The 55,914-nt window shown below is 66.5% G+C and carries 55 protein-coding genes, 4 tRNA genes and 2 pseudogenes (2 of these 61 running past the window's edge); 29 read left to right on the top strand and 32 right to left on the bottom strand.

The window, feature by feature from the left end; genetic code table 11:
• On the bottom strand, positions 1–214 hold the 5' portion of the coding sequence (locus tag AU072_RS22380; RefSeq protein ID WP_064415800.1) for a hypothetical protein. Its footprint begins 119 nt before the window's first position; the window shows 214 of its 333 coding nt (coding positions 1–214); it begins with the start codon at positions 212–214; its stop codon lies beyond the left edge, outside the window.
• A gap of 45 nt (positions 215–259) precedes the next feature.
• On the opposite strand from AU072_RS22380, the gene AU072_RS22385 reads away from it, so the two are divergent.
• Complete coding sequence (locus AU072_RS22385; RefSeq protein WP_064415801.1) at positions 260–661, top strand: YybH family protein; 402 nt, start codon at positions 260–262, stop codon at positions 659–661.
• Positions 662–671: 10 nt separating this feature from the next.
• Here the strand turns inward: AU072_RS22385 and AU072_RS22390 are convergent, their stop codons facing one another.
• Both AU072_RS22390 and AU072_RS22395 read right to left on the bottom strand, forming a co-directional pair.
• A complete protein-coding gene (locus AU072_RS22390) occupies positions 672–1,430 on the bottom strand; it encodes a YebC/PmpR family DNA-binding transcriptional regulator (RefSeq protein WP_064415802.1) in 759 nt (252 codons plus the stop codon).
• A gap of 85 nt (positions 1,431–1,515) precedes the next feature.
• The gene (locus AU072_RS22395) at positions 1,516–1,950 is read right to left on the bottom strand and encodes a hypothetical protein (RefSeq protein WP_064415803.1); all 435 of its coding nucleotides are present in this window, start codon (positions 1,948–1,950) and stop codon (positions 1,516–1,518) included.
• A gap of 80 nt (positions 1,951–2,030) precedes the next feature.
• On the opposite strand from AU072_RS22395, the gene AU072_RS22400 reads away from it, so the two are divergent.
• Complete coding sequence (locus tag AU072_RS22400) at positions 2,031–3,242, top strand: acyl-CoA dehydrogenase family protein (RefSeq protein ID WP_064415804.1); 1,212 nt, start codon at positions 2,031–2,033, stop codon at positions 3,240–3,242.
• 69 nt (positions 3,243–3,311) lie between these two features.
• Here AU072_RS22400 and pdxT read toward each other — a convergent pair whose 3' ends face one another.
• From pdxT to pdxS, 3 genes are read right to left on the bottom strand one after another with little or no spacing between them, the layout of a single operon-like run.
• Positions 3,312–3,896, bottom strand: a complete 585-nt coding sequence (pdxT, locus tag AU072_RS22405) for a pyridoxal 5'-phosphate synthase glutaminase subunit PdxT (RefSeq protein WP_064415805.1) — start codon at positions 3,894–3,896, stop codon at positions 3,312–3,314.
• Complete coding sequence (gene tesB / locus AU072_RS22410) at positions 3,893–4,729, bottom strand: acyl-CoA thioesterase II (protein ID WP_064415806.1); 837 nt, start codon at positions 4,727–4,729, stop codon at positions 3,893–3,895. Before tesB ends, pdxT begins: the two co-directional genes overlap by 4 nt.
• A gap of 8 nt (positions 4,730–4,737) precedes the next feature.
• Positions 4,738–5,664, bottom strand: a complete 927-nt coding sequence (gene pdxS / locus AU072_RS22415) for a pyridoxal 5'-phosphate synthase lyase subunit PdxS (protein ID WP_082680639.1) — start codon at positions 5,662–5,664, stop codon at positions 4,738–4,740.
• 330 nt (positions 5,665–5,994) lie between these two features.
• On the opposite strand from pdxS, the gene AU072_RS22420 reads away from it, so the two are divergent.
• Entirely contained in the window at positions 5,995–6,711 is a 717-nt protein-coding gene (locus AU072_RS22420) for a C39 family peptidase (protein WP_064415808.1), read from the top strand.
• Between the two features lie 7 nt (positions 6,712–6,718).
• On the opposite strand, the pseudogene AU072_RS22425 reads toward AU072_RS22420, so the two are convergent.
• From AU072_RS22425 to AU072_RS22465, 9 genes and pseudogenes are all read right to left on the bottom strand, one after another.
• Positions 6,719–7,746 (bottom strand): annotated as a pseudogene (locus AU072_RS22425) (NUDIX hydrolase).
• Positions 7,743–8,912: a glycosyltransferase family 4 protein gene (locus tag AU072_RS22430; RefSeq protein ID WP_064415809.1), complete on the bottom strand. Its 1,170-nt coding sequence runs from the start codon at positions 8,910–8,912 to the stop codon at positions 7,743–7,745. The pseudogene AU072_RS22425 and the gene AU072_RS22430 overlap by 4 nt, the downstream one beginning before the upstream one ends.
• Positions 8,909–9,847, bottom strand: a complete 939-nt coding sequence (locus tag AU072_RS22435) for a phosphatidylinositol mannoside acyltransferase (protein WP_064415810.1) — start codon at positions 9,845–9,847, stop codon at positions 8,909–8,911. The genes AU072_RS22430 and AU072_RS22435 overlap by 4 nt, the downstream gene beginning before the upstream one ends.
• Positions 9,844–10,521 carry a phosphatidylinositol phosphate synthase gene (gene pgsA, locus AU072_RS22440; RefSeq protein WP_064415811.1) on the bottom strand — a complete coding sequence of 226 codons (678 nt, stop codon included), beginning with the start codon at positions 10,519–10,521 and terminating at the stop codon, positions 9,844–9,846. The genes AU072_RS22435 and pgsA overlap by 4 nt, the downstream gene beginning before the upstream one ends.
• Positions 10,518–11,108: an ATP adenylyltransferase gene (locus AU072_RS22445; RefSeq protein WP_064415812.1), complete on the bottom strand. Its 591-nt coding sequence runs from the start codon at positions 11,106–11,108 to the stop codon at positions 10,518–10,520. Before AU072_RS22445 ends, pgsA begins: the two co-directional genes overlap by 4 nt.
• Entirely contained in the window at positions 11,105–13,159 is a 2,055-nt protein-coding gene (gene thrS / locus AU072_RS22450; RefSeq protein ID WP_064415813.1) for a threonine--tRNA ligase, read from the bottom strand. Before thrS ends, AU072_RS22445 begins: the two co-directional genes overlap by 4 nt.
• A 77-nt stretch (positions 13,160–13,236) precedes the next feature.
• The gene (locus tag AU072_RS28705; protein ID WP_064415814.1) at positions 13,237–13,656 is read right to left on the bottom strand and encodes a TIGR02611 family protein; all 420 of its coding nucleotides are present in this window, start codon (positions 13,654–13,656) and stop codon (positions 13,237–13,239) included.
• Positions 13,653–14,270, bottom strand: coding sequence for a PaaI family thioesterase (locus tag AU072_RS28710; RefSeq protein WP_064415815.1), 618 nt, complete (start codon positions 14,268–14,270; stop codon positions 13,653–13,655). The genes AU072_RS28705 and AU072_RS28710 overlap by 4 nt, the downstream gene beginning before the upstream one ends.
• Before the next feature lie 21 nt (positions 14,271–14,291).
• Positions 14,292–15,158 (bottom strand): aldo/keto reductase, encoded by an 867-nt coding sequence (locus AU072_RS22465; RefSeq protein WP_064415816.1) that lies wholly within the window; start codon positions 15,156–15,158, stop codon positions 14,292–14,294.
• A 38-nt stretch (positions 15,159–15,196) separates the two neighbouring features.
• On the opposite strand from AU072_RS22465, the gene AU072_RS22470 reads away from it, so the two are divergent.
• Together AU072_RS22470 and AU072_RS22475 are read left to right on the top strand one after the other, a co-directional pair.
• Positions 15,197–15,694 carry a DUF1990 domain-containing protein gene (locus AU072_RS22470; RefSeq protein WP_064415817.1) on the top strand — a complete coding sequence of 166 codons (498 nt, stop codon included), beginning with the start codon at positions 15,197–15,199 and terminating at the stop codon, positions 15,692–15,694.
• Between the two features lie 128 nt (positions 15,695–15,822).
• Positions 15,823–16,524 carry a GAF and ANTAR domain-containing protein gene (locus tag AU072_RS22475; protein ID WP_064415818.1) on the top strand — a complete coding sequence of 234 codons (702 nt, stop codon included), beginning with the start codon at positions 15,823–15,825 and terminating at the stop codon, positions 16,522–16,524.
• A 12-nt stretch (positions 16,525–16,536) separates the two neighbouring features.
• Here AU072_RS22475 and AU072_RS22480 read toward each other — a convergent pair whose 3' ends face one another.
• Positions 16,537–17,403: a L,D-transpeptidase gene (locus AU072_RS22480; protein WP_064415819.1), complete on the bottom strand. Its 867-nt coding sequence runs from the start codon at positions 17,401–17,403 to the stop codon at positions 16,537–16,539.
• A gap of 228 nt (positions 17,404–17,631) precedes the next feature.
• Complete coding sequence (locus AU072_RS27770; protein ID WP_082680637.1) at positions 17,632–18,123, bottom strand: hypothetical protein; 492 nt, start codon at positions 18,121–18,123, stop codon at positions 17,632–17,634.
• Between the two features lie 350 nt (positions 18,124–18,473).
• Between AU072_RS27770 and AU072_RS22485 the strand changes: the two genes are divergently transcribed.
• A complete protein-coding gene (locus AU072_RS22485; RefSeq protein WP_174523680.1) occupies positions 18,474–18,875 on the top strand; it encodes a phage holin family protein in 402 nt (133 codons plus the stop codon).
• On the top strand, positions 18,872–19,168 hold the full coding sequence (locus tag AU072_RS22490; RefSeq protein WP_064415821.1) for a DUF3618 domain-containing protein: 297 nt from the start codon (positions 18,872–18,874) through the stop codon (positions 19,166–19,168). The genes AU072_RS22485 and AU072_RS22490 overlap by 4 nt, the downstream gene beginning before the upstream one ends.
• Positions 19,169–19,176: 8 nt before the next feature.
• Here AU072_RS22490 and AU072_RS22495 read toward each other — a convergent pair whose 3' ends face one another.
• Positions 19,177–19,584 carry a pyridoxamine 5'-phosphate oxidase family protein gene (locus AU072_RS22495; RefSeq protein WP_064415822.1) on the bottom strand — a complete coding sequence of 136 codons (408 nt, stop codon included), beginning with the start codon at positions 19,582–19,584 and terminating at the stop codon, positions 19,177–19,179.
• Positions 19,585–19,668: 84 nt separating this feature from the next.
• A tRNA-Val gene (locus AU072_RS22500) sits at positions 19,669–19,740 on the bottom strand.
• Positions 19,741–19,880: 140 nt separating this feature from the next.
• Here AU072_RS22500 and AU072_RS22505 point away from each other — a divergent pair.
• From AU072_RS22505 to AU072_RS22525, 5 genes are all read left to right on the top strand, one after another.
• Positions 19,881–20,405: a DUF6636 domain-containing protein gene (locus tag AU072_RS22505; RefSeq protein ID WP_235630310.1), complete on the top strand. Its 525-nt coding sequence runs from the start codon at positions 19,881–19,883 to the stop codon at positions 20,403–20,405.
• A gap of 105 nt (positions 20,406–20,510) precedes the next feature.
• Positions 20,511–20,583 (top strand) — tRNA-Gly (locus AU072_RS22510).
• Between the two features lie 27 nt (positions 20,584–20,610).
• A tRNA-Cys gene (locus AU072_RS22515) sits at positions 20,611–20,681 on the top strand.
• A 13-nt stretch (positions 20,682–20,694) separates the two neighbouring features.
• A tRNA-Val gene (locus tag AU072_RS22520) sits at positions 20,695–20,769 on the top strand.
• 1,256 nt (positions 20,770–22,025) lie between these two features.
• Positions 22,026–22,451, top strand: a complete 426-nt coding sequence (locus AU072_RS22525) for a hypothetical protein (RefSeq protein ID WP_064415823.1) — start codon at positions 22,026–22,028, stop codon at positions 22,449–22,451.
• A gap of 1,548 nt (positions 22,452–23,999) precedes the next feature.
• Here AU072_RS22525 and AU072_RS22530 read toward each other — a convergent pair.
• Together AU072_RS22530 and AU072_RS22535 are read right to left on the bottom strand one after the other, a co-directional pair.
• Positions 24,000–24,662: a hypothetical protein gene (locus AU072_RS22530; protein WP_064415824.1), complete on the bottom strand. Its 663-nt coding sequence runs from the start codon at positions 24,660–24,662 to the stop codon at positions 24,000–24,002.
• A gap of 153 nt (positions 24,663–24,815) precedes the next feature.
• Positions 24,816–25,097, bottom strand: coding sequence for a hypothetical protein (locus AU072_RS22535; RefSeq protein ID WP_235629780.1), 282 nt, complete (start codon positions 25,095–25,097; stop codon positions 24,816–24,818).
• Positions 25,098–25,342: 245 nt separating this feature from the next.
• Here AU072_RS22535 and AU072_RS22540 point away from each other — a divergent pair, with 245 nt between their 5' ends.
• Positions 25,343–25,768: a hypothetical protein gene (locus tag AU072_RS22540; protein ID WP_064415826.1), complete on the top strand. Its 426-nt coding sequence runs from the start codon at positions 25,343–25,345 to the stop codon at positions 25,766–25,768.
• A 17-nt stretch (positions 25,769–25,785) separates the two neighbouring features.
• Here the strand turns inward: AU072_RS22540 and AU072_RS22545 are convergent, their stop codons facing one another.
• Positions 25,786–26,139, bottom strand: a complete 354-nt coding sequence (locus AU072_RS22545) for a helix-turn-helix transcriptional regulator (RefSeq protein ID WP_064415827.1) — start codon at positions 26,137–26,139, stop codon at positions 25,786–25,788.
• A 76-nt stretch (positions 26,140–26,215) separates the two neighbouring features.
• Here AU072_RS22545 and AU072_RS22550 point away from each other — a divergent pair, with 76 nt between their 5' ends.
• From AU072_RS22550 to AU072_RS22575, 6 genes are all read left to right on the top strand, one after another.
• On the top strand, positions 26,216–26,704 hold the full coding sequence (locus AU072_RS22550; protein WP_064415828.1) for an SRPBCC family protein: 489 nt from the start codon (positions 26,216–26,218) through the stop codon (positions 26,702–26,704).
• Positions 26,705–26,736: 32 nt separating this feature from the next.
• Positions 26,737–27,462 carry a Clp protease N-terminal domain-containing protein gene (locus AU072_RS22555; RefSeq protein WP_064415829.1) on the top strand — a complete coding sequence of 242 codons (726 nt, stop codon included), beginning with the start codon at positions 26,737–26,739 and terminating at the stop codon, positions 27,460–27,462.
• 42 nt (positions 27,463–27,504) lie between these two features.
• Entirely contained in the window at positions 27,505–27,981 is a 477-nt protein-coding gene (locus AU072_RS22560) for an RNA polymerase sigma factor (protein WP_064415830.1), read from the top strand.
• Entirely contained in the window at positions 27,978–28,571 is a 594-nt protein-coding gene (locus AU072_RS22565; RefSeq protein WP_064415831.1) for a methylated-DNA--[protein]-cysteine S-methyltransferase, read from the top strand. Before AU072_RS22560 ends, AU072_RS22565 begins: the two co-directional genes overlap by 4 nt.
• A gap of 78 nt (positions 28,572–28,649) precedes the next feature.
• Positions 28,650–29,141, top strand: a complete 492-nt coding sequence (locus AU072_RS22570) for a hypothetical protein (protein ID WP_064415832.1) — start codon at positions 28,650–28,652, stop codon at positions 29,139–29,141.
• A 6-nt stretch (positions 29,142–29,147) separates the two neighbouring features.
• Positions 29,148–29,678, top strand: coding sequence for a GNAT family N-acetyltransferase (locus tag AU072_RS22575; protein WP_064415833.1), 531 nt, complete (start codon positions 29,148–29,150; stop codon positions 29,676–29,678).
• Positions 29,679–29,747: 69 nt separating this feature from the next.
• On the opposite strand, the gene zapE is transcribed toward AU072_RS22575, so the two are convergent.
• Positions 29,748–30,767, bottom strand: coding sequence for a cell division protein ZapE (gene zapE / locus AU072_RS22580; protein ID WP_064415834.1), 1,020 nt, complete (start codon positions 30,765–30,767; stop codon positions 29,748–29,750).
• Between the two features lie 34 nt (positions 30,768–30,801).
• Here zapE and AU072_RS22585 point away from each other — a divergent pair, with 34 nt between their 5' ends.
• The 5 genes and pseudogenes from AU072_RS22585 to AU072_RS28715 all read left to right on the top strand — a co-directional run.
• Positions 30,802–31,584, top strand: a complete 783-nt coding sequence (locus tag AU072_RS22585) for a pyrimidine reductase family protein (protein ID WP_064415917.1) — start codon at positions 30,802–30,804, stop codon at positions 31,582–31,584.
• Positions 31,585–31,609: 25 nt separating this feature from the next.
• Entirely contained in the window at positions 31,610–33,175 is a 1,566-nt protein-coding gene (locus tag AU072_RS22590; RefSeq protein ID WP_064415835.1) for an alpha/beta fold hydrolase, read from the top strand.
• Between the two features lie 36 nt (positions 33,176–33,211).
• On the top strand, positions 33,212–34,519 hold the full coding sequence (aftC, locus tag AU072_RS22595; protein WP_082680636.1) for an arabinofuranan 3-O-arabinosyltransferase: 1,308 nt from the start codon (positions 33,212–33,214) through the stop codon (positions 34,517–34,519).
• 137 nt (positions 34,520–34,656) lie between these two features.
• Positions 34,657–35,724 (top strand): oxidoreductase family protein, encoded by a 1,068-nt coding sequence (locus tag AU072_RS22600; RefSeq protein WP_064415836.1) that lies wholly within the window; start codon positions 34,657–34,659, stop codon positions 35,722–35,724.
• 2 nt (positions 35,725–35,726) lie between these two features.
• Positions 35,727–36,887: pseudogene (locus AU072_RS28715) on the top strand (adenylate/guanylate cyclase domain-containing protein); the annotation flags it as partial.
• Here AU072_RS28715 and AU072_RS28880 read toward each other — a convergent pair.
• Positions 36,771–37,508, bottom strand: coding sequence for a hypothetical protein (locus AU072_RS28880; protein WP_328586823.1), 738 nt, complete (start codon positions 37,506–37,508; stop codon positions 36,771–36,773). The pseudogene AU072_RS28715 and the gene AU072_RS28880 sit on opposite strands and share 117 nt — an antisense overlap.
• A gap of 30 nt (positions 37,509–37,538) precedes the next feature.
• Positions 37,539–38,786, bottom strand: coding sequence for a hypothetical protein (locus tag AU072_RS28720; RefSeq protein WP_235629788.1), 1,248 nt, complete (start codon positions 38,784–38,786; stop codon positions 37,539–37,541).
• 318 nt (positions 38,787–39,104) lie between these two features.
• Between AU072_RS28720 and AU072_RS22605 the strand changes: the two genes are divergently transcribed.
• Together AU072_RS22605 and msrB are read left to right on the top strand one after the other, a co-directional pair.
• Complete coding sequence (locus tag AU072_RS22605; RefSeq protein WP_235629786.1) at positions 39,105–45,590, top strand: nuclear transport factor 2 family protein; 6,486 nt, start codon at positions 39,105–39,107, stop codon at positions 45,588–45,590.
• On the top strand, positions 45,587–46,000 hold the full coding sequence (gene msrB, locus AU072_RS22610) for a peptide-methionine (R)-S-oxide reductase MsrB (RefSeq protein WP_064350888.1): 414 nt from the start codon (positions 45,587–45,589) through the stop codon (positions 45,998–46,000). The genes AU072_RS22605 and msrB overlap by 4 nt, the downstream gene beginning before the upstream one ends.
• 79 nt (positions 46,001–46,079) lie before the next feature.
• Here msrB and AU072_RS22615 read toward each other — a convergent pair whose 3' ends face one another.
• The 4 genes from AU072_RS22615 to hemE are packed head-to-tail and all read right to left on the bottom strand — an operon-like array spanning position 46,080 to position 49,535.
• Entirely contained in the window at positions 46,080–46,391 is a 312-nt protein-coding gene (locus AU072_RS22615) for a hypothetical protein (protein ID WP_174523679.1), read from the bottom strand.
• A 27-nt stretch (positions 46,392–46,418) separates the two neighbouring features.
• Positions 46,419–47,114: a hydrogen peroxide-dependent heme synthase gene (hemQ, locus tag AU072_RS22620; RefSeq protein WP_064415837.1), complete on the bottom strand. Its 696-nt coding sequence runs from the start codon at positions 47,112–47,114 to the stop codon at positions 46,419–46,421.
• A 4-nt stretch (positions 47,115–47,118) separates the two neighbouring features.
• On the bottom strand, positions 47,119–48,474 hold the full coding sequence (locus tag AU072_RS22625) for a protoporphyrinogen oxidase (protein WP_064415838.1): 1,356 nt from the start codon (positions 48,472–48,474) through the stop codon (positions 47,119–47,121).
• Positions 48,471–49,535 carry a uroporphyrinogen decarboxylase gene (hemE, locus tag AU072_RS22630; protein WP_064415839.1) on the bottom strand — a complete coding sequence of 355 codons (1,065 nt, stop codon included), beginning with the start codon at positions 49,533–49,535 and terminating at the stop codon, positions 48,471–48,473. Before hemE ends, AU072_RS22625 begins: the two co-directional genes overlap by 4 nt.
• A gap of 164 nt (positions 49,536–49,699) precedes the next feature.
• Between hemE and AU072_RS22635 the strand changes: the two genes are divergently transcribed.
• Both AU072_RS22635 and AU072_RS22640 read left to right on the top strand, forming a co-directional pair.
• Positions 49,700–50,236, top strand: a complete 537-nt coding sequence (locus AU072_RS22635; RefSeq protein WP_234787679.1) for a DUF3000 domain-containing protein — start codon at positions 49,700–49,702, stop codon at positions 50,234–50,236.
• A 2-nt stretch (positions 50,237–50,238) separates the two neighbouring features.
• Positions 50,239–51,537: an HRDC domain-containing protein gene (locus tag AU072_RS22640; protein WP_064415841.1), complete on the top strand. Its 1,299-nt coding sequence runs from the start codon at positions 50,239–50,241 to the stop codon at positions 51,535–51,537.
• Here AU072_RS22640 and AU072_RS22645 read toward each other — a convergent pair.
• The gene (locus tag AU072_RS22645) at positions 51,534–52,448 is read right to left on the bottom strand and encodes an alpha/beta fold hydrolase (RefSeq protein ID WP_064415842.1); all 915 of its coding nucleotides are present in this window, start codon (positions 52,446–52,448) and stop codon (positions 51,534–51,536) included. The genes AU072_RS22640 and AU072_RS22645 overlap by 4 nt on opposite strands.
• 65 nt (positions 52,449–52,513) lie before the next feature.
• Between AU072_RS22645 and AU072_RS22650 the strand changes: the two genes are divergently transcribed.
• On the top strand, positions 52,514–53,020 hold the full coding sequence (locus AU072_RS22650; protein ID WP_064415843.1) for a phosphate-starvation-inducible PsiE family protein: 507 nt from the start codon (positions 52,514–52,516) through the stop codon (positions 53,018–53,020).
• Between the two features lie 112 nt (positions 53,021–53,132).
• Here the strand turns inward: AU072_RS22650 and dxs are convergent, their stop codons facing one another.
• Both dxs and nhaA read right to left on the bottom strand, forming a co-directional pair.
• On the bottom strand, positions 53,133–55,046 hold the full coding sequence (dxs, locus tag AU072_RS22655) for a 1-deoxy-D-xylulose-5-phosphate synthase (protein ID WP_064415844.1): 1,914 nt from the start codon (positions 55,044–55,046) through the stop codon (positions 53,133–53,135).
• A gap of 28 nt (positions 55,047–55,074) precedes the next feature.
• Positions 55,075–55,914: the 3' portion of a Na+/H+ antiporter NhaA gene (gene nhaA, locus AU072_RS22660; protein WP_064415845.1), read on the bottom strand. Its footprint extends 489 nt past the window's final position; the window shows 840 of its 1,329 coding nt (coding positions 490–1,329); the start codon falls outside the window, past its right edge — the gene reads right to left on this strand; its stop codon occupies positions 55,075–55,077.

Genomic DNA, 55,914 nt, shown 5'->3' on the forward strand with positions numbered 1-55,914 from the left:
CCCGCAAGCCGTCACGTTCGATGACGATCTTCCACGACACGCCGAGCCACTTCAGTGCCAGCCAGACCGGCCACATCACCAGGAACGGCAACATGAGCAGAAAGAAGAACGTGTCCAAGGTGTCGAATCCGGTCTGCCACGGCAGGGTGCGCCACCACCAGCGCCGCACCGTCACCGTTTCGCCCTCCGGGTCGGTCACCGTCACCCTGGCCATGCAGCGGCCTCCGCTCGTAGAAGTGGTCATCCCGATAATGAGCCAATGACGTTCAGCGGGCCGGCCGAAGACAGACAACTCATTCGAGAGCGCCTCGAAATCTACAGTGACGCGGTCATGCGCACCGATCTCGACGCGTACCTGGCGTGCTGGACCGAGGACGGCCGCAGGACCGGTTCGGGCGGGGAATGCCACGGCAAGAGCGAACTGCGCGACCACTGGCACGGCATCTTCGGAGCCATCGAGCAGATGGCGTTCTTCACTCAGATGGCGTCGCTGGCAGTGCGTGGTGACCGGGCCGACGCGCGCTCGTACTGCCTGGAATTCATGAAGCTGCGCGACCAACCGGTCCGCCAGTTGGTCGGCGAGTATGTCGACGAACTGGTGCGCGTCGACGGGACCTGGCTGTTCGCCCACCGCCACTACCGCGTGGCCCTGACGGTCTAGCCCGGGCCCTCTAGTCGTCGGCGTCGAGTTCGGCGGCGATCTCGTCGGGAATGTCGATGTTGGTGTAGACGTCCTGGACGTCGTCGAGGTCTTCGAGCGCGTCGACCAACTTCATGATCTTGCGCGCGCCGTCGGCGTCCAGCGGCACCGTCACCGAGGGCACGAATCCGGCTTCGGCGGACTCGTAGTCGATACCCGCATCCTGGAGCGCGGTGCGCACCGCAACGAGATCTGTTGGCTCGCAGACGATCTCGAAAGAATCACCCAGATCGTTGACGTCCTCGGCGCCTGCGTCGAGCACCGCCATCAACACGTCGTCCTCGGTGAGGTCGTTCTTGTCGAGGGTGATGACACCCTTGCGCGAAAAGAGGTAGGACACCGAACCCGGGTCGGCCATACTGCCGCCGTTGCGCGTCATCGCCACGCGCACCTCGCCCGCGGCCCGGTTGCGGTTGTCGGTGAGGCATTCGATCAGCACCGCGACCCCGTTGGGGCCGTAGCCCTCGTAGGTGATGTTCTGGTATTCGGCGCCGCCGGCTTCCTCGCCGCTGCCGCGCTTGCGGGCGCGTTCGATGTTGTCGTTGGGCACCGACGACTTCTTGGCCTTCTGGATCGCGTCGTACAGCGTGGGATTACCCGCCGGGTCGCCGCCGCCCACACGCGCGGCGACCTCGACGTTTTTGATCAATTTGGCGAACATCTTGCCCCGGCGGGCGTCGATGACGGCTTTCTTGTGCTTGGTGGTGGCCCACTTGGAATGGCCGCTCATGCAGGTAGTACCTCTCCGTGCGCTTTCGTGCGCCAAGTTTTCGTGCGCTGAGTCCGCCCGACGAGTCTACGTGGACGTTTGTGCCCTACCGAACCGCGTCGGGCGACGTCAGCGCGATGACGCGGTAGCCCACGGCGGCCGGCCAGCCGATGTGACCCTGCACGTGCAGTTGCAGCCATGTCGGTGCGCCGGACGGGTCGTCGGTGAACGTCACGGCCGCGTCGACGATCGCGCCGGTCTCACCGGAGGCCTGCAGAACCACCGACACGGACAGCGTCGCGTCGGCCAGCGAGGCCCGGTTGTACGGGAGACTGTCGGGGAGGAAGAACGACGCCGAGAAGTTCGGCGTGCGGATGCCTTTGGGCGCGTTCGGTGCTCTGCGCAACGCCAGGCCGGACACTTGCGGTTTGCCGTCGAACCAGGCGCTGCCGGTGTACTCGGTGCGCCGCGCGTCGGCGCCATTGGTCAGTGTGACCAGCGTGTCGATGCGCGGTTGCGGCTCGACTTCGACCATCGTCATCGCGGCGTTCCCGTCCTGCCGGCGCTGTTAGGTCTGACACATTACTTCGCCGCTATCTTACTCCGCAGTAAGATAGCGTCATGTCCTTCTCGCTTGAGCTCTCGCCGGATCTCGTCCACGTCCGAGACTGGGTACACGAATTCGCCGCCGACGTCGTCCGCCCCGCCGCCGCGGAGTGGGACGAACGCGAGGAGACGCCGTGGCCGATCATCCAGGAGGCGGCGAAGGTCGGCCTGTACTCGATGGAGTTCTTCGCCGAGCAGGCCGGCGAACCGTCCGGTCTGGGCATGCTCGTCGCGTTCGAGGAGATGTTCTGGGGCGACGCGGGTATCGCGCTGTCGATCCTGGGCACCGGCCTGGCCGCGGCGTCGCTGGCCGCCAACGGCACCCCCGAGCAGATGGGCGAATGGCTGCCGCAGATGTTCGGGAGCGTCAACGAACCGAAGGTCGCGTCGTTCTGCTCGTCGGAACCCGGCGCCGGTTCCGACGTCGGCGCCATCCTCACCCGCGCGCGTTACGACGAGGCCACCGACGAGTGGGTGCTCAACGGCACCAAGACGTGGGCCACCAACGGCGGCATCGCCGAGGTGCACATCGTCGTCGCGTCGGTGTACCCCGAACTCGGCACCCGCGGGCAGGCGACGTTCATCATCCCGCCGAACACCCCCGGCTTCCGGCAGGGTCAGAAGTTCCTCAAGCACGGCATCCGCGCCTCACACACCGCGGAGGTGGTGCTCGAGGACGTGCGTATCCCCGGCAACCTGATCGTCGGCGGCAGGGACAAGTTCGAGGAGCGCATCGCGCGGGTGCGCGAGGGCAAGAGGTCCAAGAGCCAAGCGGCGTTGGCGACGTTCGAGCGCACGCGGCCCACCGTCGGCGCGATGGCGGTCGGCGTGGCCCGCGCGGCCTATGAGTACGCACTCGACTACGCCCGTCAGCGCGAGCAGTTCGGCCGCAAGATCGGCGAATTCCAGGCCATCGCATTCAAGTTGGCCGATATGAAGGCCCGCATCGACGCCGCGCGGATGCTGGTTTGGCGGGCCGGCTGGATGGCGCGCAACGGCAAGGCGTTCGATAACGCGGAGGGTTCGATGGCCAAGCTGGTGGCCAGCGAGACCGCGGTCTACGTCACCGATGAGGCGATCCAGATTCTCGGCGGCAACGGCTACACCCGCGAGTATCCGGTCGAGCGGATGCACCGCGACGCCAAGATCTTCACGATTTTCGAGGGCACCAGCGAGATCCAGCGCCTGGTGATCGGCCGCGCGGTCACCGGCCTCGAAATCCGCTAGCCCGGCCCGGCGATCTGTGAGTGAAAACGTTCGGTCAGCGATCGAAATCACTCACAAGTCGCGCGGTGGCTAGAGCATCGAGACGAACAGTTTGTGGATGCGACGGTCGCCGGTCATCTCAGGGTGAAAGGCCGTCGCGAGTCGCTTGCCCTGTCGCACCGCGACGATGTGACCGGCGGCCTCGGCGAGCACCTCGACCTCAGGCCCTACCCGTTCGACCCACGGCGCGCGGATGAACACGGCGTGCACCGGCCCGTCGACCCCGCCGAAGGCGATGTCGTCCTCGAACGAGTCGACCTGGCGACCAAAAGCATTGCGCCGCACCGTCATATCGATCCCCTTCAACGGCGTGGCTTCCCGGCCCGTCGATCCGGCATCCAGGATCTCCGAGGCCAGCAGGATCATCCCCGCACAGGAGCCGTAGGCGGGCATACCGTCGGCCAGGCGTGACCGGAGGGGCTCGAGCAGATCGAGTTCGCGCAGCAGGTGGCTCATCGCGGTCGATTCCCCGCCGGGGATCACCAGCGCGTCGACGGCCTCCAGTTCGCGGACCCTCCGCACGGTCGAGGCTTCCGCCCCGGCCTCGCGCAGCGCCGCCAGGTGTTCGCGGGTGTCGCCTTGTAGCGCAAGGACACCGACGTGCGCGGTGCTCACGGCGTGTAGCCGCGTTTGAAGCGGGTCAGCCCCTCCTGCATGACCGCCGCCACCATCTCGCCGTACTGGTTGAAGATCTTGCCCTGACACAACGACCGGCCACCGGAGGCCGACGGCGATGACTGGTCGTAGAGCAGCCACTCGTCGGCGCGGAACGAACGCATGAACCACATCGCGTGATCGAGCGAGGCCACCTGCAGATGTTTGCGCTCCCCGGCGTGGTGCACCTGCGCCGAACCCAGCAGCGTCAGATCGCTCATGTAGGCCAGCGCACAGATGTGCAGCACATAGTCGTCGGGCAGCGGATCGCGATGACGGAACCACACCTGCTGCTGAGAAGCCTTGCCGGGCAACCGGGTCAGCTTCTCCTGCGGCACGATGCGGACATCCCACTCGGCGAACTGGTTGAAGCCCGCATCGTCGAACGCCTTGATCTCGGTCAGCCCCGGACAGTCATCGGGCGGCGGCGCCACCGGCATCGCGTCCTGGTGCTCGATTCCGCTCTGGTCGGTCTGGAAGGAGGCCGACATCGAGAAGATGGTCTCGCCGTGCTGGATCGCATTGACCCGACGGGTGATGAACGAGCCGCCGTCACGCAACCGCTCGACGATGTAGACCGTCGGCGCCTTGGCATCCCCGGGACGAAGGAAGTAGCCGTGTAGCGAATGCACCTGAAATTGCGGGTCGACCGTGCGCACCGCCGACACCAGCGACTGGCCCGCCACGTGTCCGCCGAAAGTGCGCTGCAGGAAACCGGATTCGGGGCTGAACACGCTTCCCCGATAGATGTTGACCTCGAGCTGTTCGAGATCGAGGATCTGTTCGATTGCCATTCGGTCGGTTACCAGCCGCGTTCGGCGAGCCGGTGCGGCGCTGCGACGCCCTCCACGTTGATGCCGACCATCGGCTCACCCAGCCCGCGCGACACCTTCGCCAGCACGTCGGGGTCGTCGTAGAACGTGGTGGCCTTGACGATGGCCGCGGCGCGCGCTGCGGGGTCGCCGGACTTGAAAATGCCCGAGCCGACGAACACGCCCTCGGCGCCGAGTTGCATCATCATCGCCGCGTCGGCCGGGGTCGCGATGCCGCCGGCGGTGAACAGCGTCACCGGCAGCTTGCCGGCCCGAGCCACCTCGACGACGAGGTCGTACGGGGCCTGCAGTTCCTTGGCCGCGACGTAAAGCTCGTCCTCCGACAGCGAGGTCAGCCGTCGGATCTCGCCGCCGATCTGACGCATGTGGGTGGTCGCGTTGGACACGTCGCCGGTGCCGGCCTCACCCTTCGAGCGGATCATCGCCGCGCCCTCGGTGATGCGGCGCAGCGCCTCGCCGAGGTTGGTCGCACCGCACACGAACGGCACGGTGAACTTCCACTTGTCGACGTGGTGGGTGTAGTCGGCGGGGGTCAGCACCTCGGACTCGTCGATGTAGTCGACGCCGAGGCTCTGCAGGATCTGCGCCTCCACGAAATGGCCGATGCGGACCTTGGCCATCACCGGGATGGTGACCGCCGAGATGATGCCCTCGATGAGGTCGGGATCGCTCATGCGCGCGACACCGCCCTGGGAGCGGATGTCGGCGGGCACCCGTTCGAGCGCCATGACCGCCACCGCACCGGCGCCCTCGGCGATCTTGGCCTGCTCCGGCGTGACGACGTCCATGATGACGCCGCCCTTGAGCATTTCGGCCATGCCGCGCTTCACCCGGGCTGTCCCGGTCTGACCCGAGCCGTTGTGATGCGAGCCGTTCGCTGCGCTTTCCACTGCCATCTCCTCCGAATTGCTACCGATCCAGTGTAGTGACGTCGGCAAATCAATTGAATCCGCAGCCTGCGGGCTGTGATCTGCGAACGGTTGCCGGTACGGCTTCGCCACCGGGGATCAGTCCAGACGCCATTGTCTCATCACACCCGCGGTTGCCGACAATCCAGCAGCGCTACGGCACGAGGCGCTTGTCGTCGCGGCGCGCCAACCCCGCACTCACCGCTCGACGGTGGCCCGGAGGCCAACATCACCGATGCGCCGACGCCGGCGATTGGCGGGCGATAAGCTGCCCGCGCACCACCGGCGCCGAGCCATGCGAACGACAGGAGCGTGCAGATGACGAGAAACGGCACCCGCATCGGAGCCGCATCGGCGGCCGCGGTGCTGGCGTTGGGAGTCTGGAGCGCCGGTCCCATCGCCCCGGACGCATTCGCCTCGGTGGGCTCCCACGGCGTCGCACAGAGTCCGATGCTGCCGACGGAGATGCACGGCGATCCCGACGAAGCGAGCAACTACTGGAGCCAGCAGAACTTCCAGGATTGCGGTCTGATGGCCGTCGCCACGGTCGTGGGCCTGACGACCGGCAAGGCACCCACCGAGCAGGAGATCGTCGCGGTGGCGTCGAGCCTCAAGAGTCCCGGCAGCGACCGGCCGATCTACACACCGCCCAATCCCAACGATCCGAACTCGGACAACGGAACCGACTCCGACGACCAGGTACTTCTTCTGAAGCACTATGGCGTCAACGCCACCGCCACCGACGATGATCTGGCCGCCCAAACCGGGTTGGCCACCGGCATCCCCGCGCTCATCACCTATCTCGACAGCGGACGCCGGCTGATCGCGGGCGTCAACTCCGAGACGATCTGGGCCGAGGACGGCAGCCACACCGACGACGACCACTCCGTCGTCGTCAGCGGTGTCGACCCGGAGGCGGGAATCGTCTACCTCTCCGACAGCGGCAGTGAGGACGGCGACGGCGAGCAGGTTCCCATCGACGTCTTCGAGAAGGCGTGGGCGCCCGGCGCGCACGATCTGATCGTGGCCGGCTGATCGACCGTCAGCGAATCTGCACCGTCGGCACGGTGGGGCGGGTCGGCCCGTCGGCCAGCACGGCGGCTTGGCCGAGCAGTTCGGCGAGTTGACGCGGGTAGACGATTTCACCGCTGGCCACCAGCTCATGGATCGTGGCCTCGTCACACCAGCGGTAGCCGTGAATCGTGCGCCGTTCGAGCGCTGTGTGACCGCCCATCGACGGCTCGAACCGCGTCGTGCGGTGCACGAAGAACAGCTCTTCGCTGCGGATGACCAAACCGTCGAACTCGAAAACCGCCTGACGCCGCCACAGCGGGCCGACGAGATCGGCGGCGTCCACCTGCAGGCCCGTCTCCTCCGCGACCTCCCGCGCCGCGGCCGCCGCGAGCTCCTCCCCCGGCTCCACGGCACCACCGACGGTGAACCACCATCGAGGGGCATCCGCCAGCGCCGGGTCCGAACCGCGGAACAGCAGAACAGCACCGGCCTCGTCGAGCAGAACCACCCGCGCCGACGTGCGCCAACTCACCTGCGACCGCCCTCCGGTACCGTCTCGGGCCGCTCGACGATCTCGAAATACGTTGGCAGCGCCGCGGTTCCGCCGAGCCGCAGCATGCGCACCACCGGCCGTTCGCGTAGCGCGAGGGTGTCGCGCACCGCGTCATTGTGGAAGCGACGGGCGAGCACCACCCGCGCTTCGGCGTCGGCCAGTTCGGCGACCAGAGCCTGCGGCAGCGACGCCGGATCCACCTGGGCCAGCGCCGCGGACAGGTCGTTCTCGGCGCCCTCGCGGGCAGACCTGGGTGCCCGCTCGGCGGCGTCGGCCAACGCGGCCAGCCGCGCGGCGTCCGGCGCGTCGCCGTAAGCATCGACTGCGACCGCACGGGCGACGACGGCGCGGCGTGCCAACGCTCCGTCGAGCGCCTGCCAGGACAGGTCATATCGCACATGCAACCGGTCGAGTCGGTTGGCCGTCTGCAGCGCCCACGCTCCGACCGCCAGGATGACCACGACCAGCACGGCCAGCGTGATCACCACGATCCAGGTGATCACCGGACGCCTCCGGACGCCTTCCTGGCCTTGGTGGCACTGTCGCCACCGGAAACCGTCACCGTGGTGCCCGACCCGGAGACGGTCTCGTACACCCGCATGATCTGTCGGGCCACCATCGACCAGTCGTAGGGCCGGACCGCTCGGGCCGCCGCGGTGACGTAGTGCTCGCGCACCGCATCGTCGGCGAGCAACTCGATCAACCCGTCGGCCAGCGCCGCCGCGTCGTCGACCGGGACGAGGCGGCCGGCCTTCCCGTCGTCGAGCACCTGACGGAACGCGTCGAGGTCGCTGGCGACCACCGCGGTGCCTGCCGCCATCGCCTCGACGAGCACGATGCCGAAGCTCTCGCCGCCCGTGTGGGGCGCGCAATACACGTCGGCGCTGCGCATCGCCGACGCCTTGGCCGCATCGTCGACCTGACCGAGAAAGCGCAGATGCGATGCGAGATCACCGGCGTCGTCACGCAATTCGTCTTCGTCACCGCGGCCGACGACGAGGATCTCGACATCGGGGAACCGTTCCACCAGCGTCGGCAGCGCACGCAGCAGTACCGCCATGCCCTTGCGCGGTTCGTCGAAACGGCCCAGGAACAACACCGACTTCCCCGGGCGGGGATAGCCGTCGAGCAGCGGCGCGGACGCGAATGCGGCCACGTCCACGCCGTTGGGGATCACGACGGCGTCGCTGCCCAACGCCTCCATCTGCCAGCGGCGCGCCAGGTCCGACACCGCGATACGCCCCACGATCTTCTCGTGCATCGGTCGCAGGATGGGCTCGAACACGGTGAGCGTCAACGATTTTGTGGTCGACGTGTGGAACGTCGCGATGATTGGGCCTTCGGCGATGTTGAGGGCCAGCATCGACAGGCTGGGGGCGTTGGGCTCGTGCAGGTGCAGTACGTCGAAGTCACCGTCGGCCAGCCAGCGCTTCACCAGGCGGTGTGTGGCGGGTCCGAACCGCAGACGCGCGACCGATCCGTTGTACGGAATCGGCACGGCCTTGCCGCCGGAGACGACGTAGTCGGGCAGCTGCGCGCCCGGCGAGGAGGGCGCGAGGACGCTGACGTGGTGGCCCAGGCCGTGCATCACCTCCGCCAGCTGCAGCACGTGTGACTGCACCCCGCCGGGCACGTCGAACGAGTAGGGGCAGACCATGCCGATCCTCACGGGCTGGCCTCCAGCCTGGCGCGTCGCTCCGCGGACAGGTCGGCCAGCCACTGCGGTTGCATCATGTGCCAGTCGGCCGGATGGGCGGCGATGTTGCGGGCGAACCGGTCGGCCAACGCCTGGGTGATGACGGTGACGTCACCGGACGACGTGTCGATCTCGGGATACACCCGCATGCCCCACCCATCGCCTTCGAACCAGCAGTGCACCGGAAACAGCGCCGCCCCGGTTTCGATCGCGAGTTTGGCCGAGCCCGCGGGCATGCGCGTGGGTTCGCCGAAGAAATCGACCTCGACCCCGCTGCGGCTGAGGTCACGCTCGGCCATCAGACATACCGGGCGATTGTCGCGTAACCGCTCGGCGAGGACCTCGAACGGCGGCCGCTCACCGCCGGTCAGTGGGACGACCTCGAAACCCAGACCCTCCCGGTACGCGACGAAGCGGTTGTACAGCGACTCGGGCTTGAGCCGTTCGGCGACCGTGGTGAACGTGCCGTAATTCTGGACCAGCCAGACGCCGGCCATGTCCCAGTTGCCGCTGTGCGGCAAGGACAACACCGCGCCGCGCCCCGCCTCCAACGCCGCCCACAGCAGGTCGACGTCGTCCACGACCAGTTCCCGGCCGAGTGCCTCGTGATCCATCGTCGGCAACCGGAAAGCCTCCCGCCAGTATCGGGCGTAGGAGGCAAGCGAAGCACGAATCAAGCCGTCGGGCACCTGCTCGGGCGGGACGCCGAGGACACGCGCCAGGTTCTTGCGCAGCTGTTCGGGTCCGCCTCCGCGCGCCGCGAAGTGAGCACCGGCATCGAAAGTGTTGCGGGCGAAGAACTCCGGCATCGCACGCACCAGCCGCCAGCCGGCCGCATACCCCCAGTCCGACAACCAGCCACCCAACGGGTTGGCACTGGCCGTCGGCCCCGAGGGCGTGGTCGTCACGGCTCCCCCGCCTCCGGTTCGTCCCCGCCCGCCTCGGCGGCATCGGGTTTGACGATTCGGTCCATCGCCCCCGGTGACGTCCGCACACTGTGCACCCGCTGCCCCAGCGTCACCAGACTGGTCACCGCGAGCACCCACATCGCGATGTGCAGCAGCCACACCACACCGAACAAACCGGACAGCCCCGCACCGACCAGCACGATGATCAACCGTTCCGGGCGCTCGATCAGCCCGCCCTCGGCCGATAGTCCGCTGGCTTCGGCCCTGGCTTTGATGTAGGAGATGACCTGCGAGGTCACCAGGCAGATCATCGTCGCGACCACCAGCGATGTGCTCTGCAGCCCGAACGCCGCCCACCACAGCAGCCCGCAGAAGATCGCGCCGTCGCTGATGCGGTCGCACGTGGCGTCCAGCACCGACCCGAAGCGGGTACCGCCGCCGCGCTGGCGGGCCATCGCGCCGTCGAGCATGTCGGCGAGCACGAAGACCCACACGGCGACCGAGCCCCACCACAGATGACCGATCGGGTACAGCGTCAGCGCTCCCAGCACGGAGCCCGCGGTGCCCAGGATCGTGATGCTGTCCGGGGTGAACCCCGCGCGCAGCGCACCCTTGGCGATCGGCGTGCTGATCTTCTCGTACGCCGCCCGGGTCATCAGGTAGAAGTTGCTCACTGCTGTCTCGCCCATTCGGTGGCCAGCAGTTCACGGGTCTCACGCAGCAACTGCGGCACCGCTTTCGAGCCGCCGATGATCGTGATGAAGTTCGCGTCGCCGCTCCAGCGCGGCACCACGTGCATGTGCAGGTGGTCGGCCAGCGAGCCGCCCGCGGACTGGCCCAGGTTGAGCCCGACGTTGAAGCCGTGCGGATGAGACACCGACTTGATCACGCGAATCAGCTTCTGCGTGAACGAGATCAACTCGAAGCTCTCGTCGGGAGTGAGGTCTTCCAACTCGGACACCCGCCGATAGGGCACCACCATCGAATGCCCCGGGTTGTACGGGTAGAGGTTGAGCACGATGTAGACGGACTCGCCGCGCGCGACGACCAGCCCCTCCTCGTCGGGCATCGTGGGGATGTCGGTGAACGGCTGGCGCGATTTGCCCGAGCCCGCCGAACCGCCCTTCATGGGCGCTTCGGCGATGTAGCTCATCCGGTGCGGGGTCCACAGCCGCTGCAGGTGGTCGGGGTCGCCGGCACCGCGGTCGATGACCGTGTGCTCGTTGTCGATGCCGCTGTCGGCCCGTTCTTCGGCGCTCACTTGGCTGTGTCCACCTCGAGCAGCTCCGCTGTGGGAGTGGCGTTTTGACGGCTGGCGATCCAGTCGGTGATCGCATCGACGGCCTTATCCCTTGGGACACCGTTGATCTGGGTGCGGTCGCCGAAACGGAAGCTGACCGCGTCGGCCTCGACGTCGCGGTCCCCCGCCACCAACATGAACGGCACCTTCTGGTTGGTGTGGTTGACGATCTTCTTGGCCATGCGGTCGTCGCTGGCGTCCACCTCGGCGCGGACACCCTTCATCTTCAGTTGGGTCGCAAGGCCGTTGAGGTAGGGAACGTGGTCGTCGGCGACGGGGATTCCGACCACCTGTACTGGCGCCAGCCACGCAGGGAACGCTCCGGCGTAGTGCTCGGTGAGGATGCCGAAGAATCGCTCGATGGAGCCGAAGAGCGCGCGGTGGATCATCACGGGCCGCTGCCGCGATCCGTCCGCCGCGGTGTACTCCAGCTCGAAGCGCTCCGGGAAGTTGAAGTCCAGCTGGATGGTCGACATCTGCCAGCTGCGGCCCAGCGCGTCTTTGACCTGTACCGAGATCTTCGGACCGTAGAACGCCGCACCACCGGGATCGGGCACGAGGTCGAGCCCCGAAGCGGCCCCGACTTCGGCCAGCACGTTGGTGGCCTCCTCCCACAACTCGTCGGAGCCGACGAACTTCTCGGGGTCCTTGGTCGACAGCTCGAGATAGAAGTCGGTCAGGCCGTAGTCGGCGAGCAGGTCGAGGATGAAGCGCAGCAGCGAGGTCAGCTCGTCGCGCATCTGTTCGCGGGTGCAGTAGATGTGCGAGTCGTCCATCGTCAGCCCGCGCACCCGCGTCAACCCGTGCACGACGCCGGAGAGCTCGTAGCGGTACACGGTGCCGAATTCGAAGAGGCGCAACGGAAGTTCCCGGTATGAACGTCCACGCGAGGCGAAAATCAGGCAGTGCATGGGACAGTTCATCGGCTTGAGGTAGTAGTCCTGGCCGGGTTTGCGCACCGTGCCGTCGGGGTTGAGTTCCGCATCGAGGTGCATGGGCGGAAACATCCCGTCGGCGTACCAGTCGAGGTGACCGGAGATCCTGAACAGTTCGGCCTTGGTGATGTGGGGAGTGTTGACGAACTGGTAGCCGGCCTCGATGTGCTTACGCCGCGAGTAGTCCTCGAGCTCGCGCCGGATGATCCCGCCCTTGGGGTGGAAAACGGCCAGGCCCGAACCGATTTCGTCGGGGAAGCTGAACAGGTCGAGCTCGGCGCCGAGCTTGCGGTGGTCGCGGCGTTGCGCCTCCTCGATGAACTCGAGGTGCTTGTCGAGCGCTTCCTGCGATTCCCAGGCCGTGCCGTAGATGCGTTGCAGGCTGGCGTTGTTCTGGTTGCCGCGCCAGTATGCCGCCGAGCTGCGGGTGAGCTTGAAGGCCGGGATGTATTTCGTCGTCGGAATGTGCGGACCGCGGCACAGATCGCCCCATTCCCGTTCGCGGGTACGGGGATTGAGGTTGTCGTAGGCGGTCAGCTCGTCGCCGCCGACCTCCATCACGTCGGGGTCGCCGGACTTGTCGTCGACCAGCTCGAGCTTGTAGGGCTCGTTGGCGAGTTCTTCGCGCGCTTGGTCTTTCGACTCATAGACGCGCCGGGAGAACAGCTGGCCCTGCTTGACAATCTGACGCATGCGCTTCTCCAGCGCGGCGAGATCTTCGGGCGTGAACGCGCGCTCCACGTCGAAGTCGTAGTAGAACCCGTCGGTGATCGGCGGCCCGATGCCGAGCTTGGCCTGCGGGAAGAGGTCCTGTACCGCCTGGGCCAGCACGTGCGCGGTGGAATGCCGCAAAACGCTGCGGCCGTCGTCGGTGTCGGCGGCCACGGGAGTCACCTCGACATCGGTGTCGGGCACCCACGACAGGTCGCGTAGTCGGCCCTCGGCGTCGCGAACGACGACGATCGCGTCGGGTGCGCCCCGGCTCGGCAGGCCCGCCTCGCGCACCGCCTCCCCCGCAGTCGTCCCGGCAGCGACCCGGATCAGGGCTGCTGGGGTGCGGTTGGTGGCGGCGCTCATCGGTGACTCTCCAGTTTCGTTGTCAACAGACTCGAGGACGCGACCATGCTATCGGTGCCCACCTGCGGTCGGCGTCGTCAGGACCCGATGCCGAGAGGGCTCTGAAGCAGCTTGTGCTCCAGGCCCACGAGGTCGCCGAAGAAGTGGACCGCGCCCAACAGCCACAGGGTCACGAACACCACCAGGGCGGTGAACAGCCCGCCGAGGATCTGCACCACGCTGTGTTGACGGTGAAACCACTCCATCGCCTTGTCGTAGCGCTCCTTGGCGTAGGCCAGTAGCCGTTGCGCCCACGCGAACTCCGTGGCCAGGATGCCCAGGCCGACGAAGACGATCGCCCAGCCCGGGCCCGGGTACGGGATGGCCAGGATGCCCAGCGCGAGGACCACGGAACCGACCACACCGACCGCGATGCGGTAGGCGAAGTTGATCGTGCGTCGTTGCCGGACCCCGTCGCGCCACCGCCCGAGGCGCCGTTTGACCGCGGCGGCGCTCACGGCTGGCCCGGTTTGAGTTTGACGAACAAGGCGTGTGCCTCGGCCAGTACGGTCTCGCCGTCGAGCAGTCGCCCGGAGACGAAGATCTTGCGTCCCTCGATCCGGTCGATCCGCGCCTCGACCTGGAACGGCTTCTCGACGTGCGCGATCTGCCGGTAGTCGACGTGCAGGAAGGCCGTGCGCTGGGCCCTGCTGCCGCTGAGCTTGAACGCGGTGAAACCCAGAAGGGCGTCGAACAGCTGCGCGACGCTGCCGCCGTGCGCCGCGCCGTTGCGGCCGAGGTGGAAGCGGCGGAACTCGGCGGTGCCTTCGATGCGCTGATCGTCGGTGATCTGCACGTCGAGGGGGATCGACAGAATGTTGCCGCGGTTGGGCAGGTCCAGCCGCCGGCCGGACGGTGAGGACCATTCGTCGGCGTAGTAGGGGGCGAGCAGCTGTGACACCTTCTCGATCTGGTCGGCGGCTTCGCTGATCACGTCGTCGGGGGCATCGGCGGCGCGGGCGTGATCCTGCAAGGTGCGGACCGCTTCGATGAATCGCCCGTAGTCGGGTCCGCCGCTGTCGGTGGCGACGGGCGGGTTGAAGCCACCACCAGGCGGCCGCTCAGAGCTCACTCGTCCACCGTATTGCCTCGCTCAGTCGCCGGCGGCTCCGGCTTTGCTCAATGTCTCGAACTCGTCGTCGGTCAGCTCGATTTCGGCGGCGGCCACATTCTCCTCCAAGTGGGCCACCTTGGAGGTGCCGGGGATCGGCAGCATCACCGGCGAACGCTTGAGCAGCCATGCGAGCGCCAGCTGTGAGGGCGTGGCGTGATGGTCGGCGGCGATGCGCTGCAGTGGCCCGTCGGGCGCGGCCAACGGGCCGGCCGCCAGCGGGAACCACGGGATGAACCCGATGTCTTGGGCTTCGCAGGCGTCGAGCACCGGTTCGGCGGAGCGGACGCTGAGGTTGTACATGTTCTGCACGGTCACGATCGGGGCCACTTTCTGCGCGGCCTCGAGTTGTTCGACGGTGACCTCGGACAGCCCGATATGGCGGATCTTGCCCTCCCGCTGCAGCTCGAGCAGTTCGCCGACCTGGTCCTCGGCGGGGAACTTGGTGTCGATGCGGTGCAGCTGGAACAGGTCGATGGTGTCGACGCCGAGGCGGCGCAGGCTCATCTCGCACTCCTGACGCAGGTACTCCGGGTAGCCGAGCACCGGCCACACGTCGGGCCCGGTGCGCAGCAACCCGGCCTTGGTCGCGACGACGACACCGTCGTAGGGGTGCAGCGCCTCGCGGATCAGCTCCTCGGAGACGTAGGGGCCGTAGGAGTTGGCGGTGTCGATGAAGTTGACCCCGAGGTCGACGGCGCGACGCAGGACCCGCAGGCATTCGTCGCGGTCCTGGGGTGGACCCCAGACTCCCTCGCCGGTCAAGCGCATTGCGCCGAAGCCGAGCCGGTTGACCGTCAGGTCGCCGATGGTGAAGGTGCCGGATGCCTGTGCGACAGGGGTGGTCATGTCCCCGACCGTACGCCGACGATGGCAAGGTAGCGCGGGTGAGGCTCAGCGATCTCGCCGCGCTACCGCTGACGTATCCCGAGGTGGGCGCCACCGCCGGCGAGCTGCCGGCCGGCTACCGACACGTGCACAAGACGGCCGTCATCGGTCATGGTCGCGACCGCTTCGAGCAAGCCGCGGCGACCGGCATGCGGTGGGGAATGCTGCGCGGTGCGGGCGTGCGAGTCGCGGCGACGACGGAGGTCGCCGAGGTCGGCTCGGAGGTCCTCGTGCACCTGGGCCCGATCGCGGCGCCGTGTCGTGTGGTCTATGTCGTCGACGAACATCATGCGCGCGGGTTCGCATACGGCACCCTGCCCGGTCACGCGGAGTCGGGCGAGGAGCTGTTCCTGGTCCGCCACGACCCGGCTTCTGACGAGGTGTCGGCCGTGGTCACGGCGTTCTCTCGGCATGCCACCTGGTGGAGTCGCCTCGGGGCACCGGTGACGTCGTTGGTTCAGCGAGTGGTCACCGACCGGTATCTACGGGCGTTATAGCGCGCGGATTTGCGGCGCAGGCGAGAATGAAGTGTCGACGTTTTTTGCGTCGCCGATAATTACGATCGTCAGCACCGTCCACAGTGGGCTTGGGCGCGTAGTCTGAAACGACCTGTGAAGGACCTCGAATGGTGATTGCGAAGGAACCCGACGAACGCGAGGACACGCATCTGCGCCTCGCAGAGTTGGTGCGGGAGCTCTACAGCCGACCCGACGCGGACACCGTGATCGCGGAGTTGGCCGAACACGCGGCCGTGGAGATTCCTGGAGCCCAGTACGCCGGCATCACCATCACCCGCAAGTCGAACAGCGTCGAGACGCCAGCGGCAACGCACATGTACCCCATGCTGCTGGACAAGATCCAGCAGCGACACCAGGAGGGCCCGTGTTTGACCGCGGCGTGGGACAAGAAGGTCGTCTACGTCGCCGATCTGCAAACCGACGACCGGTTCCCGCGCTATCGCCAAGACGCGTTGGCGGAGACGCCGATTCGCTCGATCATGGCGTTTCAGTTGTTCATCGAGGACGAGACGATGGGCGCGCTCAACGTCTATTCGGAGGAACCCGACGCCTTCGGTGACCAAGCCCGGAGCCTGGGGTTGGTCTTCGCCGCGCATTCCTCGGTGGCCTGGAATGCCGCTCGCCGCGACGAGCAATTCAAGCGCGCCCTGGCCAGCCGGGACACCATCGGACAGGCCAAGGGCATGATGATGGAACGCTACGGCGTCGACGCGGTGCAGGCCTTCGACTTGTTGCGCAAGCTTTCTCAGGATTCCAACGTGCCGCTGATCAAGATCGCGAAGGAGATCGTCGACCAGCCGCGCCCCTGAGCGTGCACCGCGTCAACGAGAGATCACTCGCGGAACCTCGGGGTTCGCCGGCTCGACCCGCGGCCGGGGCACTTCGATGTTGTTCTCCTGCACCAGGACCGGGTCTCCGACCTTGACGTGTTCGAAGTACCATTCGGCATCTTCGGGACTGAGGCTGATGCACCCGTGGCTGACGTTCTCGTGCCCCAGTGAGTTGATCGCCCACGGTGCCGAATGCACGAAGATGCCGCGCCTGGTGAGCCGGACCGCCCATTCCACGTCGAGTAGGTAGCCGTCGTCGGCGGTCACGGGGATGCCCACGCTGCTCGAATCCATTTTCACGTCGCGTTCTTTGGCCAACACGGGGAAGGTTCCCACGGGCGTCGGATACTCAGGCCGGCCCATGGACGCCGGGAAGACCCCGGGCTCACCGAAGAAGGGGCGGTGGTGCGGCGAAGGCAGTTTGTCGGGTGGGACGCCGTCGATGGTGACCGTGAAGGTGTGATCGGCGATATTGGCAACGCCGATCACCGCGGCGCCGGTCGCGATATTCGTCTTGAAGCCTCCGACAGACAACGCGATAGTGCTGTGGGCGGGCCAGAACTCGTCGGGGGACCAATAGACGGTCTTGGCGTCGAGCCACTCGAACGTGCCCGTCATCGGTGGCGTCGAGGAGATATCGAGCAGCCGCTCGGCCGCATCCCTGTCGACGACGGATTGCTTGAACGTCACCACCACGGGGTGTGCGATCCCGACGACCTGACCCTCGGCAGGCAAGATGGAGGCAATGGAGCTTCTCACCGCCTGACTAGCGGCCGCCGCACCTTCTCCGGCCGGCCCCACCACCACACTGGTGGCGATGACGACAGCAGCAAGAACACACCGAAGTACAGCACGCAATCTTGGTGCCTCCCTTGAAATTACAACGATGTCAATAATGGTAGGTCAGCCCGAGCGCTTTACAACCAAGAGCGCGTAGGCAATTCGATTAAGGCTCCGTCACGGTTCGGCCACGACGTCCGTCTTGTCCGGTTCTAGCTCAAATACCCTGTCAGCCAATGAATTCGGCCCGGCGGCGAGACTTGCTCGCCGCCGGGCCAAACCGGAGGGACTATCCTCGGTGGGCCGTCAGGTCACCGGTCCTGGCGGAGTGGGCTGACCCGGCACGGGCGCTCCGGGCGCCGGCGGACGGGATGGGTCTCCCTTGCCCTTTCCGGCCAGTCCACCCATCTCCGTGAGCGGAGCGCCGACCACCGCGGGAGCGCCGCCCACGATCGGAGCTCCGGCCACCGGCGGCACCAGCGGCGGGGGCACAAGCGGTGGCACCAGGGGCGGCGGCACCAGAGGCGGCACCAGTGGCGGCGGCACGACGGGTGGCACCAGAGGCGGCGCGACAGGCGGCGGGCCGGGAAGTGCCATCGGCACGCCGGCCATGTCCGTCAGCGGAGCACAAACAGGTGCCCCCGGCGCTCCGGCAGGGGCTTGCCCGGTCGCCGATTCGACGCACTCATATCCCCCGGCCAAGGCGCTCGGACTCAGTGCGATGGCCACTCCGATGGCCGCACCGATCAGTCCAGCCCCCACAGCTGCCGCGATGTTGACTCCTTTAAAGGTCGTCATCGACGTTGATCCCTCCACTCACGCTCACACTTTCGTTCAACCGAGGCAGCAGACCTTGCATGCCGTACCGAGGTCGCGTCCATACGACCGCGTTAATATCAGCAGGTAGTCGCCACAGACACGCCACGCCGCACCGCGCCGTTTCCAAACGGTGACCGGTTCGGCATGGTAGAGCCGCATTGGACGGCGGCGGCGGCTTCAATCCCGTTCTCACCTGCGGTTCTGCTGGGTATCACCGGCGCGTACAGATCACGATCGCGAGATGCATTCAAGGGGATCTCGGGGTTTCGGCCCTATTGACCACGGGCATCACTGTCGCGACAGGTCAGGACAACAGAGGTTGGTATGTGATGACGGTGGAATCGAGACCTAGCGCCGACGCGTCGGTCGGCGAGTTGATGAGCCAGTTGTCGACGCAGACGTCGCGGTTGATCCGCGACGAAATGCGGTTGGCGCAGAAGGAATTTCAGGAGTCGGCCAAGCACGCCGGGATCGGCGCGGGCTTGTTCAGCGTGGCGGGGCTGCTGGCCTTCTTCGGCGCGGCGACGTTGATCGCTGCGGGTGTGGCGGCGTTGTCTCTGGTGCTGCCGGTGTGGGCCGCGGCGCTGATCGTTGCGGCGGTGCTGTTCGCGATCGCGGGAATTGCGGCACTGCTGGGACGTAAAGAGGCGCAAGAGGTCACCCCGGCGGCGCCGAAAACCGTCGAGACGGTGAAAGCCGACATCCAGGAATTGAAGGACGCACGGTCATGACCGCACCGACTCCCCGCCCCGAGCCAGGACCAGATGCCGGCGTCGACGACATTCAGGCCGATATCGAGCAGACCCGCCACGAACTGGGCGAAACGGTTGAGGCGCTGCAGGCCAAGTTGGATGTGAAGACGCGCGCGAAGGAAAAGGTCGACGAGACCAAGGATCGCGTCGTTGAGAAGGCGGACACACTGCGGCATACGGCCACCGACAACCCGAAGCAGACGGTGCCGGTCGCGGCGATCGTCGCGATCCTCGCGGTGGTCGGGATCATCGTGTGGCGGCGAAGACGCTAGGGCGTCCGTTACGACCCGAAGCGAAAGCGACGCCCGGTGACACGTCGCGGAAGCACGCGGATGTAATGGTCCTTGGTGTGCGCGGTCCACGGCAGTACTTGCGCGCTTTTCGCTTCCTCGAGGTCGTCATCGTCGTGAACGGTGCGTGCGACGCCCCGAACGATCACGCTCCAACCTTCGGCGACGTTGTGGTCGTCGGCTTCGAAGAGCACGTCGCGGTTGACCGCCGTGCTGACCAACTTGGTGCCCTGCGCCGTGCGAAACAGCAGCGTCTTGCGCTGGACGACGAAGTTCACCGGAAAGATCTCGGGAATCCCGTCAGCGCTGGTGACCAGTCGCCCCAATGACACGCTGCCCAACAGGTTCCAGCATTCGCTTTCGGGAAGGATCTCGCCGGGCGGCTTCTCTTCAGACATGACGGCCTGCGTATCGCGAAATGATCACCAAAGACATGAAGGTGAGTCTAGGGAGGCGGGACGCGGCGCGTCGTGGTGAAGGGGTGGTCCCGGCTGGGTTCGAACCAGCGACCTTCCGCGTGTGAGGCGGACGCTCTCCCACTGAGCTACGAGACCGGAGAGTCGACCGAATGGCCGAACGACGTCGAAGACTAGCACGATAGGGGGTCGCGCCCCGAATCTGCCCGACGGGATCCACCCAGCTGACTTCCTTGTTTCCAGGTGGTCGCTGCGGCATGTCGGGCTAGGGTCACGCGATGGCCGGTGTGCGCGGTTGGATCTGGTTGATCACCTGCGGTGCGGTGCTGACGGCAGTCGCTGGCTGCGGCGAGTCACCGCCCGCCGAAGTGGCGCCGGCGCCGAGTCCGAACCAAACCAAGGCGGTGGCCAAGCCTGGGGCTCCGTCGTCGACGCCGGCGGCTTCGCCGGCGCGCGAGGTGACCGAGCTGACGGGCTTCATCTCGCCGTCGGGAAACGTGGGCTGCATGATCGACAGCGACTTCGTCCGCTGCGACATCATCGACCGGCAGTGGTCTCCCCCGCCGCGGCCCGCCGACTGCGAGTTCGACTACGGCCAGGGCATCTCGCTGGCGCGTGGTGAGGGCCCGGAGTTCGTCTGCGCGGGTGACACGGCGTTCGGCGCCGACGAGGAACTCGGCTACGGCGACGCGATCCGGGCGGGCGCGCTGCGATGCGAGAGTGCCGAGGCGGGCATCACATGCCGCGACGACAGCTCGGGGCGGGGATTCTTCGTCTCACGCGAGTCGTACCAGCTGTTTTGAGATGTGAACGGGCAGAGACGCACCGGCGAACGTCGGGATTTGTGCAGCTACACTTTGGTGGACTATCGTCGTCCTTCGCGACGGGCGACGAGTCGTTCGTGGCGCGCGGATGTAGCGCAGTTGGTAGCGCATCACCTTGCCAAGGTGAGGGTCGCGGGTTCGAATCCCGTCATCCGCTCGAAGGTGCAGTGGCATCAAGCCCAGCGGTGGAGTGGCCGAGTGGTGAGGCAACGGCCTGCAAAGCCGTGCACACGGGTTCGATTCCCGTCTCCACCTCTACGAAGGTTCGGCGCGATTAGCTCAGCGGGAGAGCGCTTCCCTGACACGGAAGAGGTCACTGGTTCAATCCCAGTATCGCGCACCACAGTTTGTACAGGTCAGGCCCGGTTTTTGCCGGGCCTTCGCTGTATCCGCGCGACCAAGGTGCACCCACGCGGCATGAACGTCCCCGGAGATGCGCAACAAGGACTCATCGCCGCCTAGAACAAGGCGCTGGGCACAACTGAGCTGAACGCGCGCACACCTTCGATAGCCCGGCGTGAGATTGCGCATGCCGGGCGGACCGAACAAACGCGCGCATCCCCGTCAAGTCGGGATCGCCGCGGCGACAACCCCAGGGGAAACCCTGTTTCCTCGACCACAGCGAGCGGCCCACGCTAAGTACATGTTGATTTGGACGAAACTCGCGGTGACGCTGCTGCTCGCCGGGCTCACCTTGGTGTTGTCGGGGTGCATAACATTCCCCCCTGGGACTTTCTGCACGGCACCCTTCGGTTGCGGCTGATCAGCCCCCGAATACAAAAGAAGGGATGGCGGTCGCAGCGCCGAACCGCCGCACCGTAGTAAATGGGTCGGTAATACCGCGGAGAAAGCGGAACTGACTCCGCCGGGTGCTCGCGGTCCGGAAGCGCGGCGACTCCCGCGCTACCACCAGTGATGCACCGGCCTCGCCGCGGGGCGAAGTACCATCCCCGCTTGTCGCAGACGCGGGCTGCGGCCTCGCGATTTGTCTATGCACCCAGAAAGACAGTGACTCGTCCTCGGCCCCATCAGCCGAAAGCTCGGCCTGCTTCCCTTTCGCGCTTGCGGAGGTCGTCTGTTTCAGCGCCGGCGGCCCAGCTATCCGAGCCAGTTATCGGGTGCGCGGCCGATCTGCTCTCGCCATGCGCCTTGCTGACGTAGGCGATATATTTGCCCCGACTCAATAACCTGCACGGGGGGCTCTCGCATGACGCGATCACTCGCTGGTCCTGCTGCAGTCCGATCCCTCCCTCCGACTCCGGCTGAATGCAACCACCGCGTCGCGGAATGCCAACGCAATGCGAGTGGCTCGTCCATCCAAGATGTGGGCGATGTTGATAAGTCCCCGCTGGACCGCCTTCGACCGGCATCCCCTGCGGCTGTGGACAATCCGATCAGTCTGGCCGGCTTCGGCGACAGCACCAGACGAGCGCCTCTCGCCGGAAAAGCCCTGAGGAGTATGCGTCCCGTGGAATCGGGGTATTACCGACTTGCTCCGGCGGCCGAATACCTCGTAACCAGCCACTTCTGCAGCCCGCCACTCCGCTGCCGTCGATCTGATGACCTATGAAGAAGTATTAGCCAGGAAGGGAACCGCACATGAAGAAGATCGCCATCGTCACCGGGGGGATGGCCGTCACCGGTCTCATCGCCGCCGCGCCGGCGTCCGCCGAACCGGGCCAGGTGAGCTGCTCGCCGTGTGCCTTCACCACCACCGGCAACAGCTACGTCGGGGAGCTTGTCGGAGGTTGGGCCGCGGCACCCGGGCAGATTCTCGAGGGCTGGGCGGCGGCACCCGGCGAGCTCGTCTCAGGGTGGGCCGAGGCACCGGGCAAACTCGTCCAAGGCTGGGCCGAAGCACCCGGAAAACTCGTCCAGGGCTGGGCCGAAGCGCCCGGAAAACTCGTCTCAGGTTGGGCATCCATTCCCAGCAAGCTCGGGCCGCAAAGCTGGGAAAGCAACACCCCGGATGAGGGCGAGGACACTGAGGCGGCGGCCCCGGCGCCCTCGTCGGACCCGGAGTAACCGAAGGCTCCCGGAGAAGCAGCTTCGCGTCAGCTTGGGCGGCGCGCCTGCCGCCACGACCGCACCGATCGGGTCTGCCGGCCGCGGCGTGATCACGTTATTCCGACGCCGGCCCCCGGCTCCGTCATGCCGGCGTGCCACGGCAGCCAGGACGCGCAGTGTGACACCGCCGCCCTATAGGGAGTCGCAAGGACGATCCGACTAGTCGCCTACCCGAATCGGCTCAAATGCAGACCGGCGCTACACCATCCGTCACGCAGACGCAGCTTGACGTAGTGAATGGGACCAGCGTCAGCACCAGGACTATCGCGAGTTTTTTCATCAATACAGTCAGCCCTCCGTAGAAGTCTTCGTCAGGATTGCCTCAGCACCAGGGGTCGCTGGCGGGCTGGGTCGTAGCCAGGTCGTCGAATGACGATGTACGCCAGCGTATTCGGACCCCCGAGGTCATCTCGGAGGGCGGCCTCGTGACCGGGCGCCGCACGGGGCGTGAGGCCATTACCGCCCATGGCGAATAACGCCGTGTGGCGCGCTGCTGCGACGGCATTGCCTCAAGCCGGCGGCGCATTCCCAAATCGCAGCCGATGTGGCGCGCGACGTCGGCCGCAGAAAGACGCCCAATTCAGCGCCTGCCGAAGCTACCGACCCGATACCGTTCATGATCCATCGAGCTACGGACGCTCGGATTCACGCCGAACCGGAGCCTGCTCATCGACGGCGCGGTCAGCACCGATGCCATCGCATCATGCGCGAGGGCATCGGCGACCGAAATGCCTTCTCGGAAAACGCAACCGGCTAGGCCGACACCCAGGCCGGCGGGCCGTGGCTTATCCGACGCCGATGGCGACCAGCGAGAAAATCGGCGTGCATCCCGTCGCCGTCAATGCAACAAGGCCGAGTGCGGAGACAACGCTGATCTTCCGGAGGAACCCCGACATTCCATACTCCAATCGTGTCGTGTTATCCCCCCTCGCTCGGATGCTACACAGAAATTGACGTCGTCGGCAGTTCAAACTTCACCGGCCTACTCTTTTGCTGAATCTGCATTTACTCGTGCGGTTTCGCTAGTGCTGTCCGGGCATATGCTTAGCCCATCAAGGCAAGTAGCGGGCACTCGCGCTGCTGGCTAAAGGTACGCGTCCATACTGAAAGCAGGTCATCTCAAAGTTCCTGCGAAGGTAATATGCTTGTGCAGCAATAGTATTGACGTACACGCTCGGGGTCGAAAGACCACGATCCAACGAGACGGCTAGCAAGCGTCGAAATCAATAGTTGACACTTTGTCCGTCGAGTGTCAACCCTCCTCAGGGCTTCCCTGGCAAGTTCGCCGGACCCCCACCGGGTGGGTCCAAAATTTGCGAAAACTGCACGTTCACGTACGAAACTTGCGCAACAGCTGTCACAAAAACGGAACAAAAACTTGGTTACGTCGCCGCGAGACATCGGACAGACGCCGTTGCGCGAGACCCCGCCTCAACCCCTTGCGTCGGCCGACCCTCGCGCCCAACCCCCGCATGACTTCGCGTCAGGCGTACCTCGATCGCGGCGCTAATCCGTCTCTACGCCGTAGCCACCACGGAGATCCTTATGGGCGGCCTTCAAGAGTTGCTTGCAGAGCTCCACCAGCGCCTCGACGTCAAGTTCCGACTCATCGCCGAGTCTCTTGAGCCACGAGCCCTCTTCTTCTTTGAGCTCATCCCACTTGCGCTCCGCAAAAATTGCTTGTTCGTCGGTCGGCGCGAGGTCGCTTGCGGTCTGGATGAGGCGCCTCTTGCATGCATCCAGTTGTGCCAAGGAGTAGCCGTGCTCACGGAACTGGCGGTCCCATTCGTCGAGCATCAACTCCGTGAGGTCGCGAACCGGCTCCGCGGCATAGATCATCAACTCAGCTATTCCGTCATCCATACCCAGCCGCACACGGAATTCATACAGCTGCCGGATGGCCTCGGCCCGCCGTTGGCTAAGGCTTTGTTCGGCTCCAGCTAGATGCTCGGCCCCGCGCTTGAGGTGCAGAGTCGCTGAGATGAGGCGCTTCAACGCCGCCTTCTTGTCCTCACCAGCCCGCTTCTCGTAGTCCAGGACCAGAGCGTGATCCCGTTCCTCTTTCTTGGTTCTCGCGTCGATGCGCTTGGTCCAGATCGCCACGGCCGCAGTCGATGTGACAGACGCGAACGGCACCAGCGTGCTCGTCACCGTGGTCGCCCAACTCATCGGATCGAGCGTCGTCGTCGGACCTGCACAGAGGCGCCGCAGGTGTACATGTCGCAGTGGTGATTTCCCACGCCGGTCAGTCTGCCTGACCTGGCCTGAGCGCAGGAAAGGTTTCGACCTATCGCGGCTATCCGAACGCCGGCTCAGCGCGTACTACACCATGGCGGCGACGAACGACAGCAGCGCGAGTATCAGGATGACGAGCCCGACCAGGACGCAGAAGGCGCCGGTCGCGGTCAGCTTCTCGGGCCGCTGTGCGTCGTCGTTCAGCATGTCTTTGACTGACGTCTTCATCCGCGCGAACAGCTCTCTCCACGAGATGCGCCCCAGACCCTCTCGAGTGGCCGCCGGCTCGCGACCAGGCTCGTCGGGTACCGTGCCGACGCCGTTGCCGTAGAGCACGACACCGAACACGATGAAAACAGCCGCCGACATCAGTAGCACCACCGCGATTGCAATCAATTGCCGCGTTCCTCACCGAATCGAAAGTCGTAGGGCCGAACGTCTCGTGACGCGCAGTCACGTGCCGTCGGTTACAAGTGAGGCTTCCCGGTGATCGCGAAGTTGAATCGCGACCACCTTCGGTGTTCTGCCGTCCGGTGGCGGGAAAAGGCTCGGCGGCCGTGTCGCACCTACTACGATTTGCGGAGACCGACCGGTCCTGACATCGAGGGTGGGACATGATTCGCCAACTGCTCGCCGCCGCCGCGATCGCCGGCGCCGCCATCTGCGCGGCGCCGTTCGCCTCCGCTGATGACACCGACTACCCCGACACCCCGGGCCGCTACGCCTCCGACGTACCGGGCATGAACTACGACGCCCACCTCACCGGGCCGTGCTTCAACCTCGAGCGGTTCACCTTCGGACGCGGCCCTGGCGGCGAAGTCCTCCAGTGCCGCTGGATCGAGAACCAGTGGCCACCCATCCCGACCAATCAGGGTTTCTGGCAAGCCTCGTACGAGCTGTTCGGCGTTCAGGACGTCGGCGCGCCCTGCCCCAAGCCTCAAGCCGCCGCCCAGTCTCCCGACGGCCGCCCGATGCTGTGCCTCGGCGCGCGCGGATGGCAGCCGGGCTTCTTCACTCGCGAAGGCTTCTTCCCGAGATAGACCACCGGGAGAGATCGTCAGGCCCGCAACGTCTCGCTCGGCGGGGTGCCGTAGGTGCGCTTGTACACACCGCTGAATCGGCCGGCGTGGGTGAAGCCCCACCGCCCCGCGATCGCCATCACGGTGTCGCTGCGCGGGTCGGCTGTTTGCAGTTCGCGGTGGGCTCGATCGAGTCGCACGCCCCGGAGATACTCCAGCGGGGTGGTGCCCAGATGCCGGCGAAACGCGTACTGCACCGAGCGCGGCGTCACATTGACGGCAGTGGCAATATCTCTGAGTGTTATTTCCCTGTGGGCATTCTCGTTGATGAACGAAATCGCGCGCCGCAGCAAGGCGGACTGAACACGAGCCGGGTCCACATGGTTGTGCATAGCAACTGGCGAATACCCCGACCGCAACGACCGAAACTGCTTCCGACACCTTTCACACGCGAGGCATGATTTGCTGATGACTGATCGCATCGAAGTCCAGCGGACCATCGCCGCACCCCCAGCCGACATCTTCGCCGTGCTGACCGACCCCCAGGGTCATGTCGCGATCGACGCGTCAGGGATGTTGCAGGACGCCGAGGGGGAACCGGTTCGCGCCGCCGGAGACAGCTTCGTCGTGCACATGGACCGCGAAGCGCTCAACGACTTCCCCATGGGCAAGTACGACGTCACCGTCTCGATCCGCGAGTTCGAGCAGGACAGTCTGATCTCGTGGACGATCCTGGGCCGGATCCGCCCGCAGATCGGCCACGTCTACGGCTATCGCCTCGAACCGACCGCCGACGGCACGCTGGTGACGTCGTTCTACGACTGGTCGAACATCGACCAGCACTGGCGCGACGCGGGCATCTTCCCCGTCATCTCCGAGAGCGCGCTGCGCGCGACGCTGGGCATCCTCGACCGCACGGTCAGACGTGGATATCCGCGAGCGTCAACCACCAGTTGACGGGCCTGGCTCGTCAACCTAGGGTTGACGCTATGACGCAGCCCGCCAAGATCACCAATCCGGTCCGGCTCGACGACCTCATCGACGTCATCAAGACCGTGCACTCCGAACCCCTCGACCAGCTCACCGACGCGGTGCTGGCCGCGGAGTCACTCGGCGAGATCGCCGACCACCTGATCGGCCACTTCGTCGATCAAGCCCGCCGCTCGGGGGCATCGTGGACCGACATCGGCAAGTGCATGGGCGTCACCAAGCAGGCCGCGCAGAAGCGCTTCGTCCCGAAGACACCCACCGACGCCGAACTCCTGGACCCCAACGCGGGCTTCAACCGGTTCACCCCCCGCGCCCGCAATGTCGTCGTCGAGGCCCAAAACCTCGCGCACGCAGCCGGCAATCCCGAGATCGGATCCGATCACCTGCTGCTGGCGCTGTTCAAGGATCCCGACGGCCTGGCCGCCAAGCTGCTCGCCGGGCAAGGTGTCGACTCGGATGCGGTGTCGAAGGTGGTGTCCCTGCCGCCGCGGGTGGAGGGGGAGCTTCCCCCGCTGATCCCGTTCGATGGCGCCGCCAAGAAGGTGCTCGAGCTGACGTTTCGTCAGGCACTTCGCCTGGGGCACAACTACGTCGGGACCGAGCACATCCTGCTGGCGCTGTGGGAGGCCGAGGCCGACGACGGCCCCCTGCACCGTGCGGGCGTCGACAAGGACCGCTTCGAAACCGAACTCCTCGACGCGCTGCTGGCGTTTTCCCAAGACTGATCTCACACCTCTCGGCTTTTCGACGTCTTCATGATGTGAGGGGTGCGACCGTTCGAAGAGGTGGTGGCCGAGCACGGTGCGACCGTGCTGCGGGTCTGCCGCGCGGTCGTCGGACCCGTCGACGCCGAGGACGCGTGGTCGGAGACGTTCCTGTCCGCACTGCGCGCCTATCCGCAGTTGCCGGTCGACGCCAATGTCGAGGCGTGGCTCGTCACGATCGCGCACCGGCGCGCCCTCGACATCGGCCGGGCCCGCTCCCGAAGGCCCACGCCCACCGACCCGATGCCGGACCGGCCGTCACCGCGGGCAGACCCCGCGTCACGTGACCCCGATCTGTGGGACGCCCTGGCGCGACTACCCGCCAAGCAGCGCCAGGCCGTCGCCTACCACCACATCGCGGGGCTGCCGTTCACCGAGATCGCCAAGCTGCTCGGCAACTCCCCCGACGCCGCCCGCCGCGCCGCGGCCGACGGCATCAAGACCCTGCGCAAGATCTACCGTGAGGACCAAAGCCGATGACCGCCAAGCTGTTTGATGAACTGCCCGCCGACAGCGAAACTCTGGCCCGGTTGCACCGACGACTGGAACACACCGCCGACGAGCAGGGTGTGCTCGACATCGCTTACCGCATGATCGACAGCCCCGTCGGCCCGCTCCTTCTGGCCGCTACGCCGGTCGGACTGGTCCGCGTCGCGTTCGACGTCGAGGGCCACGACGCGGTGCTCGCCCGGCTGGCGGAGGTCGTCAGTCCGCGCATCCTCGAAGCTCCCGCCCGACTGGACACCGTCGCGAGCCAACTCGACGAGTACTTCGCCAAGCAACGCACCGCGTTCGACCTGCCTGTCGACCTACGGCTGGCCGCGGGTTTCCGGCGCAGCGTGATCGAACACCTCCGCGACATCGGCTATGGACAGCGCGCGAGCTACGCGAACGTCGCCGCCGCCGTCGGCAACCCCCGCGCGGTGCGCGCGGTGGGCAGCGCGTGCGCCCATAATCCCCTGCCCGTGGTGATTCCCTGCCATCGCGTTGTGCGCTCGGACGGCTCGCCCGGACAGTACGTCGGCGGCCCGCACGCGAAGTCGACGCTGCTAAGCCTCGAGGCCGCCTGAGGGAACTCGCCCTGGAGCTGTGGACATCCTGACCTGGAAGCGTCTGTAACAGGTTTCAGTTTGTGCGATCATTCGGGGATGCGTCGCTGGTTCGTGCTCCTCGTGGTCGCCATGGCGGCTGCCGCCGGGATTGTCGCTGCCCCCGCATCGGCGGTCACCGCCCCGATCGGCAGGCTCGGCGACACGTTGCAGGTGAAGTTCAAGGGTTTGGTCGCCGACATCACCGTGCACAGCATCGATCCGTCGCCGATCCCACCCGGCTTCGGCTATGCCCCGCGCCCCCCGCGTCAGCAGGTCTGGCGGGCTTGGGTGACCGTGCATTCCGTCCAGGTGCCCACCCCGTACGCGCAGTCGATCACCTACAGCTTCCGCGGTGTGACGCCCACGGGCGACAGCTACGAACCGCGGAACACCGACGCTCCCGACGCGCTGCAGGCGCAGCTGACCAACGCCCCCGCCGGCTCCACGGTCAGCGGTGCGGTGTTCTGGGACTGCTACCGCGACCTGGTGTCCAACGTGGTGCTGCTCGACAAGATCACCGGCGAGCACCTGGCGCAGTGGAACGTGTAGTCGCCGTTGGGCATTGAGGTCACCGCGGCTGTCGAAGCCGACCTGCCTGAACTCGCCGACGTCGCCGCCCGCACGTTTCCGCTTGCCTGTCCCCCGGCGGTGACGCCCGACAACGTCGCGGCGTTCATCGCAGAGAACCTGTCGGAATCGCGCTTCCGCGACTACCTCGTCGACCCCGACCGCGTGGTGCTCGTCGCGCGGACCGGTCCGTCAATCACCGGCTATGCCATGTTGATTCGCGGGGTGCCCGACGATTCCGACGTTCAGCGCGCGGTCGAGCCGCGGCCGGCGGTCGAGGTGTCGAAGATCTATGTGCTGCCCGAGCACCACGGCAGCGGTGTGGCCACGGCGCTGATGCAGGCGACGCTAGAGGTGGCCGAGGGGCTGGGCGCCGCGGTGGTGTGGCTGGGCGTCAACCAGCAGAACCAGCGCGCGCAGCGGTTCTACGCCAAGCACGGATTCGCGATCAGCGGCACCAAGACGTTCCGGTTGGGCGCGGCCGTCGAGAACGACTACGTGATGGTGCGGACGCTGTAGCGGGGGGCCGAGTGTGGGCTCGACGCACGTGTCGGCCGTCGACAGCGTGCGGGTAACCCACGTTCGCGATCAAAGGGGAGGCCGCGACAGCGCGAGCAACCGGGACGTCGCGCGCAGGTACTTCTTGCGGAACCCGCCCGCCAGCATCTCGTCGCTGAACAGCGTGTCGAGCTTGGCGCCAGACGCCACGACCGGGATCCCCGCGTCGTACAGCCGGTCGGTCAACGACACCAGCCGCAGCGCCACATTCTGGTCGTCGACCGTGTGCACCCCGGTGAGGTAGACCGCCGCGACACCTTCGATCAACGTCAGGTAGCGCGAGGGGTGCATGGTGGCCAGATGCGCGCACAGCGCGTCGAAATCGTCGAGCGTCGCGCCCGGTGACCGCGCGGCGCGCTCGCGGACCTCGGTGTCCCCCAGCGGCTCGGGCGCGGGCGGCAGGTCACGGTGGCGGTAGTCCGGCCCGTCGATGCGCACCGTCTCGAAAATCGCCGCCAGAGTGTGGATCTCACGCAAGAAGTCCTGCGCTGCGAACCGGCCCTCCCCCAGTTGTTCGGGCAGTGTGTTCGACGTGGCGGCCACCGACACCCCGCGCTCGACAAGCTGCGAGAGCAACCGAGAGATCAGCGTTGTATTGCCCGGGTCGTCGAGCTCGAACTCGTCGATGCACACCACCACGTAGTCGGCCAGCAATTCGATGCACTCGACGAACCCGAAAACGCTTGCCAATTGGGTCAGTTCGCCGAAGGTCGCGAACGCCTTGGGTTCCGGCAGCCGGTAGTACGACGAGGCCAGCAGGTGTGTCTTGCCGACGCCGAAGCCCCCGTCGAGATACAGGCCGACACCGGGCAGCACCTCGCGGCGACCGAACAGCTTCTTCTTACCCGCGCGACGCCGCTGCGCCTGATCGCAGAACCGCAAACACTTGTCCACGGCCGCGGCCTGCGAGGGTTCGGCGGGATCGGGGATGTAGGTGTCGAAGCTGACGTCGGAGAACGTGGGTGGCGGCACGAGTTGGGCGATCAGCCGGTCCGGTGTGACGTCGGGGTGGCGGTCGACCAGATGCTGCACCGCGGCGGACCCGTCCATGCACGCACCCTATCGACGTGCTGCAATCATCTTCATGTCCGATACCGCCGCTGCGGCGCACTTCACAGTGCTCGGGCCCGACGGCGCCCGGATCGACGGCACCGACGGGCAGCTGGCCGACTTCTACGCCTACCCCGCAGACCTGGGAAGGTGCTGGGTGCGCGGCAACATGATCGCCAGCATCGACGGCGGAGCGACGGCCGGCGGCAAGACCGCGGCGCTCGGAGGGGCCGGCGATCGCAGCGTCTTCGAGCAGATGCGCTACGCCGCCGACGTAATTCTCGTCGGCGCCGAAACCGTACGCACCGAGAACTACTCCGGCGCGCAGGTGCCCGTCCCGCAGCGCGGCGCCCGGCAAGCGCGTGGACAGGCGGAGGTGCCGCCGATCGCCGTCGTCACCCGATCCGGCGAGCTCGACCCCGACACCCGGTTCTTCACCCGCACCGATGTGCCGCCGCTGATCCTGACCTGCACCGCCGCCTGCGACGCCACCCGTAAACGACTTGGCGGGGTGGCCGAGGTGATCGACGCGTCGGGACCTCGATCCGACGAGGTCGATGCGGGGACCGCCCTGCAGGCGCTGGCCGAACGCAAGCTGTTGCGGGTGCTCACCGAGGGCGGCCCGCTGATCCTGAGCCTTCTGATCGAGAGCGATCTACTCGACGAGCTGTGTCTGACGGTGGCCCCGTACCTCGTCGGCGGCAAGGCGCCGCGCATCGCGACCGGTCCCGGCGAGGTGCTGACGCGGATGCGCCCGGCGCATGTCCTGACCGACGACGACGGCTATCTCTACACCCGCTACGTACGGCTCGGCTGAGCCGCGGGTCAGTACTGTGGTCGGCATGCATCGGCGTGGTCAGCTGGTTCGGCTTGTCAGCCTGGCGACCGTCGTGGCGTTCGTCGCGGCGTGCGCGCCGGGTCTTGCCGCCAATCCCCGCTTCGCCACCGACTCCGGGGCGGGTCCTCAGGGCGAGCCCGAAACGACCAACCCCGCCGAGGGCCCGCCGGCCATCGAGGCACCGAAGAACGACCTGGCCTGGCGGGACTGCACCTCGCGGGTGTTCAGCGACGCCGCCGTGCCCGCCGTGCCGGGTGTGACGCTGGACTGCGCCACCTATGACGCCGACCTCGACCCGATCAACGGCGCGTCGGGTTCGCTCAGCATCGGCGTGGTGCGCGCCCGCGGCCCGCAGACCCCCGGAGACGCCGGTCCCGTGGTGATGACCACCGGCTCGGATCTGCCGTCGTCACTGCAGCTGCCGGTGTGGTTGTCGCGCGCGGGCACCGACGTGCTCAACAGCCACCCGATCGTCGCCGTCGACCGCCGCGGCATGGGCATGTCCGGCGCACTGGACTGCCGCGATCTGTTCGACCGCCAGGAGATGCTCGACCAGGCACAGTTCCAGTCCGGCGACGACCCGGTGGCGAATCTGGGGGCCATCGTGCAGACCGCGACAACCAGCTGCACCGACACCATCGCCCCCGGCGATTCGGCTTACGACAACTCCCACGCCGCCGAGGACCTCGAGCGGTTGCGCAGCACCTGGGACGTGCCAGCACTGGCACTGCTGGGCGTCGGAAACGGTGCGCAGGTGGCACTCGCGTACGCCGGGTCGCACCCCAACAAGGTCGCGCGCCTGGTACTCGATTCCCCCCTGCCGCTGGGTATCGCCGCCGAAGCGGCGATGGAGCAGCGGGTCAAGGGCGAGCAGGCCGCATTGAACGCCTGGGCCGCGCAGTGCGCCGCGAGCAACTGCGCGTTGGGCCCGGACCCGAAGGGAGCGGTCGACGCGCTGCTGTCGGCCGCACGTCAGGGTCGCGGCCCCAACGGCGCTGCCGTCGCGACCGTCACCAACGCGATCTCCACCGCGCTGGCCTACCCCCGCGGCGACCGCATCGAGTCGAGTAATGCGCTGGCAACCGCGATCGCGGCCGCGCAGTCGGGTGATCCCGCGCCGTTCACCGAGCTGATCGCGCGGGCCGAGAGCCTGCGCAACACCGACGGCCAGTTCGTCAACGGGTGCAGCGACTCGCTGAACCGGCCCACCCCGAATCGGGTCCGCGAGTTGGTCGTGGAATGGAACAAGCTGTATCCGCAGTTCGGGACGGTCGGCGCGCTGAACCTGGTCGATTGCCTGAACTGGCCGAGCGGTGCGACCCCCCAGCAGCCGGAGAACCTCAAGATCCCCGTGCTGCTGTTGGGCACCCAGAACGACCCGATTGTGGGCAACGAGGGCGTCGCCGCGGTCGCGGCCACGGTGATCAACGCCGGCTCGGCCAACAGGCGGGTGATGTGGCAGGGCATCGGGCACGGAGCCTCGATCTACTCACCGTGCGCGCTGCCGCCGGTCCTGGGTTACCTCGACAGCGGCGACCTGCCGGACACCGATACGTTCTGCCCTGCCTGACGCCTGGCCTCGATCGCGGTCGGGTACCGTGCGGTCGTGCGCGATCTTGTGGCCAGTTCGTTGACGACGCCCTTCCGGCCCCGAACCTCCCCGCCCAGCGTTGCGTCGGTGTTGAAGGTGATCCTGTGGCCGCTGGCGATCCTGTTCATCATTCATCGCAGCTACGTGCTGGCGACCAACGGCTACATCACCGACGACTACGGACCCGTCTACCGGGCGGTCGTCAATTTCAAGATGGGCTGGGACATCTACAACGAGCACTTCAACCACGTCGACCCGCACTATCTGTATCCGCCCGGCGGGACGCTGTTGATGGCGCCGTTCGGCTACCTGCCCGTCGACGCTTCGCGGTACTGGTTCATCTTCTTCAACACCGTGGCGATCGTGCTGGCCGCCTACTTCCTGGTGCGGCTCTTCGGTTACGGCTTCCGCTCGGTCGCGCTGCCGGCCCTGCTGGCCGCGATGTTCTGCACCGAAAGCGTGATCAACACACTGGTTTTCGGCAACATCAACGGGTGCATCCTGCTGGCGGAGGTGCTGTTCTTCCGCTGGCTGCTTGACGGTAAGCGCAACCACCAATGGCTGGCGGGTGTCGCGATCGGGTTGACGTTGGTGGTCAAACCGCTTCTGGCGCCGCTGTTGTTGCTGCCGCTGCTGAATCGCCAATGGCGCGCGCTGGTGGCCGCCTTCGTGGTGCCGCTGGTCTTCAACGTCGCGGCGTGGCCGTTGATCAGCGACCCGATGAGCTTTTTCACCCGCACCGTTCCCTACATCATGACCACCCGCGACTACTTCAACAGCTCGATCGCCGGCAACGGCATCTATTACGGCCTTCCGACATGGCTGATCCTGTTGTTGCGCATCGCCTTTGTTGTGATCGCCGTGATTTCGCTGTGGCTGTTGTACAAGTACTACCGCACCCGCGATCCGCTTTTCTGGATGACAACGTCGTCGGGCGTGCTGCTGATCACCTCGTTCCTGGTGCTGTCGCTGGGGCAGGGCTACTACTCGATGATGTTGTTCCCGTTCCTGATGACGGTGGTGCTGCCAAACTCGGTGCTGCGTAATTGGCCTGCGTGGCTGGCGATCTACGGCTTCATGAGCGCCGACCGCTGGCTGCTCGGACACTGGCCGACGACGGGGCGGTTCCTCGAGTACATGAAGTTCACCTACGGCTGGGGGCTGATGCTCGTGGTCGTGTTCTCGGTGCTGTACTTCCGCTATCTGGACGCCAAGGCGGAGGGCCGACTCGATGAGGGGATCGACCCGGCGTGGATGAAGAAGCCGTCGGGCCCGGACGCTGCGGCCGAACCGGCGCGGCCTGTCGCGCCGCCGATCAGCTGAGCTCGGTTTACTGCTCCGACAGTATTTGCCAACGCAAGGTCCGAGCTGGCGTCTGAACGACTATTACCAGTGCTGATACGCGTCTGATCTCGTACGATTGATTTCGCTCACGGGGGTGGTCTACTGGGGAGGCGCCAATGCCGAGAATCCCGGTAGATCCGCAGTCCATCACGGCGGAATGGTTGAGCGAGGTTCTCGACGCTGACGTGCGGGTCTGCAAGCTCGAGCAGTTCGGGATCGGCTACGGGCTTCTCGGCCGCCTCTATCGGGCCCATCTCGATGGCGACCCGGACCTACCGCCCACGGTCGTGGTCAAGCTGCCGACGCTGGACACGACCGCGCGAACCCACCTGTGCGAAGACCTGGAGTTCTACCGACGAGAGGTCCGGTTCTATCAGCAGATCGGCGTGGCGAATCCGCTGCCGCCGGCACGGCCGTATTTCGCGGCCATCGACGAGGCCACCCACGATTTCGTCCTGGTACTCGAGGATCTGGGTCGGCTCCGCAACGTCGACCAGCTCGTCGGCTGCTCGGTCCCCGACGCTGAAACCGTCATCGACGCCATCGCCCGCCACCACGCCTATTGGTGGGAGAACGACCGCCTCGCGTTGCTGCCATGGCTGAAGGAACACACTTCCCCGCCGTTTCCGGAGGTGATCATCAGCAATTACCACGCCGCCTGGCCCAAATGCGTCGAGCGCGTGGGCTCGGAACTGACCCCGGCGGTCCGTGACTACGGTGACCGGTTCGCGACGCTGATGCCGTGGTTCCTGGCGGAGGTCTCCCGGGCACCTCAGACCTTCCTACACGGGGATCTCCGGTTAGATCAGTTGTTCTTCGCCGTAGGTGCCGGGGATCCACCGCTCACAGTTCTGGACTGGCAAGTCACGAATAGAGGCCGCGGCGCCTACGATGTCGGCTACTTCCTCAGCCAGAGCCTCACGCCCGACACTCGTCGTGGCTGCGAGGACGAGTTGCTCAACCGTTATCGCAAGTGTCTCGCCGAGTACGGAATCGACTACCCCGCAGACCAACTGCGCCGGGATTACCGGATCGCCGTCGCATGGTGCTTCCTCTACCCCGTCATCGCCGAGGGTCGGATCGAAGTCGTCAACGACCGCAATGCACGACTGGCCCGCTTGATGTTCCATCGCGCGGTCGCGGCCCTGGAAGACCACGACGCGTTCTCGCTGGAGCCCGACTGACCATGGCCGAGAACCGCCGTACCTGCGCCTCCTGCAGGACGGCGAACGAGGAGGATGCGCGCTTCTGCGAGGGCTGCGGCGGATCACTCGCGCAGGTCTGCGCGACGTGCGGCCTGGAAGCGAGAGCGACCGCTCGGTTCTGCCGCGGCTGCGGTGCTCCACTTGACGAACTGGCCACCCCCACAACGGAACCGCCCATCGCGGGTCCGGCCCGCAAAACGGTAACCGTGTTGTTCGCCGATCTGGCCGGATCGACCACCTTCGAGGAACGGGTCGACGCCGAAACAACCCGCGAGGTGATTGGCCGTTACCACGAGCTGTTGCGGTCGACCGCGCAGCGACACCGCGCGGGCGTCACCAAGTACATCGGCGACGGCTTCATGGCCGTCTGGGGTGTTCCCGAAATAGGTCCCGAGGATGCGCTGCGCGCCGTCGACGCCGCGGTCGAACTGCAGGAACGGTTCGTCGACCTGGCCGCCGAGGTCGCCGAGACGCACCGCACCGAGTTGGCGCTGCGTGTCGCTGTGAACACCGGCGAGGTCGTCGTCGGTGCGGGTGACGCCGACCTGGTGGGCGACGCTTTGAATGTCGGTGCTCGCTTGGAGGCCGAGTGTCCGCGCGGCCGCGTGGTGGTCGGCGAGGAGACCTGGCGGGCGACGCGCGGGCGATACGGCTATGAATCGCTCGGGCAGGTACAGGTGAAGGGCCGTCACGCACCGGTTGCGGTGTACCAGTGGCTCGGAAGGCATTCGGATGTTGCGGACGCCGCACCATTCGTCGGTCGGTCGCAAGAAGTGCGGCGGCTTCAGGGCGTCCTCGACGACGCGATCGCGGCGCGCGCGGCGCGGCTCGTGACCGTCGTCGGCGACCCCGGTGTCGGCAAGAGCCGTTTGGCCACCGAATTCCTTGGTGCCCAGACTGATGCGCGCGTTATTCAAGCTCGGTGCGCCGTCGAGGGGTCGGTTGCGCTGGCGCCGATTGTCGAGATATTGCGGGCCCGCGATCTGGAATCCGACATCCCAGCAGGAACCTCGGAGCGAGATCGTCTACTGCGCGACCTCAAAGGCCTCGCGACCGGCGTACCGGGCTCGGTCGAAGAGAACTTCTGGGCGCTGCGCAGGTTCGTCGAGGTGCTGGCGTTCAGGGCCCCAGTTGTGTTCGCACTCGACGACGTTCAATGGGCCGACAGCCTGCTGCTGGATTTCATCGAGCATGTGGTCGAGTGGATCAAGGACGTGCCGGTGCTCGTGTTGGCGTTGGCCCGGCCCGAGCTGCGCGAGATCCGGCCCGACCTCGTCGCCGCCAGCCGCTGGGTCGCCGACACCATCCACCTCGACGGCCTCGATGCCGGGGCGACGGCCGAGCTCGCCGCCAGGGTGTTGGGCGCCACCGAGCTGCCGCCCGAGCTGCTGCATCGCCTCCCCGCGTCCACCGGAGGCAATCCCCTGTTCGTCCGCGAATTCGTCGGGATGCTCGCGCACGACGGCGTTCTCGTCGAGCACGCAAACGGCTGGCGACTGACCATCGATGTCGAGGCCATCACCATTCCCCCGACGATTCATGCCCTGCTCGCGTCGCGACTGGAACGGCTGGACACCGGGGACCGACGCATACTCGAGATCGCCTCGGTGATCGGCAGCGACTTCTCCGTTGGCACGGTTCGAGCGCTCGCCGGCGGTCACGCGGACGCGATCAAGCTGTCGCTCAATCGACTTCGGCGTCTCGAACTCGCTCAACCCACGGGGACGTACGTCGGCGACGAGGCCGTCTGGCGCTTCCATCACGTGCTGATCCGCGACGTCGCCTACCGGCGGCTATTGAAATCCGAGCGCGCAGAACTGCACTCGCGCCTTGCCGACTGGGTTGAATCGGGCGGCGCCAGTGTGGCGTTCGAGGCTGATGAGATGATCGCCCGCCATCTGGAGGCCGCACACACCTATCGACGTGAACTGGGCACGCTCGACGAGCACACGAGCGATCTCGCCCTGCGCGCCGCTCACCACTACTCGGCATCCGCGCGACGCGCACTGGACCGCGACGAGTTGGTCTCCGCCGGCGCACAGGCCGCACGAGGGGCGGCGCTCGCCGGCGACGCCGAGTCCGTACACGCCGAGCTTCTGTTGACGGGGTGCGAGGCACTTCTGTCCGCAGGCGACGTCACCGCCGCCGCCGCCCTCGTCGAGGATCTCGAGCGCATCGCCGGAGACGCGTTGGCCCCATGGGCGACGTGCTATCGATGCCAATTCGGCGTGTACACCGCCCCGGACCGGTTGTTGGAATACGACGCGCTCCTCCAGCGCGCCATCGACGAGTTCACCCGTCGCGCGGACCGCGCGGGACTCGCCAAGGCGCACCGCGTCCGAGCGAGCGCGCGGCTGCGTCTCGGACGGGTTGGCGACGGCGAAGTCGACCTGTTCGAGGCGCTGATCGCGGCTCGACAGAGTAGAGACCACCGACAGATCACCGCGGCGTTGAGTGCGGCGCCGGGTGCCGCGCTGTGGGGGCCGAGCCCAGTACCCAAGGCCGGCGGCCGGTGCCTCGACGTGGTTCGGATGCAACGGATGACGACGGCTGCACCCTCCCTCGAAGCCACGTCGTTGCGCCATCTGGCGGTGCTGGAACTGCTGCGCGGCCGACCGGACAAGGCGCGCAGGATGCTCGGCGAGGCGCGCCAGATCGTGGCCGACCTGGGTCTGCGGCATGGGCTCATGGAAACGGAGTTGTTCGCCGGGATCATCGAGTCGATGAGCGGCGACCCTCTCGCTGCCGAACCGCACTTCCGGACGGCCCTGGAAGGACTCGACGCGTTGGGTGCTGGCGCCGACGCGGGTCTGGCCGCTGCCCTGTTGGCGAGATCGGTTCTCGCGCAGGGACAGATCGACGAAGCCGACCGCTATGCGGCCGAAAGTGAGCGCCTCGCCGGTCACAACCTGAAGACAGCGATCGCGTGGCGCGCGGTGCGGGCCGAGATCCTCGCGACGCAAGGACGCCACGATGAGGCGACTGCAATGGCCCGGGATGCGGTGGCGGTCGCCAGCGGGACCGACATCGTGCTCGACCATGCCGAGGCCTGCCTGACACTGAGCCGTGTGCTAGATACAGCAGGAGATGTCAAGGGGGCCGGGTCGGCCCGAGCCGATGCCCGAGCGCTGTACGCGGCGAAGGAGGCCTCGATCTCGGTCGGACTCGTCGACGAACCCGTTGTCGTGCCATCGGATGAACCCGCCCGGACAGCACCCGGCCACGCAGGGGAACGTGTGACCGCGACGTCCGGCCGGCTCGCGGTCGACAATGACTCGTGCCGACTGCTGCCGATGTTCATCCGGGCAGTCAAGGAACACGACGTCGAGAGCGCCCTGCTCTGGTTCTCGGAGCGGTTCGTGTATGACGACCGGCGGCGACTGAGCGGCGACCGTGTCATCGGCTTGGACGCGATGCGCACTGCGATGGAGCGAGTCTCCGAGCAGTACACGCAATTCGAGTTCCGTGTCCTGGCTGTCCGCGGCCGCCATCTGCATCTCCTGTGGAGTCGCTGGGCCGATGACGACGGGAATGTCGCAACCACGCTGTACGTCGATGAAACCGGTAACGACGGGCGCATCGTCTATCACATCCGCTTCGACGAGGATGACTTCGAAGGCGCATATCTCGAGCTCGAGCGGCGATACTACGCTGGGGACGGTTCGGCCCACGCTGAAGCTGCAGCCGTAGCAACGGAAGTCGTCACCGCGCTGAACCGGAAGGATTACGAGCGAACCTTCGGCGAACTCCTTGTTCCGACCTTCCGGCTCGAGAATCGTTCCCACGCCGCACACCCCGAGCTTTCAGCCATGGAATTTCGCGGAACCTTGGAGGAACTCGACGCGATCGTTGCATGGTCCCGCGTCTGGGTCTCAGCCATCCAGTGGCTCTCACCGAACTGGCTTGTTTACCGCTTCGCACGAAAGGCGGTGGGCCACGAGTCCGAGGAATACGAGTGGGTCAGCCTTCAGGTAGCCGAAATCCAGGGCGGTCGGTTGGTTTCGATATGTCAGTTCGAAACCGACGATGAGGCAGTTGCGTTCGCTTACGCCCAGGAGCGAGTGCGGGCAGCCACCAGTCGACTCGCGGTTCAAAACCAGGCATGCCGGTTGTTGCCGCGATTCGTCGAAGCCCTGAGGTCGCACGATGTCGACGGCGTCGTCGCAGCCTACGCGGATGACTACGTTTACGACGATCGACGACGACTCAACGGTGCGCCGATTGTCGGACGCGACGCAATGCGGGCCGCCGTCACACGAATCTGCGATCAGTACGGACAATTCGACGTTCCGGTGTTGGCCGCTCGCGGCAATCGCCTCTTCATGGCCGAGAGTCGTTGGACCGATGGGTCCGGAAACGCGACGGAGTATCTGCATGTCGCCGAGGTGAACGACGCCGGTCAGATCGTCTACGACGGCCGCTTCGACGTGGACGACTTCACGAGCGCGTATCGAGAGCTTGAACGTCGCTACTACACAGGAGAAGGCGCAGCTTACGCGGAAGCGGGGGCAGTAACGACGGAGTGGATCACCGCACTCAATCATCGCGACTACGACCGACTGATCGATGAGCTGACTTCTCCCTCCTATCGCCTCGAGAACCGGTCGAGCTCTGTCTTCGGCCATCGCACCGCAACGGATGTCAGAAGCTCGTTTGAAGACTTCGACGCCGCGGTGGTTTCAGCCCGGTCTTGGGAGGCGGCCGTGCGCTGGTTGTCACCGAGAGTGGCCATCTTCCGTTTCGAACGCCAAGCGGTTGGTCGCGACGGTGAACCTTATACGTGGGCATGGCTCGATGTCTGCGAGATTCGCGACGGCCGGGTTGCCTCCGCGTGTCGCTTTGACCTCGATGCCGAGGACGCAGCGTTCGCATACGCCGAGGAGCGAATTCGGGCCAGCAGTAGCCGACTCGCAGTCGCGAACCGAGCCAGTGACGTCGCTAACGCTTCGTGGCGGGGAATGCATGCCCACGACATCGACGCCGCGGTGGCGCACCTCTCCGATCAGGTCGTCGTGGAAGATCGGCGACAGTTGAGCGGTGACCCATTGGAGGGAATCGCGCAGCTGCACGAGGGTATGGGGCGTGTGCTCGAGCAATACCATCACAGCGAACTGACCACGTTGGCGGTGCGAGGCGAACGGTTGGATCTGCGCCGGATACGCATGTGGGATGACAGCGGCAACGAATCCACGACGCTCAACGTGCTCGAGATCGACGACACCGGTCGGATCGCGCATTTCATCCGCTTCGACGAGCACGACTTCGAGGGCGCACTCGGTGAGCTCGAAAGAAGGTACTACGCCGGCGAAGGTGTGGAGTTCGCCGAGGGCGGATCGGTATCGGTAGCAATATTCGCCGCCCTCAACCGTGGGGAGTATGACCGAGTGTTCAGTGACCTCGCCGCGCCGGAGATGCGTATCGAGAACCGTTCACGCTCAGCGTTTCCTGATCGTTCGGCCAGCGACCTGCGGTCCAGTTGGGGTTACTTGGACGCGATGGTCTCGTCGTCGCGAATATGGCCTTCGGCGGTCTGCTGGGTCTCGCCGCACTGGAGCGTCAGCCGCATCGAACGCGAGGCAATCGGACACGACGGCGAGATGTACGCGTGGACTTTCCTCCTGGCCGGCGAAATCAGGGACGACCGGATTACGGCCCTGTGTCAATTCGACATCGAGGAAGAAGAGGCCGCGTTCGCGTACGCCGAAGAGCGGGTCCGCGCCGCGAGCAGCCGACTGGCAGTCAAGAATAGCGCTACCGAGGTCGTTGAAGCCGGCTGGCAAGCATTGCGGAGTCACGATGTCGAGGGCCTTGTGGCCACCTACGCCGATGCCTTCGTCTACGTCGATCGACGGCGTTTGAGCGGCGGCCCGGTCGCCGGACGTGACGCGATACGCGCAGCGATCCGCCGGGTTCTCAATCAATACAGCCGGTTCGACGTCCGCGTGCTCGCGGTGCGGGGAGACAGGTTGGCGATGAGCCGCAGCCAATGGTCGGACGAGGCGGGTAATGAGACGACACAGCTTCATGTTTCGGAAATCGGCGACGATAACTTGTGCGTCTACGACTGCCGCTTCGACGGCGACGACTTCGAAGGCGCCTATCGAGAGCTGGAACAGCGCTTCAAAGTCGGTGAAGGCGCTGCATACGCCGAGGGAATCACCGTCCTCACCGAGTATGCCTGTGCCGAGAACCGAGGCGACTTCGACCGAGTCTTCGGCGAACTCGCCAGCGCCGACGTGCGAATCGAAAACCGTTCACGGTCGGTCCTACCGGATCGGTCTGCGGCCGAATTCCGGGCCAGCCGCGAAGAGCTCCAGGCGATGGTCGAGTCCGTACAGTCCTGGCACTCGGCGATGCGCTGGCTGTCATCGAGTGTCGTCGTCGGCCGCTTGGAACGTGAAGCAGTCGGTCGTGACGGCGAAATGTACGTTTGGAGTTTCATCACTGTCGCCGGTGTTGATGATCAGCGCCTCGCGTGGACGTGCATTTTCGACCTCGATGACGAAGACGCCGCCTTTGCCTACGCCGAAGAGCGGGTCCGGGCGGCCACGAGTCGGCTGGCGCTGACAAATCACGCCTGCGAGGTGGGCCGTCGAGTCCTCCATGCGAGCGAGAGCGGGGATGTCGATACCGCCGTCGCCAATTTCTCCGAGCACTTTGTCTACGTCGATCACCGGCGGTTCAGCGGTGAGCCCGTGACAGACCCTGTCGGGCTCAGGACCGCCCTGCAACGAATGTTCGTACACTACAACCACTTCGACGCTCGTGTGCTGGCCGTTCGCGGGGAACGGCTTCAGTTGGCACATACCCGGTGGTTTGACGACGCCGGAAACGAGACCTCTCGTCTCGTCGTCATCGAACTCGACACCGACGGACAGATCGCGCTGCAGGCCAGTTATGACGAAGATGATTTCGTCACGGCGTACCGCAAGCTGGAGACCCGCTACTTTGCAGGCGAGGGCGCCGCGTTCGCCGAGGCGGGCGCCGTAACCATCGAGTACGCGACGGCCCTCAACACCCGCGATCTGGACCGCCTCTTCGGCGATCTCAGTGTTAACGATCTGAACGTCCAGAACCACTCACGATCGATCTTCCCTGATCGCTCGGGCGCGGAGCTACGTGCCACCGTCGAAGATCTCGATGCATTGGTCGCGTCGGTGCGGCAATGGCATTCGGCAACGCATTGGCTCTCAGCGAATGTATGCGTCGGGCGTCACGAGCGCGAGGCGATCGGACACGACGGTGAGCGCTACTCGTGGACGCGTTTGATGGTCTTCGAAGTCCGCGACGGGCGAATGGCGTCGATGTGCATTTTCGAACCCGACGACGAGGACGCTGCATTCGCGTACGCCGAAGAGCTAGTGCGAACACCCAACAGCAGGCTCACAGTGAGCAATCTGGCGACCCGAACCGTCGAAAACCTCTGGCGGCTAATGCGACTGCGAGATACCGATGCCGCTGCCGAGCTCGCCGCCGATTCATTCGCTTACGGCGATCATCGCCGCCTATACGGCAACCCGGTCGGAGATACGCGCACTGCACTCGCACGCATCCTCGAGGACTACACGTCCTTCGAGATACGCACGCTCGCGGTACGCGGCGAGCGACTCCACCTTGGCTGGACCCGGTGGTCGAACGACGACGGTTTCGAGGTTCGCTACCTGACCGTTCACCAGGTCGATGACGCCGGACGGATTCTGTATCACGGTCGCTTCGACGAGGACGACTTCGAGGGCGCCTACCGCGAACTCGAGCGGCGGTACTACTCAGGAGAGGGAGCAGCCTACGCCCCGGATGGCGCAGTGGGCACCGATTACGTCGTTGCCATGAATACAGGCGATTTCGACCGGCTGTTTGGAGAGCTGACAGCGCCGGACATGCGTCTCGAGAACCGCTCTGCCTCAGCATTTCCGGATCGCTCAGTCGCCGAATTTCGCTCGAGCATTGAGCAGTTGGGCAGTATGGTCGCTTCCGCCCGAACCTGGAACTCGGTAACGAGGCACGTGACGTCGAACTGGACCGTTTCGCGTCAAGAGAGAGAAGCGGTAGGCGACGACGGCGAAGTGTATGCGTGGACGAGGTTGATGGTCTGCGAGATCCGTAACGGCCGGATGCGGGTGGCGTGCGAGTTCGATGTCGACGACGAGGATGCGGCATTCGCCTACGCGGAGGAGAAGGTGCGCGCCGCCGCGAGTCGGCTACCGATCGAGAACCTTGCCAGCCGAACGCGCTACGCGTTGGGAGAGGCATTGCGCGCAGGCGACGCCGAGTGCGCCGCACGTCTATTCACTGAGGACTACATCTACGACGATCAATGGGCGATCGGCGGCGATCCGCCCGACAGCGTCCGCGCAGCATGCGAGGCAATCCTAAATCAATACACGAACTTTGAGGGTAAGACCTTGGCGGTGCGCGGTGACGCACTGCAGCTTTCCCATACTCGTTGGTCCAATGATGCCGGCTACGAAACGCGCTATCTGCATGTGCTCGAAGTCGGCGACGACGGGCGCATCTGTTACTACGGCCGCTTTGACGAGGACGATTTCGAGGGCGCCTACCTGGAGCTCACCCGCCGCTATTGCGGTGGCGAAGGCGCAGCTGTCGCCCAGTCAGTGACACTCGCCGCCGAGTGGGTAGTTGCGCTGAATGCCGGTGATTTCGACCGAGCGTTCGGAGAACTCACATCCCGCGACTTCCGGATCGAAAACAGTTCCAGCACAGCATTCCCGGACCGGACAGCGGCCGAACTCCGAGCGAGCCTCGAGGACTTGAGGTCGATGATGACTTCGATTCGTCAGTGGAACGTTTCCGAATGTTGGCTGTCGTCAGACTGTGTCGTCGCTCGGAATGAAAGGCAAACCGTCGGCAAGGACGGCGAGCAATACACGTGGTCCAGCATCGACGTCGCTGAAATTCGCGATGGGCGCGCCGCGCTCGTCTGTCGATTCGACATCGACGACGAGGAAGCCGCGTTCGCCTACGCGGAGGAGCTGGTTCGCGCCACGGCCGGTCGACTCGCGGTGACGAATCGAGCGACCAGAACCTCGGACGGCCTGTGGAAAACGATGCAAGCACGAGAAGTCGATGCCGCTGCAGCACTATTCGCCGACCCCTTCGTCTACGACGACCGTCGACGACTGGGCGGAAATCCTCTCGGGGATACACGTGCGGCCCTGGAGCGGCTCCTCGAGGATTACTCCACATTCGAGAGCCACACATTGGCGGTGCGCGGTGAATCACTGACCCTGGGTTCAATGCATTGGTCCAACGAGGGTGGCTTCGAGGTTCGCTATCTGATGGTCCACGAGGTCGACGACGCTGGACGAATTATCTATCACGGCCGCTTCGACGAGGACGACTTCGAGGGCGCCTACCACGAGCTCACGCGCCGCTACTGCACCGGCGAAGGAGCGGCCGTCGCCGAGGGCGCAGCGCACATCGCCAAATACCTGATGGCCATCAACCGACGCGAATGGGACACCGTCTTCGGAGAGATGGCCACGCCGGACATGCACGCCGTCAGCCACTCGCGATCCGGCTTCCCCGACCGCTCGGTCGCCGATCTCCGCGCCAGCTACGAGGATCTGTGCGCAATGGTCGCCTCGATGCGTTCATGGCATTCGGCGGAGTACTGGCTGTCACCAACCGTGGCTGTGACCCTTCACGAACGCGAGGCCACGGGCCACGACAGCGAGCGATACGAGTGGACCCGCCTCATCGTCGGCGAGTTCCGCGACGGACGCACTAGGCATCTGTGCGAGTTCGATGTGGACGACGAGGCCTCCGCCTTCGTGTATGCAGAGGAGCTGGTTCGACGAGCCGGCACTAGTAGCGTGGAGACATGACCACACCGGCTCCCAAACTGCAGCTGACCGATGACGAGTGGCGCAAGAAGCTGACCCCCGAGGAGTTCCACGTCCTGCGCGAGGCCGGCACCGAGCGTCCCTTCACCGGCGAGTACACCGACACGAAGACCGAGGGCATCTACGAGTGCCGCGCCTGCGGGGCCGAGCTGTTCCGCAGCACCGAGAAGTTCGAATCGCACTGCGGCTGGCCATCGTTCTTCGACCCCGCCGACTCCGACGCCGTCATCCTGCGGTCCGACGACTCGCTGGGCATGCACCGCGTCGAGGTGCTCTGCGCCAACTGCCACAGCCACCTCGGCCACGTCTTCGAGGGCGAGGGCTACCCCACTCCGACCGACCAGCGCTACTGCATCAACTCGATCTCGCTGCGGCTCAAGCCGACCTCCTGACGCGAAACTGCATCCCAGCAGCGCTTCACTCGAAAAAGATCTGCTGGAATGCCATTTCGGCGCGCAGGGCGCAGAGAAGCTACGCCGGGTAGACGGCGAACTCGGCGCGGTCCTCGGTGTCGGCGACACACTGGAACAGCAGCGGCGCCGTCATCGCGTTACCCGAATAACACGTGAACGGGCCGATGACCTGGTACTTGTCGCCGTTCAGGTTGTACTGGACGGCGTAGTCAGACGCCGTGATGCAGTCGATGTCGCCGGCCGTGATGTCGATGACCTGCCCGAAGCGCGGTGCGCACTTCTCGCTGTCCGCCGGTTGCGCAAAGCCGGTGGGCGCCGCGCCCAGAGCGCCGATCGACAGCGCAGCAGCGAGCAGTACCTGAGTCCTCATCGGTCAATGATGACCGAGCGACGCCGGTTACGGCAGGCGATCGATCAACTGCTCCGCGCTGATGCGCGGTCCGGTGAAGAACGGCGTCTCCTCGCGAACATGACGCCGCGCATCCGTGGCGCGCAGATCCCGCATCAGGTCGACGATCCGGTGCAGCTCGGGTGCTTCGAACGCCAGGATCCACTCGTAGTCGCCCAACGCGAACGCCGGAACCGTGTTGGCCCGAACGTCCTTGTAGCCACGCGCCGCCATGCCGTGCTCGGAGAGCATGCGACGGCGCTCCTCGTCGGGCAGCAGATACCAGTCCAGCGACCGGACGAACGGATACACGCAGATGTAGTTCCCCGGCTCCTCGCCCGCCAGGAACGCCGGGATGTGGCTCTTGTTGAACTCCGCGGGCCGGTGCAACGCGACGTTGCTCCACACCGGATTGCTGGCGCGGCCCAGGGCGGTGGTGCGACGGAAGTCGGCGTAGGTGGCCTGCAGGGCCTCGACGTTGTCGGCGTGCGTCCAGATCATGAAGTCGGCATCGGCGCGCATGCCCGCGATGTCGTACAGGCCGCGCACCACCACGCCGCGCTCCTCCTGCTGCTTGAGGAACGTCGCGGTCTCGTCGGCGACCGCGCCGCGCTCGTCTCCCAGTTCCCCGGGCCGCACGGCGAACACCGAGAACATCAGGTAGCGGAGGGTGGAGTTGAGCGCGTCGAAGTCGAGCTTGGCCATGGCTCTATCGTGCCACGCGCGCGGTGACCAGCGACGCCACCGCCCTGGTGGCCGCCGACACACACGCCGGAACACCGATTCCGTCGAGGAACCCGCCCGCAACCGCGATCGTCGGCGGCAGCCCCGAGCGCAATTCGGCGACCAGCGCGCCGTGACCGGGTCCGTATTGCGGCATGGCGTCGATCCACCGCTGCACGTGGTAGTCGACCGGCTCGGTCCTGACCCCAAAGAGGGTGGCGAGATCCTCGGCCGCCCAGTCGAGCAGCTGATCGTCGCCCACGCTGCGGGCCAGGTTGTCGCCGGACCTCCCGAACGAAAACCGGACCAACTCGACGCTGCCGCGCTGACCCCACTTGCGCGACGTCAGCGTGACCGCTTTCGACCACAGGCGTTCGCCGCCGGCCACCAACACCCCGGACTGCTGCGGCAGCGGCGTACCGCCCGGCAGCGCCAGCGCCACCAACGCCGACGACGCCACCGGAATGCGCTGGGCCGCGGCGGCGCTTCGGGGAGCCACCTCCGCTACCAGCCGCGCCAGCCGAGGTGCCGGCACCGCGAGCACCACCGCGTCGGCGTGGTGGCGGACCCCTTCGTCGTCGACGAGTTCCCAGCCTCGAGCGTCGCGGTGCAGCCCTTCGATCGTGACCTGCCGCCACTGCGCACCGGCGCGCCGGACAAGCTCGTCGACCAGCACCCGGTAGCCGCCGTCTACGGCGCCGAACACCGACCCGGTGACCGGCGGCGGCGCGGCCTCGCGGACGGCGTCGGTGAGGCTTTCCGCGCCGCGGTCCAGGGCGACAGCCAGCGTCGGCACCGCCGATCGAACCCCGATCGTCGCCGCGTTACCCGCATAGACACCGGCGAGCAGGGGTTCGACCGAACGGGTGACCACCTGCTCTCCGAACCGATCGCCGACCAGCTCGGCAACCGACGGATCGGCACCGGGGCGCCACGCGAACGGGCGACCGGGTTCGCCGTGCATCCAGGCGATCGTCGCGTCGTCCACCAGCCCGGCCAGCGCCGACGGCTGCGCCGGGATTCCCTGCAACGTGCCCGCGGGAAGCGGATGCAGCCTGGCCTGGCTGTAGATGAGCGGTCGCGCGCCGGTCGTGCCGATCTGTCGGTTCGCCAGGCCCAACTCGGCCAGCAACGCGGGGACTTCAGGCCGCCGTGCGACGAACGCCTCGGCGCCGACGTCCATCGGTTGGCCGCCGATCCGCTCGGTGCGCAGCACGCCACCCAGCCGGTCGGCGGGGTCGAACAGCGTGATCGTCGCGTCGGGACCCGCCGCGACACGCAGTCGATACGCGGCGACGAGACCCGAAATCCCTCCGCCGACAACGCAATACGATGCACTCACAGCGAATGCACCAATGCCACCACTTCGGTGATCACCTCGGGGTCGGTGGCCGGGAGCACGCCGTGCCCGAGGTTGAACACATGCCCGGCGGCTCCGGCGTCGACCGCCCGCCTGCCGTCGTCGACGACCGCACGCGCCGCGCGTTCGGCCACCGGCAGGCCGGCCAGCAACACCACCGGGTCCAGGTTGCCCTGCAACGCCGTCCCCGGGACCACCCGGGCGGCGGCGTCGGACAGCGACGTGCGCCAGTCGACCCCGACCACGGCCGGGGCGCCGTGCCCGGACGCCGCCTGCGACATCGCGCCCAGCAACTCGGCGGTACCGACGCCGAAGTGGGTCATCGGCACTCCGGCGGCGGCCAGCGTCGCGAACACCCGGGTGCTGTGCGGCAGCACGTAGCTGCGGTAATCGGCCAGCGACAACGTCCCGGCCCACGAGTCGAACACCTGGATCGCATCAACACCGGCGTCCACTTGAACCTGCAGGAACGCGATCGTCACATCGGTGAGCGCGGTCATCAACGCGTGCCAGGTGTCGGGCTCGCCGAGCATCATCGCCTTGGTCCGCTCGTGGTTACGGCTCGGCCCGCCCTCGACCAAATAGGACGCCAGCGTGAACGGCGCGCCCGCGAAGCCGATCAGCGGCACGTCGCCGAGCTCGGACACCAACGACCCGACGGCCTCCGACACCGGCGCGACCTGCTCACGCTCCAGCGGTCTCATGGCGGCGACATCGGCGGCGGTGCGAATCGGGTGTTCGATTACCGGGCCGACGTCGGGAACGATGTCGAGGGCGATGCCCGAGGCCCGCAAGGGCACCACGATGTCGGAGAACAGGATCGCGGCGTCGACGCCGTGCCTGCGGATCGGCTGCAGCGTGATCTCGGTGATCAGCTCGGCATCGAAGCAGGCCTGCATCATCGTGTTCTTCGCCCGCAACGCGCGGTACTCGGGCAGCGAACGGCCCGCCTGCCGCATGAACCACACCGGCACGCGGCCGGGCTTGCGGCCGCTGGCGGCGGCCAAATAGGGCGAGTCGGGCAGCTCACGGCGCGTGTTCATCGCTCTCAATGCTGCCATGCGGACCGCGCGGCGCCCGCCTGGCCTCGACCGGACCAGCACCCGACAAGATCGGCGCGCCACGCGCACAGACCTGCTCGAATGGGCTAGCGTCAAACGTCGTGACCACCGCCGAACCGGCTCAGTTCCGCGAAGCGGTGGCGGCGATGAATGCCACCACCGTCCGACCGGAAATCGAGCTCGGCCCGATCCGCCCGCCGCAGCGGCTGGCGCCGTTCAGTTATGCGCTGGGCGCCGAGGTCCGCCATCCCGAGACGGCGATCGTGCCGGAACGCTCCGAGGGGGACGCATTCGGCCGCCTGATCCTGCTGCACGATCCCGAGGGCGCCGACGCCTGGGACGGCACCATGCGGCTGGTCGCCTACATTCAGGCCGATCTGGACTCCAGCGAAGCCGTCGACCCGCTGCTGCCCGAGGTCGCGTGGAGCTGGCTCGTCGACGCCCTTGGGGAACGCGACGAGCACGTCACCGCCCTGGGCGGCACCGTCACCGCCACCACGTCGGTGCGCTACGGCGACATCTCCGGCCCGCCCCGGGCCCACCAGTTGGAACTGCGTGCCTCATGGACGGCGACGACGCTCGAGTTGGGCCCGCACGTCGAGGCGTTCTGTGAGGTGCTCGAGCATGCCGCCGGGCTGCCGCCGCAGGGCGTCACCGACCTCGGCTCCCGTACCCGCGCTTGACGATGCCCGATCCCGACGAGGCCGTCCCCGAGGCGGCCGCGCCCGAGCAGGCCGAGCCGGACGCGACCCCGCTGCTGACTCCCCGCGACGGCGTTCCCGCGCTGTCGACCAGTGTCAGTGAAATCCGCAGGGCTGCCGAGCTACTAGCCTCTGGCCACGGCCCGTTCGCCGTCGACGCCGAACGTGCCTCGGGGTTCCGCTACTCCAACCGTGCCTACCTTGTGCAGATTCGACGCGAAGGCGCCGGCACCGTGTTGATCGATCCGGTGAGCCACGGTGCCGACCCCGTCGAGGCGCTGGCACCCGTGGCCGAGGTGCTGGGCACCGACGAGTGGGTGCTGCACGCCGCCGACCAGGATCTGCCGTGTCTGGCCGAGCTGGGCATCCGGCCGGTCAGCCTGTACGACACGGAGTTGGCGGGCCGACTCGCCGGCTACGACAAGGTCAACCTCGCCGCGATGGTGCAGCGGCTGCTCGGTCTGCAGCTGATGAAAGGGCACGGCGCAGCCGACTGGTCCAAGCGGCCGCTGCCCGACGAGTGGCTCAACTACGCCGCACTCGATGTCGAGGTGCTCGTCGACCTCCGCGATGCCGTCGCCGCGGTACTCGAGGACCAAGGTAAGACCGAGTGGGCGGCACAGGAATTCGAGCACCTCAGGAAGTACGAGGCGACGCCGACCCGCCGGGACCGCTGGCGACGCACGTCGGGAATCCACAAGATTCGCGACGCTCGCGCCCTCGCCGCGGTGCGCGAACTGTGGACCACCCGCGACCACATCGCTCAGCGCCGCGACATCGCGCCCGGCCGAATCCTGCCGGACTCGGCCATCATCAACGCCGCCACCGCCGATCCCGACACCGTCGAAAAGCTGACGGCGCTGCCGATCTTCGGCGGTAACCGACAGCGCCGCAGCGCCAAGGTGTGGCTCGACGCGCTCGCGCGGGCCCGCACCACGCGGGACTTGCCGTCATCGCAGGAGCCGGCGAACGGTCCTCCGCCCGCGTCCCGGTGGGCCAGGCGCAAACCCGAAGCCGCCGCCCGACTCGATGCGGTGCGCGCCGCGCTCACCGAAGTGTCGCAACGGGTTTCCGTACCGACCGAGAATCTGCTCTCCCCCGATACCGTGCGCCGGTTGTGTTGGGACTGGGAGCCCGTCGACGACAGGGCGAGCGTGATCGAGGCGTTTCTGCGCGACGCGGGCGCGCGACCATGGCAACGCGAGCTGACGGTGCCTCCGCTCACCGAGGCGCTGGCCAAGGCCGACGCTCAGCTTGCCGAGCGGCAGTCCGCCGAGAGCTAGGTGGTCACCTTCTCGATGTGAACCAGGAAGTGCCGCAGCACTTCCTCGGGCGCCTCGAGTTGCGGCCAGTGTCCGATGTCGTCGGCGAGCATCACCACGTCGGCGCCGGGGATCACTTCGGCGTAGCGGCGCGCCATGTGAGCGCCGGAGTTCGGGTCGACGGGTCCGTCGATCAGCCGCATGGGCACCGCGGTTCGGCGCATGGCGCGCACCCACCGGTTGCGGTGCGTGTAGCGGTCGCCCAAGAAACGACCAACCTTGTGCAGCACGCGCTTACCGTCGTTGTATTCCAGAATCTCGTGGAAGCGCTCCATCAGCTCGCGTGAGGGCTTCGTGTTCGGCCCGAACATTTCGTCGAGCGTCCGCTCCAGCATCTTGCGCGAGAGCGAACTGCGTCCCTGCAGAGGACTCATCAAGTCGCCCAACGGCGTTCCCGACATGAGCTTTTGCATGGTGCGCGGCGTGTAGGCCTCGTTGAACAGCCCGCCGTTCAGCCAGGTGATCGACTCATAGCGCACCGACCCGTACGACTGCTGGCCGAATTCGCTGCGGGCCAGCAGTTCTTGTCCGACCGAGTCGCCGAGGTCGTGTGCCAGCACGTGGCACCGCTCGACGTTCAGGTGTTCCAGCAGCGCCTCGTGGACGTCGGCGTGGTCGCCCACCGAGTATTCGTAAGCGACCGGTTTCGCCGAGAAGCCCATTCCGATCATGTCCGGGGCGATGACGGTGAATCGATCGGTCAGCGTCGGCCAGATCAGCGACCAGTCCCACGAGTTGAACGGATAGCCGTGAATGGCCAGTAGCGTCGGAGCCTCCCCCAGCGGTGGGCCGTCGATCCGGTAGAAGATCTCGAATCCCAGGTAATCGAAGTAGCGGCCCGCGGCCTTCCAGCGCTCCAACTCGGCATCCATGACCGCAGCCTAAGCGTGTCGAGCATTTCGCGTCGGTGGCGCTGGCGACGGCTTAGCGTTGGCGAATGGCGGAGCAGGAAGAGACCGAGAACGAAGAGGATCGGCAGCGTTTCGCCGACCGGGTGCTGAGCCTCGCCGAGGACGCGGTCTACTGGGCCATCGCGACCGTCCTGCTCGCCGGGTCGGTGGCGCTGTTGGTCGCCCAGGTCAATGTGCTGCTGCGCCTGCGCAATACACCCGCCAGCACGATCATGCTCGAGGTGCTCGACGGCCTGCTGCTGATCTTCATCTTCGTCGAACTGCTCTATGCGGTGCGGACGTCGCTGCGCTCGCACGAGATCGTCGCCGAGCCGTTCCTGATTGTCGGCATCCTGGCGTGCATCAAGGAGATCGTCGTGCTCTCGGTCGAGGCGGCGAAGCTGCTGTCCAACGGCCCCGAGTTCGCCCGTGCGATCGTCCAGGTGGGCGTGCTCGGCGGCTTGGTGCTGGTGTTGTCGCTGGCGATCTTCGTGCTGCGGGTGCAACGCCACGGCGTCTCCGACGAAGCCGCCGAGCTGGCCGACAAGGACTAGCTATCGCCGCGGCTGTGCGATTTCATACCGTCCGACCGGCGCGTCGCGGATGAAACCGCCCACTCGGCGAGGCGAGGCGAGGCGAGGCCAGGCGGGCGGGCGGGGGCGACCGCTAGTCGAGTCGCTCGCTGACCTCGGCTTCGCTGACGGAGGCACCCTGAGCCGCCACCCAGCCGGTGATCTGGCGGGCCACGGTGCGATCGGTCAGGCCGACCTCGGCGAACACCTCGCCGCGGGAGGCGTGCGCGAAAAACTCCTGCGGCAGGCCGACGTCGCGACACGGCACGTCGACCTCGGCGCGGCGCAATGCCGCCGACACCGCAGACCCGATGCCGCCGTTGACGCCGTTGTCCTCGAGCGTGACGACGAGCTTGTGTTCGCGGGCCAGCGCGGTGATCGCCTCGGGCACCGGCAGCACCCAGCGCGGGTCGACGACCGTCACACCGATGCCCTGGTTACGCAGGAGCTCGGCGACCACCAACGCCATCGACGCGAACGGCCCGACCGCCACCAACAGCACGTCACCGGCGAGCTCGTCTGCCGGCACGGCCAGCACGTCGACCCCGTCACGCCGTTCGACAGCCGGAATGTCCTCGCCGACATCGCCTTTCGGGAACCGGATCGCGGTCGGGCCGTCGTTGACGTCGAGCGCCTCGCCGAGTTCCTCCCGCAGCCGGACACCGTCCCGCGGCGCGGCCACCCGCATACCGGGCACGATGCCCAGCATCGACAGGTCCCACATGCCGTTGTGGCTTGCGCCGTCGGGGCCGGTGATGCCCGAGCGGTCCAACACCATCGTCACCGGCAGCTTGTGCAGCGCCACGTCCATCATGACCTGGTCGAACGCGCGGTTCAGGAAGGTCGAGTAGACCGCGACGACGGGATGCAGACCGCCCATCGCCAACCCGGCCGCCGACGTCATCGCATGCTGTTCGGCGATGCCCACGTCGAAGAACCGGTCAGGGAAGCGCTGGCGGAATGCGGTCAGACCCGTCGGGCCGGGCATCGCCGCGGTGATCGCGACGACGTCACGGCGGCGCGCTGCATAGCCGATCAGCGCCTCGGAGAACGTCGACGTCCAGCCCGGGCCGGGGACCGACGTCGCCAACCCGGTCTCGGGGTCGATGACACCGCACGCGTGCATCTGGTCGGCCTCGTCGTTCTCCGCGGGCGCGTAGCCCATGCCTTTGCGGGTTACGACGTGCACGATCACCGGCATGTTGAAGCCCCGCGCCCGGCGCAGAGCGACCTCGACGGCGTGCTCGTCATGGCCGTCGATGGGCCCGACATACTTCAGTCCCAGGTCGGTGAACATCACCTGCGGCGCCAACGCATCTTTGATGCCGGCCTTGATGGAGTGCATGCACTGGTAGCAGACCTCGCCGATGACCGGGACGCCGCGCACCGCCTTGCGGCCCTCCTCGAGCACGCGTTCGTAGCCGGGCTGCAGGCGCAGGCCGGCCAGGTGTTCGGCGAACCCGCCGATCGTCGGCGCGTAGCTGCGGCCGTTGTCGTTGACGACGATCACCACCGGCCGTCGTGCCGCGGCGATGTTGTTCAGCGCCTCCCAACACATACCGCCCGTCAGCGCGCCGTCACCGACGACGGCCACCACGTGCCGATTGCGGTGTCCGGACAGCTCGAACGCCTTGGCCAGCCCGTCGGCATAGGACAGCGCCGAGCTGGCGTGGCTGGATTCCACCCAGTCGTGTTCGCTCTCCTCGCGCGACGGATAGCCCGACAGGCCGCCCTTCTTGCGCAGGGTGTCGAACTCGTGGCTGCGGCCCGTCAGCATCTTGTGCACGTAGGACTGGTGTCCGGTGTCGAAGATGATCGGATCGTGGGGCGAATCGAACACCCTGTGCAGCGCGAGCGTCAGCTCGACGACGCCGAGGTTCGGGCCGAGATGCCCGCCAGTGGCAGCCACCTTGTGGATCAGGAATTCGCGGATCTCACGTGCTAGATCGCTCAGTTGCGACTGCGTCAGGTGCTGCAGATCTGCGGGCCCGCGGATCTGTTCAAGCATTCGTTCAGTCTACGCACGGCCGTCCTAGTCAGTCCTGTCGAGCTTGGTAGATGTCGGGCACACCGTCATGGTCGTAATCGGCGGTTTCCTGTTCGTGGATCGCCCGATAATGCCTGTTCCGCAGCCGTAACAGGACCGCGGCCAGAGCAGCCGAGGCCAGCGATCCGGTCAGCACTCCGATCTTCACGAAATCGTCACGTTCAGATCCGATGCCGTACGCGAGGTCGCCGATGAGCAGGGATACGGTGAATCCGATGCCCGCCAGCATGGCGATGCCGATCACGTCGATCCACCGGATCGCGGAGTCCAGATCGGCCCGGGTGACCGACGCCAGCACCCGCGTGGTCAGGAAGATGCCGACGGGTTTTCCGACTACCAGACCCAGCACGATGCCGAGCGCGATGGGGTCGGTCATCGCTTCGGTGAATCCGGAGTAGCCGCCGATGTTGACCCCCGCGGCGAAGAAGGCGAATACCGGGACCGCGAAACCTGCCGACAGCGGGCGCAAGCGGTGTTCGAAGTGTTCAGCGAGCCCCGGTCCGGCCTCCGGCCCGCCCGCGGCTTGCGAACGCACGACCGGCACGGTGAAGCCGAGCAGCACACCGGCCACGGTGGCGTGGATACCCGATTCATGCATCAGCGCCCATGTGGCCAGCGCGAGCGGAACCAACAGCCACCACGACTGGATGCGGCGCTGCACGCACAGCGCGAAAAGGGCCAGCGGCGCCAGCGCCGCCAACAGCGCGACCCAGTTGATCCCCTCGGTGTAGAAGACGGCGATCACCAGCACCGCAAGAAGGTCGTCGACGACAGCGAGGGTCAAAAGGAACGTGCGCAGCGCCGAGGGCAGGTGCGTGGAGATGACCGC

Origin of the sequence: Mycolicibacterium novocastrense, assembly GCF_001499835.1 — a bacterium.
GTDB lineage: Bacteria > Actinomycetota > Actinomycetes > Mycobacteriales > Mycobacteriaceae > Mycobacterium > Mycobacterium novocastrense.

What these genes read in the sequence shown, in the direction of transcription:
- AU072_RS22385 (WP_064415801.1), top strand. Translation starts at nt 260, where the DNA reads ATGACGTTCAGCGGGCCGGCCGAAGACAGACAACTCATTCGAGAGCGC.
- AU072_RS22390 (WP_064415802.1), bottom strand. Translation starts at nt 1,430, where the DNA reads ATGAGCGGCCATTCCAAGTGGGCCACCACCAAGCACAAGAAAGCCGTC.
- AU072_RS22395 (WP_064415803.1), bottom strand. Translation starts at nt 1,950, where the DNA reads ATGACGATGGTCGAAGTCGAGCCGCAACCGCGCATCGACACGCTGGTC.
- AU072_RS22400 (WP_064415804.1), top strand. Translation starts at nt 2,031, where the DNA reads ATGTCCTTCTCGCTTGAGCTCTCGCCGGATCTCGTCCACGTCCGAGAC.
- tesB (WP_064415806.1), bottom strand. Translation starts at nt 4,729, where the DNA reads ATGGCAATCGAACAGATCCTCGATCTCGAACAGCTCGAGGTCAACATC.
- pdxS (WP_082680639.1), bottom strand. Translation starts at nt 5,664, where the DNA reads ATGGCAGTGGAAAGCGCAGCGAACGGCTCGCATCACAACGGCTCGGGT.
- AU072_RS22420 (WP_064415808.1), top strand. Translation starts at nt 5,995, where the DNA reads ATGACGAGAAACGGCACCCGCATCGGAGCCGCATCGGCGGCCGCGGTG.
- thrS (WP_064415813.1), bottom strand. Translation starts at nt 13,159, where the DNA reads ATGAGCGCCGCCACCAACCGCACCCCAGCAGCCCTGATCCGGGTCGCT.
- AU072_RS22465 (WP_064415816.1), bottom strand. Translation starts at nt 15,158, where the DNA reads ATGACCACCCCTGTCGCACAGGCATCCGGCACCTTCACCATCGGCGAC.
- AU072_RS22475 (WP_064415818.1), top strand. Translation starts at nt 15,823, where the DNA reads ATGGTGATTGCGAAGGAACCCGACGAACGCGAGGACACGCATCTGCGC.
- AU072_RS27770 (WP_082680637.1), bottom strand. Translation starts at nt 18,123, where the DNA reads ATGACGACCTTTAAAGGAGTCAACATCGCGGCAGCTGTGGGGGCTGGA.
- AU072_RS22485 (WP_174523680.1), top strand. Translation starts at nt 18,474, where the DNA reads ATGACGGTGGAATCGAGACCTAGCGCCGACGCGTCGGTCGGCGAGTTG.
- AU072_RS22490 (WP_064415821.1), top strand. Translation starts at nt 18,872, where the DNA reads ATGACCGCACCGACTCCCCGCCCCGAGCCAGGACCAGATGCCGGCGTC.
- AU072_RS22495 (WP_064415822.1), bottom strand. Translation starts at nt 19,584, where the DNA reads ATGTCTGAAGAGAAGCCGCCCGGCGAGATCCTTCCCGAAAGCGAATGC.
- AU072_RS22505 (WP_235630310.1), top strand. Translation starts at nt 19,881, where the DNA reads ATGGCCGGTGTGCGCGGTTGGATCTGGTTGATCACCTGCGGTGCGGTG.
- AU072_RS22525 (WP_064415823.1), top strand. Translation starts at nt 22,026, where the DNA reads ATGAAGAAGATCGCCATCGTCACCGGGGGGATGGCCGTCACCGGTCTC.
- AU072_RS22530 (WP_064415824.1), bottom strand. Translation starts at nt 24,662, where the DNA reads ATGAGTTGGGCGACCACGGTGACGAGCACGCTGGTGCCGTTCGCGTCT.
- AU072_RS22535 (WP_235629780.1), bottom strand. Translation starts at nt 25,097, where the DNA reads ATGTCGGCGGCTGTTTTCATCGTGTTCGGTGTCGTGCTCTACGGCAAC.
- AU072_RS22540 (WP_064415826.1), top strand. Translation starts at nt 25,343, where the DNA reads ATGATTCGCCAACTGCTCGCCGCCGCCGCGATCGCCGGCGCCGCCATC.
- AU072_RS22545 (WP_064415827.1), bottom strand. Translation starts at nt 26,139, where the DNA reads ATGCACAACCATGTGGACCCGGCTCGTGTTCAGTCCGCCTTGCTGCGG.
- AU072_RS22550 (WP_064415828.1), top strand. Translation starts at nt 26,216, where the DNA reads ATGACTGATCGCATCGAAGTCCAGCGGACCATCGCCGCACCCCCAGCC.
- AU072_RS22555 (WP_064415829.1), top strand. Translation starts at nt 26,737, where the DNA reads ATGACGCAGCCCGCCAAGATCACCAATCCGGTCCGGCTCGACGACCTC.
- AU072_RS22565 (WP_064415831.1), top strand. Translation starts at nt 27,978, where the DNA reads ATGACCGCCAAGCTGTTTGATGAACTGCCCGCCGACAGCGAAACTCTG.
- AU072_RS22570 (WP_064415832.1), top strand. Translation starts at nt 28,650, where the DNA reads ATGCGTCGCTGGTTCGTGCTCCTCGTGGTCGCCATGGCGGCTGCCGCC.
- zapE (WP_064415834.1), bottom strand. Translation starts at nt 30,767, where the DNA reads ATGGACGGGTCCGCCGCGGTGCAGCATCTGGTCGACCGCCACCCCGAC.
- AU072_RS22585 (WP_064415917.1), top strand. Translation starts at nt 30,802, where the DNA reads ATGTCCGATACCGCCGCTGCGGCGCACTTCACAGTGCTCGGGCCCGAC.
- AU072_RS22590 (WP_064415835.1), top strand. Translation starts at nt 31,610, where the DNA reads ATGCATCGGCGTGGTCAGCTGGTTCGGCTTGTCAGCCTGGCGACCGTC.
- AU072_RS22600 (WP_064415836.1), top strand. Translation starts at nt 34,657, where the DNA reads ATGCCGAGAATCCCGGTAGATCCGCAGTCCATCACGGCGGAATGGTTG.
- AU072_RS28720 (WP_235629788.1), bottom strand. Translation starts at nt 38,786, where the DNA reads ATGGTCGAGCACGATGTCGGTCCCGCTGGCGACCGCCACCGCATCCCG.
- msrB (WP_064350888.1), top strand. Translation starts at nt 45,587, where the DNA reads ATGACCACACCGGCTCCCAAACTGCAGCTGACCGATGACGAGTGGCGC.
- AU072_RS22615 (WP_174523679.1), bottom strand. Translation starts at nt 46,391, where the DNA reads ATGAGGACTCAGGTACTGCTCGCTGCTGCGCTGTCGATCGGCGCTCTG.
- hemQ (WP_064415837.1), bottom strand. Translation starts at nt 47,114, where the DNA reads ATGGCCAAGCTCGACTTCGACGCGCTCAACTCCACCCTCCGCTACCTG.
- hemE (WP_064415839.1), bottom strand. Translation starts at nt 49,535, where the DNA reads ATGAACACGCGCCGTGAGCTGCCCGACTCGCCCTATTTGGCCGCCGCC.
- AU072_RS22635 (WP_234787679.1), top strand. Translation starts at nt 49,700, where the DNA reads ATGAATGCCACCACCGTCCGACCGGAAATCGAGCTCGGCCCGATCCGC.
- AU072_RS22640 (WP_064415841.1), top strand. Translation starts at nt 50,239, where the DNA reads ATGCCCGATCCCGACGAGGCCGTCCCCGAGGCGGCCGCGCCCGAGCAG.
- AU072_RS22645 (WP_064415842.1), bottom strand. Translation starts at nt 52,448, where the DNA reads ATGGATGCCGAGTTGGAGCGCTGGAAGGCCGCGGGCCGCTACTTCGAT.
- AU072_RS22650 (WP_064415843.1), top strand. Translation starts at nt 52,514, where the DNA reads ATGGCGGAGCAGGAAGAGACCGAGAACGAAGAGGATCGGCAGCGTTTC.
- dxs (WP_064415844.1), bottom strand. Translation starts at nt 55,046, where the DNA reads ATGCTTGAACAGATCCGCGGGCCCGCAGATCTGCAGCACCTGACGCAG.